Source organism: Aeromonas sp. FDAARGOS 1410 (assembly GCF_019048745.1).
GTDB lineage: Bacteria > Pseudomonadota > Gammaproteobacteria > Enterobacterales > Aeromonadaceae > Aeromonas > Aeromonas jandaei.
This window is the reverse complement of record NZ_CP077401.1, coordinates 57,672-115,342: the sequence shown is the minus strand read 5'-3', so window position 1 is coordinate 115,342 and position 57,671 is coordinate 57,672. Positions and strand designations below refer to the sequence as shown.

The 57,671-nt window shown below is 59.8% G+C and carries 52 protein-coding genes and 1 riboswitch (2 of these 53 cut by a window edge); of the genes, 41 read left to right on the top strand and 11 right to left on the bottom strand.

Annotation, left to right across the window (positions count from 1 at the left end):
* Positions 1-804 carry the final stretch of a urocanate hydratase gene (hutU, locus tag I6L40_RS00515; protein ID WP_216994848.1) on the top strand. 906 nt of this gene lie to the left of the window's left edge, so 804 of the gene's 1,710 nt are visible here — the last part of the coding sequence; the start codon falls outside the window, past its left edge; its stop codon occupies positions 802-804.
* A 4-nt stretch (positions 805-808) separates the two neighbouring features.
* Entirely contained in the window at positions 809-2,341 is a 1,533-nt protein-coding gene (hutH, locus tag I6L40_RS00510) for a histidine ammonia-lyase (RefSeq protein ID WP_216994847.1), read from the top strand.
* 138 nt (positions 2,342-2,479) lie between these two features.
* Here the strand turns inward: hutH and I6L40_RS00505 are convergent, their stop codons facing one another.
* The gene (locus tag I6L40_RS00505) at positions 2,480-3,577 is read right to left on the bottom strand and encodes a calcium:proton antiporter (RefSeq protein WP_043851005.1); all 1,098 of its coding nucleotides are present in this window, start codon (positions 3,575-3,577) and stop codon (positions 2,480-2,482) included.
* A 248-nt stretch (positions 3,578-3,825) separates the two neighbouring features.
* Here I6L40_RS00505 and I6L40_RS00500 point away from each other — a divergent pair, with 248 nt between their 5' ends.
* Positions 3,826-4,527, top strand: a complete 702-nt coding sequence (locus I6L40_RS00500; RefSeq protein WP_071914081.1) for a M15 family metallopeptidase — start codon at positions 3,826-3,828, stop codon at positions 4,525-4,527.
* A gap of 46 nt (positions 4,528-4,573) precedes the next feature.
* Here the strand turns inward: I6L40_RS00500 and I6L40_RS00495 are convergent, their stop codons facing one another.
* A complete protein-coding gene (locus I6L40_RS00495) occupies positions 4,574-6,103 on the bottom strand; it encodes an EAL domain-containing protein (protein ID WP_071914083.1) in 1,530 nt (509 codons plus the stop codon).
* Positions 6,104-6,605: 502 nt separating this feature from the next.
* Here I6L40_RS00495 and I6L40_RS00490 point away from each other — a divergent pair.
* Positions 6,606-8,534, top strand: a complete 1,929-nt coding sequence (locus I6L40_RS00490) for an EAL domain-containing protein (RefSeq protein ID WP_033112567.1) — start codon at positions 6,606-6,608, stop codon at positions 8,532-8,534.
* Between the two features lie 4 nt (positions 8,535-8,538).
* Here the strand turns inward: I6L40_RS00490 and I6L40_RS00485 are convergent, their stop codons facing one another.
* Positions 8,539-9,465: a 1-aminocyclopropane-1-carboxylate deaminase/D-cysteine desulfhydrase gene (locus I6L40_RS00485; RefSeq protein WP_071914087.1), complete on the bottom strand. Its 927-nt coding sequence runs from the start codon at positions 9,463-9,465 to the stop codon at positions 8,539-8,541.
* A gap of 86 nt (positions 9,466-9,551) precedes the next feature.
* On the opposite strand from I6L40_RS00485, the gene I6L40_RS00480 reads away from it, so the two are divergent.
* From I6L40_RS00480 to tldD, 26 genes are all read left to right on the top strand, one after another.
* On the top strand, positions 9,552-10,415 hold the full coding sequence (locus I6L40_RS00480) for a hypothetical protein (RefSeq protein WP_043851010.1): 864 nt from the start codon (positions 9,552-9,554) through the stop codon (positions 10,413-10,415).
* Positions 10,415-11,008, top strand: a complete 594-nt coding sequence (locus tag I6L40_RS00475) for a PilN domain-containing protein (protein WP_071914089.1) — start codon at positions 10,415-10,417, stop codon at positions 11,006-11,008. Before I6L40_RS00480 ends, I6L40_RS00475 begins: the two co-directional genes overlap by 1 nt.
* Complete coding sequence (locus I6L40_RS00470) at positions 11,008-11,661, top strand: MSHA biogenesis protein MshJ (protein WP_071914090.1); 654 nt, start codon at positions 11,008-11,010, stop codon at positions 11,659-11,661. The genes I6L40_RS00475 and I6L40_RS00470 overlap by 1 nt, the downstream gene beginning before the upstream one ends.
* A complete protein-coding gene (locus I6L40_RS00465) occupies positions 11,654-11,983 on the top strand; it encodes an MSHA biogenesis protein MshK (RefSeq protein WP_071914092.1) in 330 nt (109 codons plus the stop codon). Before I6L40_RS00470 ends, I6L40_RS00465 begins: the two co-directional genes overlap by 8 nt.
* A 64-nt stretch (positions 11,984-12,047) precedes the next feature.
* Positions 12,048-13,718, top strand: a complete 1,671-nt coding sequence (gene mshL, locus I6L40_RS00460) for a pilus (MSHA type) biogenesis protein MshL (protein WP_071914094.1) — start codon at positions 12,048-12,050, stop codon at positions 13,716-13,718.
* A gap of 92 nt (positions 13,719-13,810) precedes the next feature.
* Positions 13,811-14,701 carry an ExeA family protein gene (locus I6L40_RS00455; protein ID WP_071914096.1) on the top strand — a complete coding sequence of 297 codons (891 nt, stop codon included), beginning with the start codon at positions 13,811-13,813 and terminating at the stop codon, positions 14,699-14,701.
* The gene (locus I6L40_RS00450; RefSeq protein WP_216994846.1) at positions 14,698-15,792 is read left to right on the top strand and encodes a lipopolysaccharide assembly protein LapB; all 1,095 of its coding nucleotides are present in this window, start codon (positions 14,698-14,700) and stop codon (positions 15,790-15,792) included. Before I6L40_RS00455 ends, I6L40_RS00450 begins: the two co-directional genes overlap by 4 nt.
* A gap of 57 nt (positions 15,793-15,849) precedes the next feature.
* A complete protein-coding gene (mshE, locus tag I6L40_RS00445) occupies positions 15,850-17,559 on the top strand; it encodes an MSHA fimbrial ATPase MshE (protein ID WP_071914100.1) in 1,710 nt (569 codons plus the stop codon).
* A gap of 3 nt (positions 17,560-17,562) precedes the next feature.
* A complete protein-coding gene (locus tag I6L40_RS00440; RefSeq protein WP_033112557.1) occupies positions 17,563-18,783 on the top strand; it encodes a type II secretion system F family protein in 1,221 nt (406 codons plus the stop codon).
* Positions 18,784-18,817: 34 nt separating this feature from the next.
* Positions 18,818-19,279, top strand: coding sequence for a hypothetical protein (locus I6L40_RS00435; protein ID WP_071914104.1), 462 nt, complete (start codon positions 18,818-18,820; stop codon positions 19,277-19,279).
* Positions 19,280-19,358: 79 nt separating this feature from the next.
* Complete coding sequence (gene mshB / locus I6L40_RS00430; RefSeq protein ID WP_104016474.1) at positions 19,359-20,030, top strand: MSHA fimbrial major subunit MshB; 672 nt, start codon at positions 19,359-19,361, stop codon at positions 20,028-20,030.
* 14 nt (positions 20,031-20,044) lie between these two features.
* Positions 20,045-20,512 carry a prepilin-type N-terminal cleavage/methylation domain-containing protein gene (locus I6L40_RS00425; protein WP_043851019.1) on the top strand — a complete coding sequence of 156 codons (468 nt, stop codon included), beginning with the start codon at positions 20,045-20,047 and terminating at the stop codon, positions 20,510-20,512.
* A gap of 60 nt (positions 20,513-20,572) precedes the next feature.
* Positions 20,573-21,082 (top strand): Tfp pilus assembly protein FimT/FimU, encoded by a 510-nt coding sequence (locus I6L40_RS00420; protein WP_071914106.1) that lies wholly within the window; start codon positions 20,573-20,575, stop codon positions 21,080-21,082.
* Positions 21,069-21,629, top strand: a complete 561-nt coding sequence (locus tag I6L40_RS00415) for a prepilin-type N-terminal cleavage/methylation domain-containing protein (RefSeq protein WP_071914109.1) — start codon at positions 21,069-21,071, stop codon at positions 21,627-21,629. The genes I6L40_RS00420 and I6L40_RS00415 overlap by 14 nt, the downstream gene beginning before the upstream one ends.
* Positions 21,630-21,673: 44 nt before the next feature.
* Entirely contained in the window at positions 21,674-22,498 is an 825-nt protein-coding gene (locus I6L40_RS00410) for a PilW family protein (RefSeq protein ID WP_143241830.1), read from the top strand.
* 37 nt (positions 22,499-22,535) lie between these two features.
* On the top strand, positions 22,536-22,961 hold the full coding sequence (locus I6L40_RS00405; protein ID WP_083593519.1) for an MSHA biogenesis protein MshP: 426 nt from the start codon (positions 22,536-22,538) through the stop codon (positions 22,959-22,961).
* Positions 22,961-26,650: a DUF6701 domain-containing protein gene (locus I6L40_RS00400; RefSeq protein ID WP_216994845.1), complete on the top strand. Its 3,690-nt coding sequence runs from the start codon at positions 22,961-22,963 to the stop codon at positions 26,648-26,650. The genes I6L40_RS00405 and I6L40_RS00400 overlap by 1 nt, the downstream gene beginning before the upstream one ends.
* Before the next feature lie 204 nt (positions 26,651-26,854).
* Complete coding sequence (locus I6L40_RS00395) at positions 26,855-27,895, top strand: rod shape-determining protein (protein ID WP_005340051.1); 1,041 nt, start codon at positions 26,855-26,857, stop codon at positions 27,893-27,895.
* 42 nt (positions 27,896-27,937) lie between these two features.
* Complete coding sequence (gene mreC / locus I6L40_RS00390) at positions 27,938-28,834, top strand: rod shape-determining protein MreC (protein WP_033112549.1); 897 nt, start codon at positions 27,938-27,940, stop codon at positions 28,832-28,834.
* The gene (gene mreD, locus I6L40_RS00385; RefSeq protein WP_033112548.1) at positions 28,834-29,319 is read left to right on the top strand and encodes a rod shape-determining protein MreD; all 486 of its coding nucleotides are present in this window, start codon (positions 28,834-28,836) and stop codon (positions 29,317-29,319) included. The genes mreC and mreD overlap by 1 nt, the downstream gene beginning before the upstream one ends.
* A 2-nt stretch (positions 29,320-29,321) precedes the next feature.
* Complete coding sequence (locus tag I6L40_RS00380; protein WP_033112547.1) at positions 29,322-29,909, top strand: nucleoside triphosphate pyrophosphatase; 588 nt, start codon at positions 29,322-29,324, stop codon at positions 29,907-29,909.
* A gap of 93 nt (positions 29,910-30,002) precedes the next feature.
* The gene (gene rng / locus I6L40_RS00375; RefSeq protein ID WP_005340056.1) at positions 30,003-31,472 is read left to right on the top strand and encodes a ribonuclease G; all 1,470 of its coding nucleotides are present in this window, start codon (positions 30,003-30,005) and stop codon (positions 31,470-31,472) included.
* On the top strand, positions 31,473-35,369 hold the full coding sequence (locus tag I6L40_RS00370; RefSeq protein ID WP_216994844.1) for a YhdP family protein: 3,897 nt from the start codon (positions 31,473-31,475) through the stop codon (positions 35,367-35,369).
* Between the two features lie 25 nt (positions 35,370-35,394).
* Positions 35,395-35,715 (top strand): Dabb family protein, encoded by a 321-nt coding sequence (locus I6L40_RS00365; RefSeq protein WP_071914118.1) that lies wholly within the window; start codon positions 35,395-35,397, stop codon positions 35,713-35,715.
* 28 nt (positions 35,716-35,743) lie between these two features.
* Positions 35,744-36,577, top strand: a complete 834-nt coding sequence (locus I6L40_RS00360) for a carbon-nitrogen hydrolase family protein (protein WP_216994843.1) — start codon at positions 35,744-35,746, stop codon at positions 36,575-36,577.
* Positions 36,578-36,647: 70 nt separating this feature from the next.
* On the top strand, positions 36,648-38,096 hold the full coding sequence (tldD, locus tag I6L40_RS00355) for a metalloprotease TldD (protein ID WP_042032236.1): 1,449 nt from the start codon (positions 36,648-36,650) through the stop codon (positions 38,094-38,096).
* Positions 38,097-38,219: 123 nt separating this feature from the next.
* Here the strand turns inward: tldD and I6L40_RS00350 are convergent, their stop codons facing one another.
* The 3 genes from I6L40_RS00350 to I6L40_RS00340 all read right to left on the bottom strand — a co-directional run bounded on the left by I6L40_RS00350 (position 38,220) and on the right by I6L40_RS00340 (position 40,759).
* Positions 38,220-38,423, bottom strand: a complete 204-nt coding sequence (locus I6L40_RS00350; protein ID WP_033112613.1) for a hypothetical protein — start codon at positions 38,421-38,423, stop codon at positions 38,220-38,222.
* A gap of 163 nt (positions 38,424-38,586) precedes the next feature.
* On the bottom strand, positions 38,587-39,303 hold the full coding sequence (locus tag I6L40_RS00345; RefSeq protein WP_042032235.1) for a MarC family NAAT transporter: 717 nt from the start codon (positions 39,301-39,303) through the stop codon (positions 38,587-38,589).
* A gap of 139 nt (positions 39,304-39,442) precedes the next feature.
* Complete coding sequence (locus I6L40_RS00340) at positions 39,443-40,759, bottom strand: MFS transporter (protein ID WP_042032234.1); 1,317 nt, start codon at positions 40,757-40,759, stop codon at positions 39,443-39,445.
* Between the two features lie 178 nt (positions 40,760-40,937).
* Between I6L40_RS00340 and I6L40_RS00335 the strand changes: the two genes are divergently transcribed.
* Together I6L40_RS00335 and aphA are read left to right on the top strand one after the other, a co-directional pair.
* Positions 40,938-41,612, top strand: a complete 675-nt coding sequence (locus tag I6L40_RS00335) for an adenine nucleotide alpha hydrolase (protein ID WP_216994842.1) — start codon at positions 40,938-40,940, stop codon at positions 41,610-41,612.
* A gap of 106 nt (positions 41,613-41,718) precedes the next feature.
* Positions 41,719-42,438, top strand: a complete 720-nt coding sequence (gene aphA, locus I6L40_RS00330) for an acid phosphatase AphA (RefSeq protein WP_041209644.1) — start codon at positions 41,719-41,721, stop codon at positions 42,436-42,438.
* A 77-nt stretch (positions 42,439-42,515) separates the two neighbouring features.
* Here aphA and I6L40_RS00325 read toward each other — a convergent pair whose 3' ends face one another.
* Positions 42,516-42,782 (bottom strand): hypothetical protein, encoded by a 267-nt coding sequence (locus I6L40_RS00325; protein WP_033112538.1) that lies wholly within the window; start codon positions 42,780-42,782, stop codon positions 42,516-42,518.
* A 168-nt stretch (positions 42,783-42,950) separates the two neighbouring features.
* Here I6L40_RS00325 and I6L40_RS00320 point away from each other — a divergent pair, with 168 nt between their 5' ends.
* A complete protein-coding gene (locus tag I6L40_RS00320; RefSeq protein ID WP_041209645.1) occupies positions 42,951-43,772 on the top strand; it encodes an HDOD domain-containing protein in 822 nt (273 codons plus the stop codon).
* Positions 43,773-43,941: 169 nt separating this feature from the next.
* On the top strand, positions 43,942-44,445 hold the full coding sequence (locus I6L40_RS00315) for a GNAT family N-acetyltransferase (RefSeq protein WP_043851032.1): 504 nt from the start codon (positions 43,942-43,944) through the stop codon (positions 44,443-44,445).
* A 122-nt stretch (positions 44,446-44,567) separates the two neighbouring features.
* On the opposite strand, the gene I6L40_RS00310 is transcribed toward I6L40_RS00315, so the two are convergent.
* Together I6L40_RS00310 and I6L40_RS00305 are read right to left on the bottom strand one after the other, a co-directional pair.
* Positions 44,568-44,744 (bottom strand): hypothetical protein, encoded by a 177-nt coding sequence (locus I6L40_RS00310; RefSeq protein WP_104016499.1) that lies wholly within the window; start codon positions 44,742-44,744, stop codon positions 44,568-44,570.
* 471 nt (positions 44,745-45,215) lie between these two features.
* A complete protein-coding gene (locus I6L40_RS00305) occupies positions 45,216-46,493 on the bottom strand; it encodes a sodium:proton antiporter (protein ID WP_041209649.1) in 1,278 nt (425 codons plus the stop codon).
* Positions 46,494-46,697: 204 nt separating this feature from the next.
* On the opposite strand from I6L40_RS00305, the gene metH reads away from it, so the two are divergent.
* Positions 46,698-50,393, top strand: a complete 3,696-nt coding sequence (gene metH, locus I6L40_RS00300) for a methionine synthase (RefSeq protein ID WP_216994841.1) — start codon at positions 46,698-46,700, stop codon at positions 50,391-50,393.
* Positions 50,394-50,623: 230 nt separating this feature from the next.
* Positions 50,624-51,520, top strand: coding sequence for a 30S ribosomal protein S6--L-glutamate ligase (rimK, locus tag I6L40_RS00295; RefSeq protein ID WP_033112532.1), 897 nt, complete (start codon positions 50,624-50,626; stop codon positions 51,518-51,520).
* Between the two features lie 50 nt (positions 51,521-51,570).
* On the opposite strand, the gene I6L40_RS00290 is transcribed toward rimK, so the two are convergent.
* A complete protein-coding gene (locus I6L40_RS00290; protein ID WP_216994840.1) occupies positions 51,571-52,839 on the bottom strand; it encodes a HAMP domain-containing sensor histidine kinase in 1,269 nt (422 codons plus the stop codon).
* Positions 52,836-53,504 (bottom strand): response regulator transcription factor, encoded by a 669-nt coding sequence (locus tag I6L40_RS00285; protein ID WP_216994839.1) that lies wholly within the window; start codon positions 53,502-53,504, stop codon positions 52,836-52,838. Before I6L40_RS00285 ends, I6L40_RS00290 begins: the two co-directional genes overlap by 4 nt.
* A gap of 88 nt (positions 53,505-53,592) precedes the next feature.
* On the opposite strand from I6L40_RS00285, the gene I6L40_RS00280 reads away from it, so the two are divergent.
* From I6L40_RS00280 to thiC, 5 genes are all read left to right on the top strand, one after another.
* Positions 53,593-54,015 (top strand): hypothetical protein, encoded by a 423-nt coding sequence (locus I6L40_RS00280; protein ID WP_033112529.1) that lies wholly within the window; start codon positions 53,593-53,595, stop codon positions 54,013-54,015.
* Between the two features lie 84 nt (positions 54,016-54,099).
* Positions 54,100-54,585 (top strand): hypothetical protein, encoded by a 486-nt coding sequence (locus I6L40_RS00275; RefSeq protein WP_254204066.1) that lies wholly within the window; start codon positions 54,100-54,102, stop codon positions 54,583-54,585.
* Between the two features lie 259 nt (positions 54,586-54,844).
* Complete coding sequence (locus I6L40_RS00270) at positions 54,845-56,308, top strand: aerolysin family beta-barrel pore-forming toxin (RefSeq protein ID WP_216994838.1); 1,464 nt, start codon at positions 54,845-54,847, stop codon at positions 56,306-56,308.
* A gap of 190 nt (positions 56,309-56,498) precedes the next feature.
* Complete coding sequence (locus tag I6L40_RS00265; protein ID WP_216994837.1) at positions 56,499-57,014, top strand: MerR family transcriptional regulator; 516 nt, start codon at positions 56,499-56,501, stop codon at positions 57,012-57,014.
* 77 nt (positions 57,015-57,091) lie between these two features.
* A riboswitch (TPP riboswitch) is annotated at positions 57,092-57,204 on the top strand.
* A 280-nt stretch (positions 57,205-57,484) separates the two neighbouring features.
* Positions 57,485-57,671 carry the start of a phosphomethylpyrimidine synthase ThiC gene (gene thiC, locus I6L40_RS00260; RefSeq protein WP_302054904.1) on the top strand. Its footprint extends 1,805 nt past the window's final position, so the window shows 187 of its 1,992 coding nt (coding positions 1-187); its start codon is at positions 57,485-57,487; its stop codon lies off the right edge, out of view.

Sequence of the window (57,671 nt, the reverse complement as noted above, 5' to 3'; positions counted from 1 at the left end):
GCTCGTCGCTCCATGGCCCGTCAGGTGGAGGCGATGCTGACCCTGCAAGAGCGCGGCGCGGCGACTCTGGATTACGGCAACAACATCCGTCAGATGGCGCTTGAGGAGGGGGTGAAAAACGCCTTCGACTTCCCCGGCTTCGTCCCCGCCTATATCCGCCCGCTGTTCTGCGAGGGGATTGGGCCGTTCCGCTGGGTGGCCCTCTCCGGCGATCCGGAAGATATCTACAAGACCGATCAGAAGGTGAAAGAGCTGATCCCCGATGATCCTCACCTGCACAACTGGCTCGACATGGCCCGCGAGCGCATCGCGTTTCAGGGGCTGCCGGCACGGATCTGCTGGGTCGGGGTCAAGGATCGGGTACGCCTCGGTCTGGCCTTCAACGAGATGGTGAAAAACGGTGAGCTGAAAGCCCCCATCGTCATTGGCCGCGACCATCTGGATTCCGGCTCGGTGGCGAGCCCGAACCGCGAGACCGAGTCGATGATGGATGGCTCAGATGCCGTCTCCGACTGGCCGCTGCTCAACGCCCTGCTCAACACCGCTGGTGGCGCGACCTGGGTCTCCCTGCACCACGGCGGCGGGGTCGGCATGGGCTTCTCCCAGCACTCCGGAGTGGTGATCGTCTGTGACGGTAGCGACGATGCGGCCCGTCGCATCGGTCGGGTGCTGCGCAACGACCCGGCCACCGGGGTGATGCGCCATGCGGATGCGGGCTACGAGATTGCCATCAACTGCGCCCACGAGGCGAAACTGGATCTGCCGATGATTGACGGCGCCAACGGTGTCAAAGGAAAGGTGTAACACCATGTTTGAATTGACTATTACCCCGGGCGAGCTGGATCTTGCCACCCTGCGTCGCGTCAGCCGCGAGCCGGTACATCTTGCACTGGATCCGGCGGCGTTGCCGGCGATCCATGCCTCTGCCGCCACTGTCTCCCGGGTGATCGAGCAGGGACGCGTGGTGTACGGCATCAATACCGGCTTTGGCCTGCTGGCCAACACCCGGATCCCGGTGGATCAGCTCGACGAGCTGCAGCGATCCATCGTGCTCTCCCACGCTGCGGGCATCGGCACCTATATGGATGACGCCACCGTGCGGTTGATGATGGTGCTCAAGCTCAACTCGCTGGCGCGCGGGTTCTCCGGCATCCGGCTGGCGGTGCTGGAGGCGCTGATGAAGCTGGTCAACGCCGAGGTTTATCCGCTGGTACCGAAGAAGGGCTCCGTCGGCGCTTCCGGCGATCTGGCGCCGCTGGCCCATATGAGCTGCCTGCTGATCGGCGAAGGCAAGGCTCGTCACGACGGGCGCGAGATCGATGCGAGCGAAGCGCTGCGGATCGCCGGGCTTGAGCCCATCGCGCTGGCACCGAAAGAGGGACTGGCGCTGCTCAACGGCACCCAGGCGAGCACCGCCTTTGCGCTGGAAGGGTTGTTCCACGCCGAGGATCTGTTCGCCGGAGCCATCACCATCGGTGCCATGAGCGTGGAGGCGGCCCTTGGCAGCCGCCGTCCGTTCGATGCCCGCATTCACGTAGTACGCGGTCAGCGTGGCCAGATTGATGCGGCTACCTGCTATCGCCATCTGCTCGGTGATCTCAGCGAGATCGGCATGTCCCATCACAATTGCGAAAAGGTGCAGGATCCCTACTCATTGCGCTGCCAGCCGCAGGTGATGGGGGCCTGCCTGACCCAGATCCGTCAGGCGGCCGAGGTGCTGGTGTGCGAGGCCAACTCGGTCTCCGACAACCCGCTGGTGTTTGCCGATGACGAGGAGATTATCTCCGGCGGCAACTTCCACGCCGAGCCGGTGGCCTTTGCGGCCGATAATCTGGCGCTGGCCATCGCCGAAATAGGCTCGCTCTCCGAGCGGCGGATGGCGCTGCTGATCGACTCGCGAATGTCCGGCCTGCCGGCGTTTCTGGTCAACAATGGCGGGGTCAACTCCGGCTTCATGATCGCTCAGGTCACCTCGGCGGCGCTCGCCTCCGAGAACAAGACCCTGGCCCATCCGGCCTCGGTAGACAGCCTGCCCACCTCCGCTAATCAGGAGGATCATGTCTCCATGGCGACCTTCGCCGGCCGCCGGCTGGCGGACATGGCCGAGAACACCCGTGGCATTCTGGCGGTGGAACTGCTGGCGGCGGCGCAGGGGCTCGATTTCCGTGCTCCGCTGCGGGCCAGCGAGGGGGTGGAAGTAGCCAAGGGGCGGCTGCGCACTCATGTCCCCTTCTACGACAAGGACAGGTACTTTGCCCCCGATATCGAGGCTGCCGCCGCCCTGTTGGGCCGTGCCAGCTACAACGATCTGATCCCGGCCGGGGTGCTGCCCAGCCTGTAAGCCATGATCCCCCTTCTCCCCTGGCGGGAGAAGGGTATGGGATGAGGGGGAATACGCTTCACTGGTGTCCGTGAGATCCCGGCGCTGATAACAAAAGACCGCCCAATCGGGCGGTCTTTTCGTCTCTGCGATAGTCGGTCACTGGTGCTCGAACATCAGGAACAGATAGACCACGAACAGCACTAGATGGGTGGCGCCGTGCAGCACATTGGTACGGCCGCTGCTGAAAGTCACCTTACACACCATGAGCGTAGTGATGAGCAGCACCATGTCGGCGGCGGAGAGGCCGAGGCGCACCTCCTGACCCAGCATGGAGCCGATAAAGAGCACTGCCGGAACGGTGAGGGCTATGGTGGCCAGCACCGAGCCGAAGTAGAGGTTCATGGCCCGCTGCAACTGATTGTTGATGGCCGCCTTGATGGCGCCAACCGCCTCGGGGGCCAGCACGATACAGGCTACGATAAAGCCGCCGAGCGCCTGCGGTGCTGACAGCACCTTGACCCCGTAGTTGATGGGGATGGCGAGGGTCTTGGCCAGCAGGATCACCACTACCAGATAGGCGAGCAGCAGCAGGGTGTGATAGACGTTGCTCTGCAGCGGGCCGTGGTGCTCCTCGTAGTCCTCGTGATCGCTGTCGACAAAGAAGTGGCTGTGGCTGCGGGTCTGGATCAGCAGGAAGACCCCGTAGAGCAGGATCGAGATGGTGATGAGCATCCATGACATGGCGCGCGACATGCTGCCAACCGTGCCCCCTTCGGTGAAGTTGGGCAGCACCAGACAGAGCAGGGCGAGCGGGATGATGGCCACCAGATAGGATTTGACCCCGTCCAGATTGAAGCTCTGGGTGTGGTAGCGCCAGCCGCCAAACAGCAGGGTGAAGCCGACCAGACCGTTGGTGACCAGCATCACCACGGCAAACATGGTGTCGCGGGCCATCACCGGATTGGGCTCGCCGGTCAGCATGACCGAGGAGATCATCACCACCTCCAGCGAGATGACCGAGAGGGTGAGGATCAGGGTGCCAAAGGGTTCGCCCAGCTTGATGGCGAGGGCATCGGAGTGGCGCACCACAGAGAAGATGGCCCAGGTGACGATGGCAAGCAGCCCCGCCGACACAGGAAGATAGATCCCGAGCGGAGTTGTCTCTGTCAGCAGGTCGCTGCCGAGCGTCTTGAAAAAGAGCAGGGTGAGCAGGCCGACGGGCAGGGCAATCTCTTGCCGGATAACTGTCTTCATAGGCAATGGTTCTCTTCTGGGGCGACCGGTGGGCCGGGAGATGAATGGAATGTGCAACGGGCGGTTGCACCCTGACCAGCCCCTTATGATAAAAGCTCTTGGCCTCGAGGGGCAGCCCATTTTGTTAACAGATGTAAATCGTGGGCTTGGATCGGAGCAGATCTCGGGTTGTGGCGGTGCCGATGGCAGGCTTGCCCCGTTGGCAAGGCTCTGCTGAAATGGCTCCCCTCTGATCAGGAGTCCATTTGATGCTGTTGCCACCCATCTCTCACGACTATGAACCGGCCAGCGCAGCCGAACAGGCGGCGCTCTCGGCCAGTGATCCGCTGGTGATCGTGGCCGCCAGCGCCAGGATCCGCATCGATCCCGTCTATTACCGGCTCGGTCTGGCGGGCAGTGAGCCGCAGATCCGGGTGCGGGAGCCGCTTGCCAAAGCGCTGGCGCGGGTAGCCGCCGCGCTGCCTGCGGGATTGGGGCTCACCTTGCTCGACGGATTTCGCAGTCGCGCCACGTCTTTGGCCATCTTCGAGCGGATCAAGGGCGAAATTGCCGCAGCCAATCCCGACTGGGATGGTGCCCGGCTTGAGCAGGAGACTCGCCGTTTCTGTGCCCATCCCTCTGACCCCGGTCACTATCCGGTACCGCCCCATCTGTCGGGCGGAGCCATCGATCTGCTGCTGCACGATCTGGCGAGTGGCGAGCCGCTCGACTTTGGTACCGGCTTTGACGATATCAGCGAGCGGGCCGAGAGCGACTATTTCGAACGCCCCTGTGCGGGAATGAGCGAGACGCGGTGGCTGCAGATCCGTGACAACCGCCGTTTGCTGTTCTGGCTGATGCGGCGGGAAGGGTTCAGCAACTATCCCGGCGAGTGGTGGCATTTTGATCTGGGCGACTGCCTCTGGGCCCGTTTTCGCGGCGGTGAGTACCGCTATCCTGCCGCGGAGTGAGTGATCCCGGAGCACCCCCCGGGAAAGAGAGTTCTCTTCTCTGTCGTCAGGCCGTTTCCGCCATGGGTTGGCGGAAGGCCTGTTGCCAGAGCAGCAGCTCTTGCAGCGGCATGGGTTTGCCAAAGACATAGCCCTGTATCAGATAGACTCCCTGCCGATACAGGTAGTCGACCTGCTCCCGGGTCTCGACCCCCTCGGCAATCATCTCCATCCCAGACTCTCGGCCAAAGGCGATGATGGCATCCAGCACGCTGCGTTTGAGGTCGTCGGTGCCAATGGTGTCGACGAACATCTTGTCGATCTTGATCTGGCGGATCCCGAGGCTCTGCAGATAGGCGAAGCCGCCATAGCCGGTACCAAAGTCATCCAGTTTGATGTGATAGCCCCGCTCTTGCAGGGCATTGATCTCGCTGGTAGCACTCTTGATATCGGTCAGCGGTTTGCGCTCGGTCAGCTCAAAGGTGAGCTGGGCGGGGGAGGGCCACTGATGCTGTTGCAGCAGGTTACGCAGCAGAGGCTGCTCGATATGGGCCGCTACCAGATTGACGCTGACCCACTGAGTTGCAGTCAGAGAGGAGAGGTCTGTGAGTACTCGCTCCAGCAATTGGGCGGTTATCGGCAGGATCAGCCCCTGCTCTTCGATATAGTCGATAAAGGCGCCAGGAGGAACCAGTTCACCGCCGCGCCGCCAACGCAGCAGCGCCTCGAAGCCAACGACTTCTCTGGTTCGGCTATCCACTACCGGTTGGTAGAAGGGTTCAAACTCCTGATTTTTCAAACCGATCTGCAACAGTCCTTGCAGCGAGCGCTGATAGTGGCGATGCAACCAGTAGGCACCAGCCAGCAGGATACCCAGCGCCACACCAATCCATAAAGCCAGGGTTTCAGCCTGCGCTCTGGCATAACGTGTCAGCGCCTGGCCTGCCCACAACGTCTGTTTGGTCAAGGTGTTAGGTTCATAAGAGTCGATACTGTTCGGACCTGGCTCCTGTTTGATTCGTTTGTCTCCACGCGGCAGCATGGGGACGTACGAATCTTTGTTGATCAGGTTGAACTCCAGATAGAAGCAGTCAGCACAGGGAGTCTGAAGGATCTCGTGGATCCAGCTGTTGTCCAGCACCCAATAGGCAATGTTGCCGTTGGTGGCTCTGTAATAGACCACCAGTTCTTGTTCCGTATTGAAGCTGGGTGGTGTGGCGGTCAGGCCGAACGGGCCTATGGCGATGTCATCAGGTTGTGGGCTGATGGCAATCGAGATTCCTTGCCCCAGGCTGGAGCAGACCTGCCCCGAGCCAAGCTCCAGTCCTTGCAGGCGAATATGGGTGTTGTAAAAACGGGGGCTGCGCAGTAGCGACATATCCCTGGCGCCGCAGTTGAACTCGAACTGTTTCAACTGGGTAGAAAGAATCTCGTTAATAATTTTGTAGCGTTCGATGTTGGCCTGCTTTATCTCGGCCATCTTCTGCTCCTGCATTCTTTCTGCAAGAGGCTCAGCCAGCCAGTACGCAATCGGTTGACCGAAAAGAACAGGAAAAGCCAACAATAACAAATAGATAAGTATTGATGGGGTGCGCATGGGGCGACCTGCTGTATGGTTGGGCCCATATGGGCAACATTGAGTTTATTGCATTAGTACAATCAATTTGAAGCGGGATTATTAGTTGCCTTGATTAAATTATTAACATAATGATTTTAAATGATTTTGTATCTTGGTTATGGAGAGATTCAATCGTTAACCTGTCATAAATGACAATTGCCCGACTTATCCGAACGCATTAGAGTAGCCCCGCGGTTTGACTCACCGTGTGTTCAATACTCCTGTATCTGTTTTTTGTCAGTAGCACAGAGTGTTAGTTTTGATATGAGTGTTCCTTTTGGTCCCTTTTCAGGGACCATTTTTCTTTCTGCCGTTTTCCGCTCTTCTCTCTTCGTTTGTTCCGTGTTTGGTAATATTCCCCCGCTTTCGGTATCCTCGCCCCTTTGAAATTGCAGAAGCGGGATCTCCATCCATAGCAGGGCGCTGATCGCCGCTGCTACCATGAGGTCACATGGATGATGCTGGGCATACGGAAAGGCGCATGAAACTGACTACACAGCTTGTCTCGTTTATCACCCTGTGCGTGATTGCCGCCATGGCGACCGTGCTGATTGGCGGCGTGTTCAGCTTTCGCGAGCTGGGGATGGAGCTGCAGCAGAAGAAGGTCGATGCGCTGGTCGAGGTGATCGACAAGCAGCTCGATGTCTCCCATGACATGAACGAGATGAGTCACTGGCTGCCCACCCTGCTGCGCGCTTCCCACGTCGTCGAGCTGGAGGTGCGCCAGAACGATCAGCGTGTCTACTGGTTTCGCGATGTGCAGCGTTCGGTCGATGATCAGTTGTTGCTGCCATACAGCAAGGCGCTTATCCATCAGGCCGGCATGCAGGCCAATCTGAAGCTGGAGCGTCCCTTCAAGGAGGCGGAGTACTCCATCAAGGCGATGTCCGGTATCTCCTTCGGCGTCTTTATCGTGGTGTTCGGCCTCTGGTACTCCATTCGCTGGCTGCGCCAGCAACTACGCGGTGCCGAGTTGTTGGCCGAGCGTGCCCAGCTGATCCTCGATGACAAACTCTCCAAACTGAATCACGACCCCGCCGAAGAGTGGCCGGTTGCTGCCAGTCAGGCGCTCGACCATCTGCTGGCCGAGCTGGCGGATGCCCGCAAGGAGCGCAGCCGCTTCGACAACTTCATCCGCAGCAATGCTTTCGTCGACAAGATGACCGGCATTGGCAACCGTCTCTTTTTCGACAACCGGCTTGAAAGTGCCATCATGGAGGCGAGCGTGATGAGCGGAGGTGTGCTGCTGATCGATCTCGCCTGTCTAGAGGATCTGGAGGCCGAGCAGTTCGATCTGCTGGGTCATGATCTGATGCTGGAGGCAAGCGCGACTATCGGGGCCTTCGTGCGCAAGCACAGTGGCGCCCTGCAGGCCCGCTATGCCGGGCAAGTGTTTGCCGTGCTGCTGCCCAATATGTCCGAAAGCGAGATGGTGGACAGTGCCAGCCAGCTGCTCAAGAGCCTGCAGCGCCTCCACTGGCCGCAAGAGGTCAATCCGGAGACCGCGGTTTATCTCGGTGCCGTCTGCTATCAGTCGCAGGACTCCCTGCTCAAGGTACAGGAGGAGGCGGAGCTGGCCCTCAAGAGCGCCCGCCTGCAAGGGCACAACGGCTGGTTCCTCTACGAAAAGCAGCTGGATGAGGAGCAGAGCAGCAAGGGCACTGTGCGTTGGCGTACTCTGCTCAGCCGTCGCCTTGAGGAGCAGGCCATCGAATTCTATATCCAGCCGATCCAGCAGGATCGCGGGCAGGTGGTGCTGCAGCAGGAGTTGCTCACCTATCTTGAGGATGAGCAGGGGCGGCCACTGCCGGCCGGGATCTTCATGCCGATGGCGGAGAAGGTGGGGCTGTTGCTCCAGCTGGATCGGCTGGTGGCGGAGCAGACCCTGGCGTTGCTGCGTCAGCGCTCCGACCAGAGCTGCCCGGTCAGTCTGGCTCTCAGCGCCCAGAGCCTGCTCCATCGCGACTTCCAGCGCTGGCTCTTCTTCGCTCTGTTCCAGCTGCCACGCAGTACCAACGAGCGGCTGATCCTGCAACTTTCCGAGGCGCAGGTGACCCGCCATTTCGAAGCCCTCAAGCGACCGCTGCGCTCCCTGCGGATGCTCGGATGCATGCTGGCCATCGATCATGCCGGCCAGGATGTGGTAAGCACCCAGTACATCAAGGAGTTCGAAATCAACTTCCTCAAGCTCCACCCCAGCCTGGTGCGGGAGATCCATGCTCGCCAGGTGAACCAGATGGCAGTGCGCAGTCTGGTGGGCGGCTGCGCCAATACCCCGACCCGGGTATTGGCTGTTGGGGTCGAGAGTGGTGACGAGTGGAAGATGCTGCGTCACCTCGGGGTACATGCGGGGCAGGGCCCCTGGTTTGCGCTGCCCGAGCGACTGGTGATGGAACCGGCCGAAGCCTGATGTCTCAGAGGCGGCCCTGCTCCCTGAGCCCGGCCAGCCCCTGCATGCCACCGGTGTGGATAAAGACGATCCTGCTGCCCGGGGCAATGCGACCCGCAGCCAGCTCGCGAAACAGCCCGTACATTGCCTTGCCGCTGTAGATGGGTTCCAGCGGCAGACCGGTTTCGGCGCTGAAGGCCTGTACCCACTGCCAGAGCGCCGGGCTGAATCTGGCGTAACCTCCATCGTGATGATCCAGTGCGATCTGCCAGCCTGGGGTTGTGGCGGCGGCGGAGTAGAGGCGGCGCACTTCGTCGGCGATAAAGTTGCCTCCCTTGAGCACGGCGATGGCGAGGATCTGCTCCCTTTCCCGCTTGCCTGCAATCAGGCCGGCCAGGGTGCCGCCGCTGGCGCAGGGGAGCACCCAGAGATCCGGCGAGAAGGGGAGCTCGGTTACCAGTTCGGCCACGCCGGGGATGGCGAGAGGACTGCTCCCGCCTTCGGGAACGATGAGGGTGTCTGCGGCTTCAAATTGAGCCAGCCATTCCGGCTCCTGCCGCCGCCGGTAGCTCAGCCGATCGACAAAAACGAGATCCATGCCCCAGCGTCTGGCATCGCTCAGGGTAGAGTTGCTGACTGAGTCACTTTCGCCCCGTATGATACCTGTGGTGCGAAGGCCAAATTGATGGCCAGCAGCGGCCAAGGCATGGATATGATTGGAGTAAGCGCCACCAAAGGAGAGCAGGTGGCATTTGCCGTGTTCGCGGGCATGGTACAGATGGTACTTGAGCTTGCGCCACTTGTTGCCGGAGATGAGCGGGTGGATCAGATCGTCCCGTTTGCACCAGAGCTCGACGCCATAGCGGGTCAGCAGGGGATGGTGGAGCGCTTGCAGTGGTGATGGGCCAATGGCACTGATTTCAAACGCCGACGGCGAAGGGTTGGCTTGCAATGGTGAGTCCCTCTTTTGTCTGGAGGCTAATCTGCTGTTTATGTTAATGTTTCACTCATTTAATCACTAATGACGGGCGGGCTTACATGAAACAACTGTTCAGACGGTCGACGCCAAGCCGCCAGGTGGGGCTCTTGCTGGCCAATGACAGGATCATGCTGGCAGCTGTGGGCAATCCCCCTGTGTTTGCTACGCGCGCCATCAACAGCCCGCAAGAGTGGCCGCTCGCCGTCAACGAACTATTCACTCGCCACGGCCTTGCCAAATCCCGGGTACGCGTTGCTCTGGCCGCCCCGCTCTATCAGCAGATCCAGATCGACAAGCCTGCCGTCCCCGATGCCGAAATGGCGGGGGCGCTCCCCTGGGCCATCAAGGATTATGTCAACGAGCCGGTGCTGCAGCTGGCGATGGATTACGTGGATCTGCCCACTCCACCCGCCGGTCGACCGCGGATCAATGTCATCTGCCTGCCCAAAAGCAGGGTGCAGCAACTGGCGGAGGCGATCAACGGCATTGCCACCCTGCAATCCATCATCAGTGACGAGCTGGCGCTGACCTCCCTCTATGAGGCGGATGAGGCGGTGCGCATGCTGCTCTGGCAGCCGAAGGGGCAGGATCTGCAACTGCTGGTTTTCCATCAGGGGGGGCTCTGTTTCTCCCGCCAGTTGCGCGGCTTTGCCTCCCTGACCGGCGAACAGGAGCCTGACAGCATGTTGCTCGACTCGCTGGCGCTGGAGATCCAGCGCTCGTTCGATTATCTGGTCGGCCAGCTCAAACTGCCGGAGATTGGCCAGATGCAGCTTGCCGTCGCCTCGCCCTTTATCGGCACTCTGGTTCGCCACATGGAGCATACCTTCGGCCTCGCTGTCTCAGCCATGGCCAACAAGGCGGTACTGGCCGGGGTCGAATACCTCTCGGCCTATGCTGCCGCCATCGGGGAGGATGCCTGATGAAACGTCAGATAAACCTCTATGGCGCCGAGTTTCACCCCAAGCGGCAGTGGGCCAGCCTCAACCAGATGGTGCTGGCGTGGGGTGTTGCTCTGCTTGTTATCTTGCTGGTCGGCGCCGGTTACGGTTGGCAGCAGCACAGTGTCAGCAGGGCGCTGGCACAGGTCAATGCCGAGCTGGCGCTCAAGCGCAGCGAGGCGCAGCGACTCGATGCCGATCTGGCGCGCCATCTGGCCGATCCGGCTCTGCAGCAGCAGTTGCTCAACAAGCAGGATGATCTGGGGGCCAGACAGGAGCTGCTGCGCCAGCTGGGCTCCTTATCCCTGCAAAAATCGCAGGGGTATGCCGGAGTGATGGCCGATCTCTCCCGCATTCGCAGCAGCAATCTCTCCCTGCAACGGATCGAGATCCTCGAAGGGCGGATCAATCTCTCCGGCTTTGCCGGTCGCAGTCAGGATGTGCCGGCCTGGGTCAACCGATTCAAGCAGGCGCCGACTCTGATGGGCAAGGAGTTTGGCGAGTTGACCCTGAGTCGTGACAAGGAGGGGCGTCTTGCGTTCCAGTTGAGCGGCATTGCGCGGGAGAAGCCCTGATGAACCTGAAAGCACAATGGCAGGAGTGGTCCCGGCGGATTGCAGCCCTGAGCCAGCGGGAGCGGGTGCTTATCCTGCTGACCGGGCTGGTGTTGCTGGTGGCTGCCAGCGTCTATGGCTGGCTGGATGGTGCCGACACCCGGCTGCAACAGGATCGCATGGCCCTGAGCGCGGCCGAACGCGATCTCGAGATCCTCGGGCTGGAGAATCTGGGCAAACAGGCTCGTCTGCAGCGGGATCCCAATCAGGGGGTTCGTGAACAGCTAGCCCGGGTGGATAGTGATCTTGCCGCTGTCGATGAGGCGCTCAAGGCCCAGACCGTCGATCTGATCCCGGCGCACGAGATGCCGCAGGTGCTGGAGGCGCTGCTCTCCCGCTCTGCCAATCTCCATATGCTGGCACTCAGTTCACTGGAGCCGACGCCACTGATGGCCGGAGAGCAGGGGCAGAAGGTCAATCTTTACAAACACGGTATCCGTCTCCAGCTGGAAGGCGGTTATTTCGATGTATATCAATATCTCAAGGCGCTGGAGGCGTTGCCTCGCCACTTTTACTGGAAACAGTTCGACTATCAGGTGAAAGCCTATCCGGGGGCTGTGGTGGAGATGGAGATCTACACCCTGAGTACCAGCAAGGAGTTTATTCGTGGCTAGATGGTTTGCATTGGGAGCTTGCCTCTTTGCGTTGCTGGCGCAAGCCGAGCCGGTCGAAGTGTTGCAGGATCCCACTGCGCCCTTGGCCGATGTGGCGGTTGGCGCGAGTGCAACCGGCCAGAACAGCGTCGGCTTGCCGAAGCTGCAGAGCATCATGCTGGGTAATGGCCCGGCACTGGCGGTACTCAATGGCAAGAGTTATCGGGTCGGGCAGCAGGTGGACGGCTACAAGCTGGTGGCCATCAACGCCGATGCGGTGGTGCTGGAGAAGGCGGGAAAACGCCATTCGGTGGCACTGTTTGCCAGCAAGATCAGGGTTTGAGCCGCACTAGCCATTGGCAGGTAAGCCGGGTTTATCGAGTTTCATTGCAGGGTGCACTAATTACATGAAAATACACCGTTTCTGTCTGATCACCTTGGCCATGATGGCCGCAGGCTGCACTACCTACAAGCACCCGGAGCCAACCCAGGCCAAGGACGCGCTCAAGCAGGCGATGAATGAGCAGCAGAAGCAGCAAAATGCCCCCCTGACCACGCTGCCCAAGTCGGTGCAGAGCGAGTTGCTGCAACTGAACCGGCCGCAGATGCCGGTTGCCATGTCGGAGAAGCGGCTGCGTATTGCTGCCCATGACGTGGAAGCGGTGGAGTTTTTCGGTTCCCTGTTCAAGGGCTCCCGCTATAGCGTGGCGGTGCATCCCGGGGTCTCCGGGCTGGTCTCGGTCGAACTGAAAGATGTCACCCTGCCCGAAGTGCTGGCGGTAGTTGGCGATATGTATGGCTTCGACGTGCAGCGCAAAGGGAGTGTTTTCCATATCTATCCTGCCGGCCTGCGTACCGAGACCATCCCGGTCAACTATCTGATGCTCTCCCGGCGCGGCCTCTCCCGCACCTCGGTCAGTACTGGCGGGGTGACTGCCAATGACAACAACAACGGCAGCAACAGCAATTTCGACAGCTCATCCAGCAACAGCACGACCAATAGCACGACAAATAACTCGAGCAACTCGAACAGCAGTGGCAATGGCACCCGGATCGAGACCGACAGCAATAGCGACTACTGGACCGATCTGCGCGATGCACTGCAGACGCTGATTGGCAACGGGGATGGACGAGCCGTGATCACTAGCCCACAGGCGGGTCTGGTGACTGTGCGGGCCTATCCAAAAGAGCTCAAGGCGGTACGTGAGTTCCTCAGCCAGTCGGAAGATCATCTCAAGCGTCAGGTGGTTCTGGAGGCTCGGATTCTTGAAGTCTCGCTTAACGAAGGCTATGAGCAGGGAGTGAACTGGAACAAACTCTCTGCAACTGCCGATGGCAAGGGGATGACCACTGGCGGCTCTCTGGCAAATACTCAGTTGCCCAGTACATCCAACCAGATCTTTACCGCGCTCGGTGGTGGAGCCAGCTTCAAGATTTCCGACGGCAACTTCGATGTGACCGTCAATCTGCTCAAGACCCAGGGCGATGTGAATACCCTCTCCAGTCCGCGCGTTACCGCCACCAATAACCAGAAGGCGGTGATTAAAGTCGGTACCGACGAATATTTTGTCACCAATGCTTCGACTACAACGGTGAGTACGGCGAGTGGTGACCGAACTACGCCTAATGTTGAGCTGACTCCTTTCTTCTCGGGTATCTCTCTCGATGTCACGCCACAGATCGATGAAGAGGGTAAAGTGCTGCTGCATATTCACCCCTCAGTCATTGATACCGAAGAGCAAACCAAGACCATCAAGGTGACTGACAGCGACATCCTGGAATTACCACTCGCCAAGAGCTCTATTCGTGAGTCAGATACCGTGGTACAGGCCAAAAATGGCGACATCATTGTCATCGGCGGTCTGATGAAGACCGACAAGAAGGAGGCTGTCAGCAAGGTGCCGTTACTGGGCGATATCCCCTGGGTGGGCGAAGCCTTTACCAACCGCAGTGAAAGTAACAGGAAGGTGGAGCTAGTGATTCTGCTCAAGCCGACTGTGGTGGAAGATGGAACCTGGCAGAACGAGTTGCAGCGTTCCGCCGATCTGCTCGACAAGTGGTATCCCTCCAAGGGCTAACTCATGACTCAGCGAGCGGTCAGTCTTATTCCGGGTGGCCTGCGGCGATTTGTTCGCAGAGGCCTCTTGCCCGTGGCAGCAGGTAACGACTGATGTACCTGACTCATTTCGGCCTGCAGGAGGCGCCCTTCAGCCTTACCCCCAACACCGGTTTCTACTACGGCCTGCCGCCTCATGAAGAGGCGCTGCAGGTGCTCAACTGGGCGCTGGCTCAGGGGGAAGGGTTTATCAAGGTGACCGGCGAAGTGGGTACTGGCAAGACGCTGCTCTGCCGCAAACTGTTGAGCGAGCTGGGCTCGGAAGAGTGCCCAGTACGCCTGGCTTGGCTGCCCAATCCCCACCTCAGTCCAGCCGAGCTGCGCACCGCGCTGGCACTGGAGCTGGGGCTGTCAGTGCGGGATCAGAGCGAGCTGGATCTCACCGATCGCATCCATCGCCATCTGATCAGCCTGCATCAGCAGGGGAGTCGGGTGGTGGTTCTGATCGACGAGGCACAGGCTCTGCCGGACGAGACGCTGGAGGCCATTCGGCTGTTTGGCAATCTGGAAACCGAGTCGAGCAAACTGTTGCAGATAGTGCTGTTTGGTCAGCCCGAACTGGATGTGCGGCTGGCCAAAACCAATCTGCGTCAGCTGCGCCAGCGCATTGGCTTCTCCTATCGCCTGCGACCACTCAGTTTTGACGAGACTCGTGCCTATCTGGAGCACAGATTGCAGGTCTCCGGCTATCGCGGTGCGCCGCTGTTCGCCGGCCGCTCCTTGCGCCTGCTGTGGCGCGCCTCGCGCGGGGTGCCAAGGCTTATCAACATCCTGGCGCACAAGTGCCTGATGCTGGCCTATGGTCAGGGGGCTCGTCAGGTTGATGGCCGGCTGGTAGGGCTCGCCATTCGCGATACCGACGATGCCAGCCGCTTTGCGCCGCGGCGCTGGTGGCCGCTGTTGCTATTGCTGGGATGTGCCCTGGCTTATGGAGTCTGGTCATGAGCGTGATCAACCAGATGCTGAAAGATCTGGAGCAGCGCCAGCAAGGTGCCGAAGGGGCGGCCGTCTACGTCGCTCCGGCGCGCCAGCAGGGTTGGTGGATGTTGCTGCTCACCCTGCTCTGCGGGCTGGCGCTCGGGATCCTGGGGTGGCGAACCTGGATCTACTGGCAGCAAACCCGTGCGGTGGCGCCGCAAGCCAATGTAGTCAGTGAGCAGGCCACTCCCGATGCGGTTGCCCGAGTTGCCGAGCCGGTCGCTTCAGCCGCATCGGCCGAAGTGGCCGCTACCCTGCCTCTGCCCCGTCAGGCGGAATCTGCAGAGGAAGAAGCAGAAGACGAGGCATCTCTGGCTCCGCCGGGGGAAGGTGCTCCCTTCGATGCCTCCAGCGAGATTGACCAGCGGACGCCGACCGATGAGGAGCTGCAGCCCGAGCTGTATGCCGAGCTGGCTGCGGAGCAGCAGGCTGCCGCCGCACCGCGCAAGCCGAGCGTGCTCAAGATTGAAACGGTCGAGCTGTCACCCAAAGAGCTGGCAGCGCTCTCGGAGCGCAAGGCGACTACCGCCATGGCCAAGGGGAATATGCGCGATGCGCAGGACAACTACTACGACGTGCTGGCCCACGATCCCTATAACCAGGGCGCCCGTGAACAGCTGGCCGGCTTGCTCTACGGAGAAGGGCGGCTGACCGAGGCACGCCAGCTGCTGGAGGAGGGGATCCGGCTCGATCCGCAACAGGCCGATTTTCGCCTGCTACTGGCCCGTCTTGCCATTAGCGAGGGGTTGCAGCAGCAGGCGCTGGGCTGGTTGGCTGGTTATCAGCCCGATCTCGCCAGCAATCTGGACTATTACGCCACCTGGGCTGGACTGGCACAGGAGCTGGGACAGAATGTCGAGGCGGCCAATCTCTATGTGAAGCTGCTGCGCCAACAGCCCGATCAGGGGCGCTGGTGGCTGGGACTCGGTGTGGCCGAGGATGGTCAGGGCCACAGCCAGCGTGCCCTCGATGCCTATCGCAATGCCCAGCTGCATGGCAACTTGGGTGAAGCATCCACCAGCTGGCTGGAACAACGGATTGCCCAGCTTGCTCCCTGACGATCACCGGATCAGATGGAGCAAGGGGGGAAGAGAACAACAGGAATCGGAGTAGCAATGGCACAACCCAGACTGAAAATGCGCCTCGGCGACCTGCTGGTACAGGAACAGATCATCTCCGATGATCAGCTGCAGCTCGCGCTGCAGCAGCAGCGTCAGACCGGCCGCAAGCTGGGCACCACCCTCATCGACCTCGGCTTTATCAGCGAGGTGCAGTTGCTGCAGTTCCTCGCCCGTCAGCTGGATGTACCCTTCTTCGATCTCAACAACCTCACCATAGATGCTGCCGCGGTGCCGCTGTTGCCCGAGGTGCAGGCGCGCCGTTACCGGGCGCTGGCGGTCAATCTCACCGACGATCGGGTGACGGTGGCCATGTCGGACCCGGCCGATCTGAGTGCACTGGATGCCATCGCTGCGTTGCTAAGCCCGCGCATCATGGTGCTGGCGGTTGCCCGAGAAGGGCAGCTGCTGGAGTATTTCGACCGTCTCTACCGCCGTACCCGCGAAATCGAGAGCTTCGCCGAACAGCTGCAGGAGGAGTATCAGGACTCCGGCTTCGAGCTGGGCTCCAGCAATCTGGGAGCTAATGATGAGGGGGAGGCGACGGTGGCCAAGCTGCTGCGCTCCCTGTTTGAAGACGCGGTGCAGGTTGGCGCCTCGGATATCCATATCGAGCCGGACGAGAAGGTGCTGCGCATTCGCCAGCGGATCGACGGCATCCTCCATGAAAATATCCTCAACGAGGTGCGTATCGCTCAGGCGTTGGTGCTGCGTCTCAAGCTGGTGGCGGGGCTCGATATCTCCGAGAAGCGCTTGCCGCAGGATGGCCGTTTCAACATGAAGGTGCGCGGCCGTGATGTGGACGTGCGGATGTCTACCATGCCGGTGCAGTATGGCGAGTCGGTGGTGATGCGTCTGCTGGATCAATCCTCGGGGATCCTCTCGCTGACCGAAACCGGAATGCCGTCCGATATCCTGACCCGTTTCCGCCGTCAGCTCAAACGGCCACACGGCATGATCCTGGTGACAGGCCCGACCGGTAGCGGCAAGACTACGACCCTCTATGGTGCCCTCTCCGAGCTCAATCAGGCGAGCCAGAAGATCATCACGGTTGAAGACCCGGTGGAGTACCGTTTGCCTCGCATCAGCCAGGTGCAGGTCAACCCCAAGATTGGCCTCACCTTCTCCCACGTGCTGCGTTCTACCTTGCGTCAGGACCCGGACATCCTGCTGGTGGGCGAGATGCGCGACAACGAGACGGTGGAGATCGGCCTGCGCGGCGCCATCACCGGTCATCTGGTGTTGACTACCCTGCACACCAACGATGCGGTGACCAGTGCCCTGCGCCTGATCGATATGGGGGCTCCGGGCTATCTGGTGGCCAGTGCCCTGCGGGCGGTTGTTGCCCAGCGACTGGTGAGACGGATCTGCGAACACTGTGTCGAGGAGAAGGTGCCGGACGAAGGACAGACGACCTGGCTTACCGTGCTCTCGGGAGAGGCCCCCGGGCAGCATACCTATCACAAGGGGCGTGGTTGCCAGAGCTGCAACTTCACCGGTTATTCGGGCCGGATCGGGGTGTACGAGTTGCTGGAGCTGGATCAACCGATGATGGATGCACTGCGCCGCAATGACGCTGAGGGTTTTGCCAAGGCGGCCCGTCAGCATGAGCACTATCGGCCGCTGGCCCTCACTGCCCTCGATTATGCCCGTGAGGGGATCACCTCGGTGGATGAGGTGCTCCGGCTGGCCGAGGATTTGGGGTAAGCGATGGCTAACTTTGCCTACAAGGGGCGCGACAGCCAGGGCAACGCTACCAGCGGTGTGGTGGAGGCGGCCAACGAAATGGCTGCGGCCGAGCAATTGATGCGCCGTGGTGTGATGCCTACCGAGCTCAAGCCGGGCAAGGCCAAGGGGGCTGAGCTTAACTGGTCGCTGTTGCTGGAAGGTGGTGTCAAACTCGACGAGCTGGTGATCTTCTGCCGCCAGATGTATGCCCTGACCCGGGCCGGGATCCCGATCTTACGCGCCATCGCCGGGCTGGAGGAGAGCACCCATAGCAAGCCGCTCAAACGTGCGCTCCATGCGCTGGGAGAGGATCTTGGCAACGGCCGACCCTTGTCGAGCTCGATGCAGGCTCACCCCAGAGTATTCAGCAGTCTCTTTATCGCCATTATCCACGTCGGGGAGAACACCGGCCAGCTGGAAGAGGCCTTCCTGCAGCTTGCCACCTATTTCGAGCTGGAGCTGGAGACCCGCAAGCGGATCAAGACGGCGATGCGTTATCCCAGCTTCGTGCTGATCGCCATCGGCATTGCCATGGTGATCCTCAATATCATGGTGATACCGGTCTTTGCCGGCATGTTTGCCAAATTCGGGGTGGAGCTGCCGCTGGCGACCCGGATCCTGCTCGCGACCTCTCACTTCTTTGTGCACTACTGGTGGCTGATGCTCGCCACCCTGATTGCTATTGTTGTCAGCTGGCGGCGCTGGGTAGCGACCCCCAAGGGCAAGCTGACCTGGCATCGCTGGCAACTCAGGTTGCCTATCGTCGGAACCATCATAGAGCGCTCTCTGCTGGCCCGTTTTGCCCGCAGTTTTTCCATGATGCTTAAAGCCGGGGTACCACTCAATACGGCCCTGACGCTGGTTGCTGATGCGGTGGATAACGCTTGGATGGCTGGCCGGATCCGTGATATGCGGGCCGGGATCGAGCGGGGCGAGAGCCTGCTGCGCACCGCCAGCAGCAGCGGACTGTTCACCCCGCTGGTAATGCAGATGATTGCGGTGGGTGAAGAGACCGGTCAAGTCGATGACCTGCTCCATGAAGCAGCTGAATATTACGAGCGAGAGGTCGACTATGACCTCAAGAGCCTCACCGCGCGGATCGAGCCGATCCTGATTGGGATTGTCGCTGTGATGGTGCTGATCCTGGCGCTGGGTATCTTCACACCGATGTGGGACATGATGAGAGCCGTAAGAGGCAAGTAATTTGCTGGCGTAGCCGCGGGGAGTCGAGGGCTGGATGAGCAGACAGGCAGTGCAGGATGACCGCTGGCTCGGCGGCTATCGGCGGATTGCGGTGGTGATCCTGCTGATGATTATCGTGGCTACGCTGGCGCGCACTTATCAGCACAACCGGGAGGAGGCACAGCAACTCACTCTCACCCTGCTGGGTGTGCAATTTGCCGAACGGGCACAACGTTTGCACGGCCTCTGGCTCGATGAGCGGCGGCCCCGGACGCTCTATGTGGGTGAGCAGGGCTGGCATTTCGATGAGCGAGGCTGGCCACTTGGTCTGTCGCCACTGCAATCCCCTTCCGCTGATTGCCGGCAGCTGTGGCTGGCGCTGATGGGAGAACAGCAGGAGGATCTACCTCCTCTGCAGTTTCTGGCCCGCGCCGATGGCAGTGGTTGCGACATCGGGTGGGATGGTTATTGGCTCTTTTATCAATTTTCTGACGGGCGCGTGATTAAATCACCTTGAACAAGGGCGATGATAGAGCCTAACGGCATGATTTTTTTGAGTCTGCATGAAATAATACAGGCTCTATTGGGGAGGGTGCATGACAATGAAATCAACGGCACTGAGAGTGCCAATGAGAGGGATGATGAAACGGACGGCAGGTTTCTCTCTGATTGAGCTGGTGATCGTCATCGTGATCCTGGGGATCCTGGCGGTAACGGCGTTGCCCCGTTTTCTCGATGTGACTGACGAGGCGAAGAAGGCCAGTGTCGAGGGGGTCTCCGGCGGTTTTGCTACCGGGGTATCTCTGGTGCGGGCCCAGTGGGAAGCCGAGGGTCGGGCCAAACAGGATAGCCTCAACACCGTACTCTATGACGGTTCCCGTTTCTATCTCACAACACCGACCGATACCCAGATCAGCAACGGCGAGTTATCGCCGGGTTATCCGATGGATACCGCAGCTGGCGGCACTCCCGATGTGGATCCTGCCAATCTGACGGCTGCGCGGTGTCTGAAAATTTGGGAGGGGTTGCTGCAAAACCCGCCCAAGGCTACGGCCAGCTTCAGTGAAGTGCGCGGTAGTGGTAATGACCTGAAATACTATGCCACCGTGAGCAGTAATGGACTGGATTCGGTCTGCCGTTACTATCTGGTCAATAGTTTAAGTAAGGGCAGCGATGGCAAGTATCAGGATCCGCAAGGCAGTACTGATGCATTTATGAGTTTCAGTTACCGTCCGGCCTCCGGTCAGGTGACCACCAACATTAATTGACAGAGGAAAGTGCAATGAAAAAACAGGCGGGTTTTACCCTGATCGAACTGGTTATCGTGATCATCATTCTGGGTATTCTGGCAGTGACTGCCGCGCCCAAGTTCCTGAATCTGCAGGATGATGCAAGAACGTCCACTTTGAAAGGGGTTGAAGGATCCTTGAGCTCGGCTGGCGCCATGGTTTACAGCAAGGCTGTGCTTAAAGGCAAAGATAAAGAAAGTACTGCTTATACCTTGGATCTGGGCAATGGCAAGACAGTTTCGACTCTGTTTGGCTACCCTGTTGCGACTTCAGCTGCTTTGTCCGCCGTTGTTGAGCTGAACGCAAATGATTGGGTGTTTGCAGCCCCGACAGGTTCTAACCCTGCATCCATCAAGATTTTCCCGAACGGAGTATCTACCAGTTCGGCAACTTGCTATGTAACTTATACCGAAGCTACTTCAACTGCGGTTCCATCTGCAGTCACGAACGCTTGTAATTAACAAGATGATACTGAAGGCTGAGAGTTTGCTCTCAGCCTTCTTCAAATGGGTAATTGTGGCATGCGACAAGGATTAATTGGCAGACATGGTTTTACCCTTATTGAATTAGTTATTGTCATCCTATTACTCGGGATTCTGGCCGCCTTTGCCGTGCCCAAATGGCTGGGCAAAGGCGGCTTTGAAACTCAAAGTTTGCGTGATGAGTTGCTGACCCGGCTGCGCTTGGTGCAGACAGTCAATATGCATGAGCCTGCCAACCGCTGCACCCAGCTGGTGGTCGATGCATCCAGTTTTGCTCATATTACCCAGGCTGTTGCCGGCGCAGTTTGTCCCGCACCTGGCGCCATTGCCAGCTGGAGTGGCAATCAACGCACCCGTGGTCGTCCGGTCACCCCTTCTGCCGGTATGACTATCTCCCTCAATAACAACAGCAGCTTTGTGCTCCGTTTCGATCAGATGGGACGACCAATCGGGGTTTGCAGTGCGGGATGTACCCTGCAGGTAAGCGATGGTCGCGAGACGGGGGCAATCAGGATCGAGTCAGAGGGCTATATCCATGAGAACCCCTGAACGCGGTTTTACCCTGATCGAGCTGATCGTCGGCATAGTGCTGCTGGCGGTGGCGCTGACCGGCATTCTCGGTTTACTCATCAATCAGGCGCCGCAGGCGGTTGATCCGGTGCAGCAGGTGCGTGCCGCCCAGTTGGCCCAGCGCCTGACTGGCGAGATCCTGCAAAAGTCGTTTGATGAGCAGTCGGATCATAATGGCGGGCGTTATCGCTGTGGCGAACAGGTTGCCGGTGTGACGATTGCACCCTGTTCAGGCAGTTATGGTTCTGATGGTGAGCCAGCCCCCTACGCCTACAACGATGTGGATGACTTCGATACGGCAGGCAACTGGCGGGATGCCAGCTGGTTTACCCAGACTTCGTCAGGTATCGGCAGCGCTGAGTATCGCAACTATCAGGTCAAAATCGCTGTCAGTGCCGTTGATTTCAGCGATGGTACCTTCAAGAACTGTACGGCACCCTGCTCGGTAGGCAAGCGCATCGATTTGCAGGTTCGCCTGCCCAATCAGAGCGTGCTCGATTTCTCCTTCTATCGGGGGAATTACTGATGGGCAGAGTTATCCAACGGAGCCATAGCACTGTCCCTACCGCTTTGCGCTCAGCCAGCGGTTTTACTCTGGTCGAGCTGGTGATGGTAATTTTGCTGCTCGGGATAATGGCGACCTTTACCAGCCAGTTTATCGGTATTGGTACCCAGATCTACGGCGATGCCAGCAGTCGTGAGCAGCTGATGAGCGATGCCCGTTTCGCTATGGAGCGGCTAAACCGCGAGTTGCGCAATGCGGTACCCGGTTCTGAGCGGATCGAGACTGCGGGCGGCCTCTGGGTTGATTCCGGTGTCTGCCTGCGTTTCTGGCCCATCAGCACCTCCAGCCGCTACCTTGCCCTGAACAAAACGGTATCTGGTAGCAGCTCCACGCTGGAGCTGGTGATGGCAACGCCTGCCGCTGCGACGGATCCCCTGAGCACTGATGCGACTGCAGTCAAAGTCGGTGATCTGATGGTGGTCTTTCCGTTACCCAATTCCAGTGCGAGTTCCCTGAGCAGTGGTTGTGATTACGGGCGCTGCGTGGCCAACGTCACAGCAGTGCAGACTCCGGTATCCGGTGCACAATCCATCCGCTATACCAGTGCCGAGAGTCTGGCTGGCCTTTCGCCGGGGAGCCGGGTTTATTTTGCCAATCAGCAGGTTCGCTATTGCGTGGAGGGCAGCACGATCACCCGGGCAAGTGCTGCCATCAGTGCATCCTTGCCTGCCACCGGCGTGTTGATGGCCGATTCTCTTGCTTCCGGCAATTTCTATCGGGAAACCTCAGCCTTCAACGCGGAAGGGGAGTTTGGCATGCGCTTCGTATTCGAGCGCAAGGGGGAGTCGGTCACGTTCAACCACAAGATCGAGGTGCTCAATGTCCCTTGATTCGCGCCCGCCCAGAGCTATACAGGGGAGCGCCCTGATGATCGCGCTCTTCGTCATTGTGGTCATGGCACTGCTGGCTGCGGCCATGGGCCGTTTTCTGGTCGACAGCGGCGAGAAAAATACCGTGGAGGTGCGCAGTGTGCGGGCCCTGCTGGCGGCACAGAGTGGGCTGGAAGTGGCGCTCTATCGGTTGTTTCCCAATCGTACTCTCGCCCAGCCGGCTCCTCCCGCGTTGTGCCCGGCAACCACTTCAGTCAACTTTACCGCCAACCCCGGGCTTGCGGGGTGTCAGGCTGTGGTGCGTTGCGGCAGTGTGCCGGTAACTTACAACGGAACCGTGACCAACGGCTATAGACTGGAGAGTGTTGGTACATGCGGAACAAGTGACCTCACCTCGGATAGCCCTGATTTTATGGTGAGCAGAACCGTGATGGTGGAAGCTTTTGATGGAGGTACACCCTGATGCGCAAGGTTTGGTTGATGCTGGTCTTCTGGATATTCAGTAGCGCGGCCGGGGCGTTTCAGACTATCAACAACTCAACCTATTTTCCTGCGGTTGTGCAAGGACATGGTGGGGCTGGTAATGGTTGGTGTGGCTGGTGGGGAAATAATTATTCCACTTTAACCATGAATAACAGCGCCAAGATAACCGGAACTGGAGGTAGCTCTCTCAACTTCTGCTATTCCAATCAAGGTTCCGGCATGCCCACTGATAGCTGTGATAATGCCAATGGCAGCAGAAGATTATGCACTATTGCAACTAATACTATTCAAGGCCTTTCTACAAATGGCGCGAATTCCTTTCTAACCGGTAATGGCAGCAGTGGCGGCATCTCTTTTTGCACTGCCGGGCAAAGTATCAACCTGGGTAGTGCGAGCCAGTACCAGTTTTCCAATCTATCTCTCTATAACAGTTGTACCGTCACCTTCTCCTCTGCCCGTAGCGATTACCGGATCCAGAAACTGGAAGCGGGTAGCGGCGCCAAGCTGGTGCTGCCAAGCGGGGATTACTGGATCGATCAGCTGATCCTCAATCAGGGGGCCGAGATCGAGATACAGGGTGATGTGCGGATCTTCGTCAATCAGTCTGCACAGCTCAATGGCGCCGTTTTGAATCGCTCCAGCATGGGGTCCTTGCTGCTTTTCGGTTATCAGGACATCACGCTCAACAGCGATACTTTGCTCAATGGCTATGTCTATTCAGATGCTTCTCTGGTGATGAACAACACCTCGGTCATCAATGGACGTGCCACCAGCCGCTCCCTGACCATGGCCAGTAGCAGCGCCATTAATGATCAGGCGTTTACCCCGTCACTGACCTGCTTTAGCGATAACTTCTCGTCCGGTACCCTGAGCAGCGACTGGGTGGTGAAAACCAGCAGCGGCTCCTTCACTCCCTCAATTGTCAGTGGTCGCTTGCGTATCACTCAGGCTGTAGGCAATCAGGCTACCTCGACGACCTATCAGCGCCTATTTCCTGCTGCGAGCAATCTGGTGACTATCTCCTTTAACCACTATGCATACGGCGGCAACGGGGCTGATGGGATGGCGGTAGTGCTATCCGATGCGACAGTGACACCGCAGCCTGGAGCATTTGGTGGTCCGCTTGGCTATGGTTTCAAGCCAGGTATCTCCGGCTTTGCCGGAGGTTGGTTGGGGATTGGCTTCGACGAGTTCGGTAACTATTCGGGCGAGGGCGGCACGACCAACGTCGGGCAGCGGCGACAGTCGGTCGCCATTAGGGGCTCTGGTTCCGGAACCAGTGGTTACAACTATCTCAGAGGCGCCTGCAACAATGGGACAACCAACACCTTCAGTAACTGTCTGAGCCCGACGGTTGATGGCAATGGCGGTTCCAATCACAAGTACCAGCTCACAATCGATTCCCGCATTACCGGGCAGTCGTTGGTCAAAGTGGAACGGGATACCGGTAGCGGTTACGTCACACTGATCGACTGGTTCAATGCCCAGAGCCTGAGCGGTCAATCTCAGGTGCCCAATGATTTCCTGCTTTCCCTTACAGGCTCCACAGGTGGATCGACGAATATACACGAGCTCGATAACGTTCAGATTTGTGCTTTGCGCTCCAATCCCGTCGGTGTGCAGATTGACCACTTCGAGCTCTATCACTCAGGTCAGGCACTGACCTGCAATCCTGAAACTGTGACGATCAAGGCGTGCGCCAATCCAGCTTGTACCACGCTAATCACAGACCCGGTGACCGCGACTCTGAGTCTTACTCCCACTTCTGCCAGCAATGGTTGGATAGGTGGCAATACGGTTACTTTTACCGGCGGCACGACAACGGTGCAACTGCGCAACAATACGGCCAGTTCGGTGACCATAGGGGTATCCGGCTCTTCGCCAACGACCAAGCCTTTCAGTACCACACTCTGTAAAGCGGGTAGCGGTACACTCAGCTCGGCGGCCTGCACTCTGAGTTTTGCCGACAGCGGCTTCTTCTTCGATGTGCCTGATACCTATTCCAATCAGCCACAGACGGTCACCATCAAGGCGGTCAAAAAAAGCGATGTGACCAAGCAGTGCGTGCCGGGCTTTGCCAGTCAGACCAAGAGCGTCAAGTTCTGGAGCAGCTATATCACCCCTGCCAATAACCCCTATAACAGCCAGATGAGCGTCAACGGCAGTACGATTGGTGCCAGTCAGGGCGCTGCAACCCCCCTCTCTCTCGCTTTTGATGCTCAGGGGCAATCTTCCATAACGGTCGCGTATCCCGATGCCGGTCAGGTGCAGCTGGATGCCCGCTATGACGGTAGTGGCAATGAAGCCGGCCTGATCATGACAGGATCGGATCAGTTTGTGGCTCGGCCGGTGGGGCTCTGTATCACCAGCTCCAGTGGTAGCTGTTCCGGCAATTACGCAAGCTGCCCGGTTTTCCGAAAGACGGGGGCGACTTTCCCGATCCAGATCCAGGCTATGGCCTGGGAGTCAGGTAGTGACAACGATCTCTGTACGGGGAATCAGGCCACTCCCAACTTTGTCCTGAATGGTATTGCCCTTGGCACTACCCTGGTTGCGCCAACACCTGGTACCAATGCCACGGTAGGAACCGCAACCTATAACCATGCGGCGGCAACCAACAGTATCAACACCGTCAACCAGACGGTGAACGAGGTTGGGGTATTCAGCATGACGGCAACCCCGCCAGCCAATGGTTACTTCGGTTATACCATCCCTTCAGCCCAGAGCGCGCCACTGGGGCGTTTTGTGCCGACCGACTTCAATCTGGTCAGTGGCGACATAATGCCGGCCTGCAACGTCTTCTCCTACATGGGGCAACCTTTTGGGGTGACGCTGGATGTGCGGGCTCGCAACCAGTCCGGGGGACAGACCCAGAACTATACTGGCGCCTTCGCCAAGGGCAGTGCCTATATTTCCGTCGCCAACAACAAGGACGGCAAATCTCTGGCGAGCCGGCTGACCAGCCTTGCTTCGCTGCCATGGGCCAACGGTAAGGCGGTGTTGAATAACGGCACCACGTCGTTGGCTCGTCTTTCTGATACCCAGCCGGATGGTCCCTATAAGTCGCTGCTGTTCGGCCTCTATATGAACGACAACGACGGCGGCAATACCTTGATCGCTACGCCTGACTTCAACGATGCAGTAGTTGGCAATTGTAGCGGGGCTGCTTGCAATGCAAGATTGATCGATAGCGTGCCAATGCAGGCCTATTTTGGGCGCTTGTTTGCCGGTACTCAGGCCGGTTTGGCGTCGGCAGATTTGGCGGTGCCGTTGCAGCTGCAATATTACGAAGCGGGCAACTGGGTGTTAAACAAGCTGGATCAGTGCACTCAGCTATCCCTTGCTGGTCAGGGGATTGCGTTCCTCAATCCAAGTCACTCGTTTGATGCGGCAAGCAGTAGTCTGAATCTGGGTGTGGGGTTACCCATCAAGCTGGGGCTGGGCAGCACACCTCCCGGTGCTATGTCGGGTATGGCAAAAGATGGCGAGATCCTGTTCCAGTTTGCCAGACCCGGGATCGCAGTACGTATTCCCTACAAGGTGGACCTGGCGAAGCAACCCTCATCACCGCTCTGGCTCTCTGATCCGCTGACCCTGCAAGGGGAGGCTATCTTCGGTTCGACCCGCGGTAATGACAGAATTATCTATCGCCGTGAAATATTGCGTTGAAGTGCCACAACAGGGGGTGAGGAGCATCTTCTCCCCCCCACACCCTGTTTATGAGGGCTGGCAAGCCTGAGCAAGTGAGTAATGACTCGCACTTTTGTCGCGCTTGATTGATTGGCGACAGTTTGAGCGCTTGCCCATTGGGGTGGGCATTGGTAAAGTTAGCCGGTTTTCTGCACCTCCAAATTCTTAGGATTTCCCGTAGCCATGTTCAAAAAGCTCAGAGGCGTCTTTTCCAACGATCTGTCGATCGATTTGGGAACTGCCAACACCCTGATCTATGTAAAAGATCAAGGGATCGTCCTTAACGAACCCTCAGTTGTCGCCATTCGCCAAGAGCGCGGGAACGCCAAATCGGTCGCTGCTGTCGGTCATGCCGCCAAGCAGATGCTGGGCCGTACCCCGGGCAACATCTCCGCGATCCGCCCGATGAAAGACGGCGTGATTGCCGATTTTTACGTGACCGAGAAGATGCTGCAGCACTTCATCAAGCAGGTTCACGACAACAACTATTTCCGCCCCAGCCCACGTGTGCTGGTGTGTGTACCGTGTGGCTCCACTCAGGTTGAGCGTCGCGCCATCAAGGAATCCGCTCTGGGTGCCGGTGCCCGCGAGGTTTACCTGATCGACGAGCCTATGGCCGCTGCCATCGGTGCCGGCTTGCCGGTCTCCGAAGCGACCGGTTCCATGGTGGTTGATATCGGTGGTGGTACTACCGAAGTGGCCATCATCTCCCTGAACGGTGTGGTTTACTCCCAGTCTGTCCGTATCGGTGGCGACAAGTTTGACGAAGCGATCATCAGCTACGTCCGTCGCAACTACGGCAGCCTGATCGGTGAAGCTACTGCCGAGCGCATCAAGCACGAGATCGGTTCCGCCTACCCGGGCGAAGAGGTGCGCGAGATCGAAGTCCGTGGTCGCAACCTGGCTGAAGGTGTACCGCGCAGCTTTACCCTCAACTCCAACGAGATCCTGGAAGCGCTGCAAGAGCCGCTGTCCGGTATCGTGGCTGCCGTGATGGTGGCGCTGGAGCAGTCTCCGCCGGAACTGGCTTCCGACATCTCCGAGCGCGGCATGGTGCTGACAGGTGGTGGTGCGCTGCTGAAAGATATCGACCGTCTGCTGATGGAAGAGACCGGTATCCCTGTCGTCGTTGCCGAAGATCCCCTCACCTGTGTGGCCCGTGGCGGCGGCAAGGCGCTGGAGCTGATCGATATGCACGGTGGCGATCTGTTCCACTACGAATAAGACCCAAAGCCGGCCAGCGTGCCGGCTCTTTTTTGACGACCCATGAAACCCATTTTTGGTAGAGGCCCTTCGCTTCAGTTACGGTTGTTTCTCGCCGTCATCATCTCCATTGCTGCCATCGTCGCGGATTCTCGCTTCGGTGTGTTCAGCCACGTCCGCGTCTACCTCAGTTCGTTAGTCAGTCCGTTGCAGTACATGGCCAATGCGCCCGGCACCCTGCTCGACACCATGTCGACCCAGGTGCAGACCCGCGCCGATCTCATCGAGCAGACCAAGCAGCAGGAGCAGCAGCTGTTCACCCTGCGCGCCCGCCTGCTCAAAATGGATCAGCTGGAGCACGAGAACCAGCGGCTGCGTGAGCTGCTCGGTTCGCCGGTACACAAAGAGTCCCGCAAGATGGTGGCCGAGCTGCTGTCGGTGGACTCCGACCCCTTCAGCCATCAGGTGCTGATCAACAAGGGGGCGCTGGATGGCGTCTACAACGGTCAGGCTGTGATCAACGATCAGGGTGTGATTGGTCAGGTGCTCCATGTGGGCTCCACCACCAGTCGCGTGCTGCTGATCACCGACTCCAGCCACGGCATTCCGGTGCGGGTGCTGCGCAACGATTTGCGCGCCATCGCTTCCGGCAGTGGCGAGCTCGACAAGCTGGAGCTGCGCAACCTGCCGCGCAACACCGATATTCAGGTGGGTGATCTGCTGGTCACCTCAGGTCTTGGCGGCCGCTTCCCGGAAGGTTATCCGGTGGCGACCGTGACTCGTTCCGAGTATGTGGAGGGTAAGCCCTTCGCCCAGATCGAGGCCAAACCGCTGGTCGAGCTGGATCGGTTGCGCTATCTGCTGCTGCTGTGGACCGACAAGAAGCCCGAGGTAAATGACAAGGATGGCGAACGCCCGGCCCCTGCTGCCGCTGCGTCCGCCGCAGGAGCAACTCGCTGATGCTGCAACCCGCCAGTGGCAGGATCTGGATCTGGATCTCGATCCTGCTGGCTTTAAGCCTGTCGATCCTGCCGCTTCCCTTTGAATTTGATCCATTCCGTCCGGACTGGCTGGCCATGGTGCTCATCTACTGGGCACTGGCGTTGCCGCACCGGACCAACGTTGGTACCGCCTGGGTGGCCGGTCTGCTGCTGGATGTGCTGCTTGGCAGCACCCTCGGCGTGCGCGCCATGGCGATGGCCATCACCACCTATCTGGCGGCATTCCAGTTTCAGAAGATCCGCAACTTCTCCCTCTGGCAGCAGGCGCTGATCATCGGCTGCCTCTCGCTGGTGGGCAAACTGACGGTCTTCTGGGCCGAGCACCTGTTTAGCCGGGCCAGCCTCAACTTCGCCTACTTTTGGTCGACGTTGACGACGATGCTAATATGGCCCTGGGTGTTTCTGGTGTTGCGCAAAGTGCGGCGCCGCTTCAATATCAGGTAAATATGAGCAAAAACAACGAACTGCAACTCTATCTTGCGTCGGGTTCCCCCCGTCGTCGCGAACTGCTGACCCAGCTTGGTTACCGCTTCGAGGTGTTGAAACTCGATGTGCCCGAGCAGCGGGAAGAGGGTGAAAAGGCGCAGGATTATGTCTGCCGCCTCGCCCGCGACAAGGCGATGGCCGGTGTGGCCATCGCACCTGACGCATTGCCGGTGCTGGGCGCCGATACCATAGTGGTGCTGGGCGACAGAGTGCTGGAGAAACCGTCCGATCTGCTCGATGCGAAAGACATGCTGGAGGCGCTCTCCGGCAAGGTACATCAGGTGATGACGGCGGTGGCGCTGGCCAGCAAGGATCGTTGTGACGTGCGCCTGGTCACCACCAACGTGGCATTTCGCAAGCTGGACGAGGCCGAAATCGAGGCCTACTGGCAGACCGGTGAGCCCTGTGACAAGGCCGGGGCCTACGGCATTCAGGGTATTGCTGGCAAGTTCGTCAGCCGTATCGAGGGGAGCTACAGCGCCGTGGTCGGCCTGCCCCTGCTGGAAACGGATCTGCTGATCAAGCATCATCTGGAACAGCTCAGGTAATTTCCCGTCAGCTGTGCTGCTGCGTTCGTCCTTGCGCGCGTTGTACCGGATTGGCTGTATAAGAATTCAAAACTGGAACAGGCAAGGTTACTTATGTCGGTAGAACTGCTGGTTAACGTTACCCCCTCCGAAACCCGGGTCGCTCTGGTCGAAAACGGTCTGCTGCAGGAAGTGCACGTAGAGCGTCAGGCCAAGCGCGGCATTGTCGGCAACATCTACAAAGGCAAGATCAGCCGGGTACTCCCGGGCATGCAGGCGGCCTTCGTCGATATCGGCATGGACAAGGCGGCCTTTTTGCATGCCTCCGATATCGTCCCCCACACCGAGTGCGTGGCGGTGAAGGAGAAGGAGCAGTTCCAGGTCGGCAACATCGCCGAGCTGGTGCGTCAGGGGCAGGACATCATGGTGCAGGTGGTGAAAGATCCGCTTGGCACCAAGGGGGCCCGTCTGACCACCGACATCACCCTGCCATCCCGCTATCTGGTCTTTATGCCGGGCAGTGCCCACGTCGGCGTCTCCCAGCGTATCGAGTCCGAAGCCGAGCGCGAGCGTCTCAAGCGTACCGTGGCCGGCTATGTGGATGAGCTGGGCGGCTACATCATCCGCACCGCCGCCGAAGGGGTGGGGGAGCAGGAGCTGGAGCAGGATGCCGCCTTCCTGAAACGGCTATGGCGCAAGATCCTCGAGCGCAAGCAGAAGTATCCCCCCTGCAAGATCCTCTACGAGGATCCCAGCCTGGCATTCCGGGTAGTGCGCGACTTCGTCGGTGCCGAGCTCGACAAGATCCGCGTTGACTCCCGCCAGAGCTTCGATCAGCTCAAGCGCTTCACCGAGGAGTACGTGCCGGAGCTGGCCAGCAAGCTGGAGTACTACCCCGGCGAGTCGCCCATCTTCGATCTCTACGACGTGGAGAACGAGATCCAGCGGGCGCTGGAGCGCAAGGTAGAGCTGAAATCCGGCGGCTACCTCATCATCGACCAGACCGAAGCCATGACCACGGTGGATATCAACACCGGCGCCTTCGTCGGTCACCGCAATCTGGAAGAGACCATCTTCAACACCAACGTCGAGGCGACGGCGGCCATCGCCCGTCACCTGCGCCTGCGCAATCTTGGCGGCATCATCATCATCGACTTCATCGACATGCAGTCCGAGGATCACCGCCGTCGGGTGCTGCACAGTCTGGAGCAGGCGTTGTCCAAGGACAGAGCCAAGACCAACGTCAACGGCTTCTCCCAGCTCGGTCTGGTGGAGATGACCCGCAAGCGCACCCGCGAGAGTCTGGAGCATGTGCTCTGTTCCGAGTGCCCCGAGTGCAAGGGGCGCGGCCGGGTCAAGACGGTGGAGTCGGTCTGTTTCGAGATCCTGCGGGAGATCATCCGGGTCAATCGCGCCTACGATGCGGATCAGTTCACCGTCTACGCCGCGCCTGCGGTGGCCGATTATCTCCATGGCGAGGAGTCCCACAGTCTGGCAGAGCTGGAAGTATTCATCGGCAAGCAGGTGCGGGTGGTGAGCGAACCCCTCTGTGGTCAGGAGCAGTTCGACGTGGTGATGATGTAATTGGTCTATCGCTGGCTGAGTCGGGGCTGGTTGGCCCTGGGGGTTCTGTTCGTACTGCTGGCCATGCTGGTCACGCTGGTACGGGTCGGAGGCCCTTTGCTGAATCAGTACCGGGAGAGCCTTATCAACTCTCTGCTCGGGGATTCGCAAATCAAGGTCAGCCTTGATCAGATTGGGCTGAGCTGGACACAGTCCGGCCCGGCCCTCGAGCTGCAACAGCTCGCCGTCGCCCCCGACTCCAGGCGCTATACCATCAAGCTCGGCAAGGCCTGGGTTCATCTCGACTTCTGGCGCACCCTCAACCAGCTCAAGCCGGTCTTTGGCGAGCTGATCCTGAGCGATGGCGATATTACTCTCGACTTCAGCCAACCGGCTGACGACAGCCCATCCGACGATCCCCAGCAGGGTGCCCTGCTGCGCTTTCTGCTGACCCAGCTCTCCACCTTCGATGTGCACGATACCCGCCTCAGCGTCACTACTGCGCTCGGCGACATGCGGGCACTCGATATCGCCCATCTGCGCTGGCAGAACCGTGGCAAGCGCCATCAGGGAGTCGGCAAGGCCTATCTCATCAACGGGGTGGGCGAGAGCACCCTTGACCTGATCCTCGATGTTGAAGCTCCGGAAGCGCGTCTCGATCGCCTCAAGGGACAGCTCTATCTTGGCGCCAACCGCCTCGATATCAGCCCCATGCTGGCGCGGATCCACGCTGGCGAGCCGACCATCACCGGCCTGCTCGACTTTCAGCTCTGGAGTGATTTCGCCAACGGTCAGCTGGGCAACACCCTGCTGGCATTCGGATCCAACTACCTGATCTGGAAGGATCCCAAGAACGGGGATATGCACCGTTTCGGCCTCGATGGCGGCAAGATCCAGCTACGCCGGGACGGCACCGACTGGCAACTGGCGAGCCACAACGTCACCTTCAAGCTGGACGGCAAGCCCTGGTTGCAGAGCCGCTTGCAGCTGGAGCGGATCGGGGATCGGGTGCAGGGCTATCTGCCCAGCATAGAGTTCGACAAGATTACCCAGATGAGTCAGCTGGTCTCGGCGCTCTACCCGACGCTCTGCGAGACCCTGCGCCAGACCAATCCGCAGGGCTCGGTGCAGGATCTCACCCTGCTGGCCAACGCCAATTGGCAGGATCTCTCCATCAGTGGTCGTTTCAGCAAGGTGCGCCTCAAGGCGTGGCAGGATGTACCCGGGATGCAGGATCTCAACGGCGAGTTCTGGCTGACCCCTACGGGAGGCAGTGCCAGACTGGCGCTGGCCAAAGACACGCTGGATCCGGCCCGCCACTTCAAGGAGCCGATCCCGGTCGACAGCTTCTCGGCCCGTCTCGACTGGTGGCGCGAGACGCAAGGCTGGGTGATCTACGGGCAGGATATCGCGCTGGATAACCCGGATCTGACCCTGGCCAGCCGCTTTCGCCTCGATCTGTTCGAGCACCCTTTCCTCGCGCTGACCGGCCGCATCGATGTAAAGAATGCGGGTCATGCCTATCGCTACTTCCCGCTGCAGGTGATGGACAAGGAGCTGGTTGATTACCTCAGTGGTGCCATCAAGGGGGGCAGGGCCAAGGGGGCCGACCTGCTCTGGTATGGCGAGTTCAGGGATTTCCCCTACGAGAAGGGTGAGGGTATCTTCCAGGTCGCGGTGCCGCTGGAGCAGGCGACCTACGAGTTCTTCCCCGGTTGGCAACCACTTACCGACCTGCAGATCGATCTCTTGTTCCAGAATGCCAGCCTCGATATGCGCAGCCGCTCTACCAAACTGGGCAAGGCGAGCTCCGATTCGGTGCATGCCTGGATCCCCGATCTCGCACCGGGTGGCCATCTTTACGTGGATGCGCAGGTACAGGGGGAGGGCAAGGCCATCAGCGACTATCTGCAGGACTCCCCGTTGGGCAGTTCGGTGGGGCAGGCGCTGGAGGAGATCGAGGTGCGTGGCCCGCTCAAGGGGGCGCTCAAGCTCGATATCCCCCTCGACGGCGAGAGCGAGGTGAAGGCGAGCGGCGATGCCACCTTCAACAACAACAAGGTGCGGGTCGCCAGTCTGGATCTGCCGCTGGAGAAGGTGCAGGGGCGGCTCGAATATGACAACGAGCAGACCCGCTTCAGCAACCTCAAGGCGACCCTGTGGAATCAGCCGCTCACTCTCAACTATCAGGGGCGCCAGCATCCTGACCGCTATCAGGTCGACCTCGATTTCAAAGGCCAGTGGGATAGCCGGCGCCAGCCCGCTGCCATCTCCTCATACGGCATCCTCAACGGCCGCAGCAACTGGGGCGGCAAGCTGGGGCTGACCTTGCCCGATGACAAGCCGTTCAGCTTCCAGCTGGGCCTCGACTCCACCTTGCAGGGGATGGCGCTCGATCTCCCTTCGCCACTGGCCAAGAGCAGTGGCAGCCGCCTGCCGCTCACCGTGATCGCTCGTGGCCGAGATGGCAGTGCCGATATTCGTGCCGTGCTGGGGGCGGATGTCGATATGCAGACCAGATTGGTTTACGGCGAAGGTGTGCCCTATCTGAGCCGGGTGCGGATCGATGTGGGTCAGCCGGGCGCGCGGGTACTGCGCGATGTCCCCATGCTGCTCGCCATCAACCAGCAGGAGGCTGATGTCGGCGGCTGGCTGGCCCGACTCAAGCAGTGGCTGCCCTCCGGCAATGTGCCGACCGGCACTGCTGTGGTTGGCCCCTCTTTCCTGCCGCAGGAGTGGTGGGTGGATGGCCGGCTGGCGCGAGCGAATATCGGCAGCGCCACCATCAAGGCGACTCACTTCACGGTGGGGCCGGTCAATCAGGCGACCGAGGTGATGCTCGACAGTCCCGATGTGATGGGGGTGATCCGCATTCCTGTGGTGGCCAACCGCCCGGTCGACGCCAAGTTTGCCCGTATCTACTGGTCCGGCAAAAGCGAAGAGTTGAGCCCGGATCCCGACGCCAAACAGGATAACGCCATCATGGCCTCCATCCCCTGGTTGAAGGTGAGCTGCGTCGATTGCCGTTTTGGCGAGTTGCCGCTTGGCGAAGTGAAAGGCGAGCTGCTGCCGGGGGCCAACAAGGTGACCCTCAAAGATCTGGATATCCGGCTGGCGGGCAGCCAACTCACCGGCAGCGTCGACTGGCTGGCCGATGGCAACCGGATGGAGACCCGCGCCCGTGGCAAGCTGACCAGCAAGAACAGCGAGCTGCTGCTCAAGCGGCTCGGCTACACCTCGCCCATCGGTGATGCGCCCGGCTCCCTCGCCTTTGATCTCAACTGGCAGGATGTGCCCTACCGCCCGAACCTGCCAACCCTGGGGGGCAGTGCCAACTATCAGCTGGAAGGCGGCACCCTGCGCGAGGTTAACGACAAAGGCGCGCGGCTGCTCTCCCTGCTCAGCCTCGATTCCTTGCTGCGCAAGTTGCGCCTCGATTTTCGCGATGTGTTCGACAAGGGCTTCTATTTCGAATCCATGTCTGCCTCTGCCAAGATCAAGCAGGGGGTGGTGGATAATCAGGACTTCTTCATGAAAGGGGCCGCCGGCAATTTGCGCGGCGAGGGGATTGCCGATCTGGTGCGCTGGCGGCTCGATTACGAGCTGAGCTTCTCCCCCAATCTGGGGGGCACGCTGCCGGTGGTAGCCGCCTTCTCCATCACGCCGGTGACCGGTCTTTATGTGCTGGCCCTCTCCAAGCTGCTGGAGCCGGTGGTGGATGTGGTGACCCGCATCGATTTTCGCATCTCGGGCCCGCTCGACGATCCCAAGCTGATCGAAGCTGGCCGGGATCGCGCTCGCATCAAGCTCAACCAGCAGCAGAAAGAGGCGGTCGATGCCGTGGCGCCCAAGCTGCCTGCGGCCAAGAGCACTCCCTTTCTGCTGAATCCGCAACCGGGTAGCCCGAACCAGCCCTGACCTGCACCATCACAAGGAGTGAGCCATGATCCGACATATCCTGCTGATCGCCTTCAAACAAGGCACCTTGCCTGACCAGATCGAGGCTGTGCGAGCCGCCTTTCTGGCCATTCCCCATCAGGTCAGCGGCGTCACCGCCGTCGAGTGGGGCCGTGATGACAGCCCGGAGGGGCGGGCCGAGGGGTTTACCCACAGCGTGCTGATGACCTTCGCCGATGAAGCGGCCCGCCAGCGCTATCTGCCCCACCCGGATCATGATGCTCTCAAGGCCATCTTCCGCCCGGTGCTGGAACGTATCATTGTGCTGGATTACACCCTGCAACCCGGGGATGCGGTCTGCATCTGAATGTTGCAACAGTGACAAGGAGAGAGTCATGTGGTTAGCCGCAATACAGCTGGTATCTGGCCGTCACTGGCAGGATAACCGGGAGCAGATCGCCGCCGAGCTGGCTGCCTTGCCCAAAGAGCGGCCGCTACTGGTGCTGTTGCCTGAGAACTTTGCCCTGTTTGGCGAACGACAGGGCTATCTGGATGGTGCCGAGGCAATCGGCTCCAATCCCAGCTCCGATCTGGGCGGAGCCGCGCCCATCCAGCAACAACTGGTGGAATGGGCGCGAGAGTACGGCATCTGGCTGGTGGCTGGGGCTATGCCGACCACCATCGCCGGTTCCGACCGTATTCACACCAGTTCGCTGGTGTTTGATCCAAGCGGTGAGCTCAGGGGCCACTACCACAAGATCCACCTGTTCGATGTGGATGTGGCGGACAATCACGGTCGCTACCGTGAGTCGGAAACCTTTAGCCCCGGCGAGTCGCCTGTGCTGGTGGACTCCCCCTTTGGTCCCCTTGGCCTCTCGATCTGTTATGATCTGCGTTTTCCCGAGCTATACCGCCAGCTGGCCCGTGCCGGTGCCCGCGTGCTGCTGGTGCCTGCCGCCTTTACCGCCGTGACCGGCGAGGCGCACTGGGAGCCGCTGCTGCGGGCTCGCGCCATCGAAAACCAGTGCTACGTAGTTGCTGCCAATCAGGGCGGCACTCACGAGACGGGGCGCCAGACCTGGGGCCACAGCATGGTGATCGATCCCTGGGGCCGGGTGCTGACCTGCAAGGAGTCCGGGCGTGGCACAGTATTGGCGCAGATGGAGCCCGGATTTATCGACGAATTGCATCGCACCATGCCAGTGCTGACCCATGCCCGTTTGTTGTGATGGCGCGGTTTGTTGCCAACCCGTCGGCAAGACGATTTAAAACATCTCGTTACGAGAGTGGAGAAGAAGATTGAGTCTATTGAGCCAGGTTAGTGCCTCCCTGTTGGCCCCCAACGATCTCGACGAAGGGCGCCTGCAGCAGCTGCTCGGCAGCCTGATGAGCCATCAGGTGGAGTTCGGCGATCTCTATTTCCAGCGCAGCTGGCACGAGTCCTGGATGCTGGAAGATGGCATCGTCAAGGATGGCAGCTACAACATCGATCAGGGGGTCGGGGTGCGCGCCGTCAGCGGCGAGAAGACCGGCTTTGCCTACTCGGACGAGCTGAGCCTGCTGGCGCTGCAACAGTCGGTCACTGCTGCTCGCGGCATCGCCGCTGCCGGTGCTCACGGCAAGGTGAAGGCGTGGGCGCGCACCGAAGCGAACCTGCTCTATCCTGCTATGGATCCGCTACAGACCCTCGACAAGCAGCAGAAGATCGCCCTGCTGGAGCAGATGGACAAGTTTGCCAGAAGTCTGGATCCCGCCATCAATCAGGTGATGGCCTCCATCAGCGGCGTCTATGAAGAGGTGCTGGTGGCTGCGACCGACGGTACCCTGGCTGCCGATATTCGCCCGTTGGTGCGGCTGTCTGTGACCGTCATTGCCGAGAAGGGCGATCGTCGCGAGCGCGGCAGTGCCGGTGGTGGTGGCCGCTTTGGTTACGACTGGTTCCTCGAACTGGACGGGCTGGAGAGCCGCGCCTTTGGCTATGTGCGCGAAGCGGTGCGTCAGGCGCTGGTCAACCTCGACGCCATCGATGCGCCGGCCGGCACCATGCCGGTGGTGCTCGGCGCCGGCTGGCCCGGTGTGCTGCTGCACGAGGCGGTGGGTCACGGTCTGGAGGGGGATTTCAACCGCAAGGGCTCTTCCGCGTTTGCTGGCCGCATCGGCGAACAGGTGGCCTCCAAGCACTGCACTATCGTCGATGACGGCACCCTGCCGGGTCGGCGTGGCTCCGTCAGCATAGATGACGAGGGGACGCCGGGTGGCTACAACGTGCTGATCGAGAATGGCATTCTCAAGGGTTACCTGCAGGACAAGCAGAATGCCCGGCTGATGGGCGTGCCGCTCACTGGCAACGGTCGCCGCGAATCCTACGCCGCCATGCCGATGCCCCGCATGACCAACACCTACATGCTGGCGGGTCAGTACGATCCGGCCGAGATCATCGCCTCGGTGAAGAAGGGCATCTATGCCCCCAACTTCGGCGGCGGTCAGGTGGATATCACCTCCGGCAAGTTTGTCTTCTCCGCCTCCGAGGCCTACCTCATCGAGGATGGCAAGATCACCGCCCCCATCAAGGGCGCGACTCTGATCGGCAACGGCCCCGAGGCGATGAGCCAGGTCTCCATGGTGGGTAGCGATCTTGCACTGGATCGCGGAGTCGGTATCTGCGGAAAAGAGGGGCAGAGCGTGCCGGTCGGCGTCGGCCAGCCCACCCTCAAGCTGGACCAGCTCACCGTGGGTGGCACCCAGTAAGTGAAGTGAGTCGTAACCAAGCTATATGCAGACCCCGGCCATGTGCCGGGGTTTTTGTTATCCGGAGTCATTGAAAACAAAAAGCCCCGGTCAGTGGGCCGGGGCTGGTAAGGATACAGAGTATCAGTTGACTGATATTGCGCGGGCGTCGATGAAGTAGCGGGCGTTGCCCTGCTTGTCGATCTGGATCTTGGCCACCAGTTGCTCCTGCTCCTTGTATTCCCAACGTTGCTCGATCTTGGCGAGGGATGGGCTTGTGACCCCAACCACGTTCAGGTACTCATGAAACAGGCTATGGCTCCCTATTTCGGTCAGCATCTTATCCATCTGCATACTCTCCTGAAGTTGAGTGGGTATTCATCAACAAACCTATCAGCGTCCATCTGAATACAGTCTGTATGAAAAACAAACTAACTCATTCATGTGTCAATAACATGATCAGGAACAAGATCAGTGCAGATCGTCAGGGACTTTTTGATACCGTTTTCAATCACTGCTGGTGCGGCTTCGGCAGTTGATCAAAATGGCCGTCCATCTGCGGCAAATGGGGAGTTGTTTGAACCGCTGGCGCACCATGGAATACCGGGTCCTGCGCAACTTCCTTGATGCCGTTGATGCAGAACTGCATACCCATGCAGACCAGCAGGAAGCCCATGATGCGGGTCATGGCGTCGATGCCGGTGGCACCGAGGATCTTGCAGACCGGGTCGGCCAGTTTGAGCACGCCCCAGCTGATCAGGCTCATCAGGGCAAATGCCGTTACCACGCCACCATAGATGGACAGACGCTCGTACTCGGCCGGCAGCTCGGCAATCTGGGCTGCACCGCTGATCACCAGTGCCATGGTGCCCGGGCCACACATGCTTGGCATGGTGAGCGGAACGAAGGCGATGCTCTGGTTGATCTCCACCCCGCTGGACTGGCTGGGGGCGGGGAACAGCATGCGAAAACCGATAAAGCCGATGATGAGGCCGCCCGCCAGACGCAGACCCGGAATGGAGATCCCGAACAGATCCAGAATGGAGGATCCGATAAAGAAGGTGATGCAGAGGGTGCAGAAAAGATAGATGGCAGCCAGATTGACTTGGCGGCGCACATGCTCGCGCGACATCCCCTTGCTCAGACCCAGTAGCAGAGTGGCCGTGGTGGGTGGGTTGACCATGGGCAGCAGTGCCAGCAAGGTGAGTAATACGACCTGAAAGAACATCTTGAGCCTCGGATAAAGAGTTGAAAGTCATGGGGGCGAGCGGGTGGCATGCCCCAGAGGGAGGCTATCTTATGTTGGTCAAACTGAACATAAGCAGTACAACAAAGCCCCGGCATCTGCCGGGGCTTTGTTGTTCGGGTCAGGCCGCTTGCGGCGCTTGTTGTGGCCGGTTGCGCTGCTGCAGCCAGAGCCAGCAGCCGATGACAAAACCGAGTGCCGACAGGCTCACCACGTAGTGGGAGGGGGCCAGTACATCGCTTGCCATCCAGAGGGTAACCAGCATGGGAGTCAGTCCGCCAAAGATGGCGTAGGCCACGTTGTAGGAGAACGACAGACCGGAGAAGCGCACCACCGGCGGGAAGGCATTGACCATCACGTAGGGAACCGCGCCAACAATCCCGACTGCGAAGCCTGCCAGCATATAGAGCGGCACCAGCTGGCTCATGCCGGAGGCGATCCCGTGATAGAAGGCGTAGCTGGAGCCAGCCAGCAGCAGGGAGCCCAGCATGAAGGTGGGGCCGCTGCCCAGCAGGTCGATCACCCGGCCATAGAGAATGCAGCCAAGGGTGAGGGCAACGATGGCCAGTGAGTTGGCAGTCAGCGCCTCGGCCGGGGTGATGCCATAGACCTTCTGCAGGTAGGTGGGGGTCATCAGGATCACCACCACGATCCCGGCGGAGAGCAGCCAGGTGAGCAGCATGGAGACCACTACGCTGCTCTTGTGGCTGCGCAGTACCGTCTTGAGGGGAAGCTCGTCGGCCAGTGCTTTATTGGCCTGCATCTCGGCAAAGACCGGGGTTTCGTGCAGCCAGCGGCGCAGGTACATGGCGACGATGCCGAACACACCGCCGAGGACGAAAGCGAGTCGCCAGCCCCAGTCGGTCACATCGCTCGGGCTCATGCCGCGGTTGATGGCGGTGGCTACCAGAGACCCGAGCAGGATGCCGGCCGTCAGTCCGGCTGTGAGCGTGCCGCAGGCGACACCGACCCGGCGGGCGGGCACGTGCTCCGCCACGAAGACCCAGGCTCCCGGCACTTCGCCACCGATGGCGGCCCCTTGCAGGATCCGCAACAGCAGCAACAGCAGCGGTGCGGCGATACCGAGCACCGCATAGGTTGGCAGCAGACCGATCAGCAGGGTGGGCAGCGCCATCATGATGATGCTGAGGGTGAACATCCGCTTGCGACCGATGAGGTCGCCAAAGTGGGCCATGATGATGCCGCCCAGCGGACGAGCCAGATAGCCGGCGGCGAAGATGCCGAAGGTCTGGAACTGGCGCAGCCACTCCGGAATGTCGGCCGGGAAGAAGAGTTCACCGATGACCACGGCGAAGAAGACGAAGATGATGAAGTCGTAAAACTCCAGCGCACCGCCGAGGGCGGCCAGTCCCAGCGTTTTGTAGTCCTGCCGGTTGAGGGGGCGGGCGTGATCGTACTGTTGTGTCACTGTCGTCATATCCTTATGTTTCCCATCGCTTTTTTAGTTATTGTTGAGCCCGGGCAAGGGGCATATACAGGTGATCGAGAGTATGCTGCTCGCCACTTGCATGTAAATCGCGCAATTCGCAACACTGTCTTGCATCTTTTTGGGGCAGCCTTTTGGGAAACCCGGAGCGCCCCACGACGGAGGATCGATGGAAAAGAAACGGGTACTGCTTTCATGGAGCAGCGGCAAGGATTGTGCGTGGGCACTGCATCAGCTGCGGCTAGATCCAGCCATCGAGGTAGTCGGGCTGTTCACCACCCTGAATCAGGCATTCGAACGGGTGGCGATGCACGGGGTGCGCAAGCAGCTGTTGACCGAGCAGGCCGCCTGTGTCGGTCTGCCCCTCATCACCATCGATCTGCCCTGGCCCTGCAGCAACGAGGATTACGCCCGCATCATGACCGGCTTTATCGCCGATGTGGTTGCGCAGGGGATCCGCCATATGGCGTTTGGCGATCTATTTCTTGAGGATGTGCGAGCCTACCGGGAGAAACAGCTGGCCGGTACCGGCATCGAGCCGCTCTTCCCGCTCTGGGGCAGCAACACCCGGGAGCTGGCGCAGCAGATGATGACGGCAGGGTTGAAGGCGAGGATCAGCACCCTGGATCCGAAAAAGCTGGATGGTGCGCTGGGGGGCCATGAGTTTGACGAGGCACTGCTGGCCGCTCTGCCCGAGGGGGTTGACCCCTGTGGCGAGAACGGCGAGTTTCACACCCTGGCCTACGACGGCCCCATGTTTGCACGCCCACTCGGGATCCGGGTCGGTGAGACAGTGGTGCGCGATGGCTTTGTCTTTACCGATCTGCTGCCAATCACAGATTAATTATCGGGCGCCAAATGCTCCCTTTTGCCGGGAGATTCACAGTTTGCCTAGCAGCAAGGGGGCACTATTGGCCCCCTCTTTTGTTTGAAGATAAAGGCGCTTTTTTATGAAACTGAACGCCCGTCCGGCGCTGCTTGCCACCCTGTTGGCTGCCACCCTCGCCATGCCGGCAGTTGCCCGTGAGGCTGCGACGCTCCAGCCTGTCCCTGCCGGTGTTACCACTGTGACTCTGGCCCAGCAGGCCCCCATCCACTGGGTCTCGGTGGAGCAGATTGCCAAGAGCCTGGATGGATTGCCGCCAATGGCCGTCGGCTTTGATATCGACGACACCCTGCTCTTCTCCAGCCCGGGGTTCTATCGTGGCAAGCAGGAGTTCTCTCCCAACGACGAGAGTTACCTGAAGAACCCGGCCTTCTGGGAGAAGATGAACAACGGTTGGGATGAATTCAGCGTGCCGAAAGAGGTGGGCAAGGCACTCATCGCCATGCACCTCAAGCGCGGCGATCACATCTATTTCGTCACCGGTCGTTCAGCCACCAAGACCGAGACGGTGAGCAAGACCCTGCAGCAGACCATGAATATTCCGGCCGACCAGCTCAACCCGGTGATCTTTGCCGGCGACCAGCCGGGGCAGAATACCAAGGTGCAGTGGCTCAAGGATAAGCAGATGAAGATCTTCTACGGCGATGCCGATGGCGACATCAAGGCGGCGCAGGAGATCGGCATTCGCGGCATTCGTCTGCTGCGTTCGGCCAACTCCACCTATCGGCCACTGCCGCTGGCAGGGGCGCTGGGGGAAGAGGTGATCATCAACTCCCAGTTCTGATCGTTTGGTGTTCAGCAGATGTAAAAAGGGCGGGGCCATCGGCACCCGCCCTTTTTGCATCCGTCATCAAGCTCGGGTCAGTCGTCCGCCCAGGGCATCTCGGGCAGGCTGTCGAGGAACTCGCCATAGCGGGTCAGATTGAAGGGGCCCTGATCGGCCTCCATCGCCATCAGCTCGGCACCGAGGGCGCAGGCGATATATTGCAGTGCCTCCTCCCGCGGGGTGCCCTTCATCACCAGTCTCATCAAGGTAGCTTTCACATGGGGCGGGTGACCGTCGTTGAGCTGGTTCTCCACCATCTCCAGCAGCGCGTCTTCGTCAAAAAATTCCTGAGAGTCGTTCATCGGTTTTTCGCATCAGTGAATGAGGAGCGCAGTATAACCCGAAGCGAAGTGGTTCCCGTTTACCATCCACATAAACAATCCGATCACGCAGCCATTTGTTACCCATAATTAACGGGAGTTTGCCGCGGCAAACAGGTTGGAACACAGATAACATGGATGGACACGCCTATGCCCACGATAGATTCCCTGCTGGCTGAGCCCAAGCTACTGCCCCAGATCCCGGAAGTGATGCGCGATTTGATCCAGACCTTCAATGAAAAGGATCCGGATCTGCTGAAGATCAGCAAGCTGATCAACAAGGACCCAGTCATCTCCGCCAAGCTGCTGCGTTTGGCCAACTCGGCCAAGTTCGGCAGCAGTCGCCAGATCGGTACCGTCAATGAAGCTGCGGTGCGGCTTGGTCTGGCGATGGTGCGCAACATGGTGCTGGCCTGCGGGCTGACCGAATCGGTCACTGCGGTGCCCGGCATTGACCTCAAACATTTCTGGGGCTGCGTGTTCAACGTAGCGGAGCTGGCGCGTCGTCTGGCGGTGAAGAAGGGAATGAAGGGGGATGAGGTCTTTACCTGCGCCCTGCTCTATGACCTTGGCCGACTGGTAATGCATGTGGGGCTGCCGGAAAACACCGTCCACCACATTCACGATCTGGAATTGCACAAGGGGCGGGCCAAGGCGGAAGAGCTGGTGGTCGGCTTCAACTATGCCCAGGTCGGTGCTGCCATGGCGCGATACTGGAAATTCCCCGAGACCATCAGCAACGCGGTGGAGTATCACTATAACCCCATGCTTGCCAAAGAGTTCTCCGCCGAGGCCGGGTTGATCCATCTGGCGATCGTGCTGGCAGCGCAATCCGATGTGGGTGAAGAAGCGCCACCCGAGTGGCCTGCCAAAGTAGCGGAGAAGCTGGGGCTCTCCTGGGCCGATTGTGCCGCCCAGTTCACTGCGCTGCGCGAGCAGGGTAATGGCTATGCCGGGTTGCTGGCCGCCTGACTGACTGACTGACTGACTGACTGACTGACTGCTCTGCTACCGCTGTGTGACATCGTAAAAAGGGGCCGAGGTTGGCCCCCTTTTCATGGCCGTGAGCCCGCTATTGCTTGTCAGCCGGTTGCCGAGGGGGCACTCTGCTGACTTCGCCTGTTTTGAGAGAGCCCTTGCCATGATTACCTCCCCCCGTCTCGTACTGCGTGAACTGACCATCGCCGATGCCCCCTTCATTCTCGAACTGCTCAATGATGCCGATTTCCACCGTTACATCGGCGATCGGGGAGTTCGCACACTCGAACAGGCGCAGGAGTATATCCAGCAGGGACCGGCGGTGAGCTATGCCCGTCATGGTCATGGCCTCTATCTGGTCGAGCGCAGGGAAGATGGCGCCAGCCTCGGTATCTGCGGTCTTATCAAGCGCGACAGCTTGCCTCGTGAAGATATCGGTTACGCCTTCCTGCCGCAATATCGCGGTCATGGTTACGCCATTGAGGCCGCACAGGCAGCCATCGCCGATGGCAAAAGCCGGTTGGGGATCGGGCAGGTGATTGCCATCGTCACGCCGGGCAACGAGCGATCAATCGGCCTGTTGGCCAAGCTGGGATTGGTTCGCAGCCGTTTGGTCAAATTGAGCGAAGATGCCGATGAGTGTCTGCTGCTTGAAGCTGAAGGGTGAGCTTATAGGGGAGAAATATCGCCGGTTGGCTGAGTGTATCGTCAGGAAAGATGAGATCGCATCAAAGTGGCCGCCGTGAGTTGCGGCCCTTGTGCATCGGTGCTGTCCGGTCGGGCAGGGGATCAGTTGAGCTCTTCGATGGAGAACTCGCCGGCGATACCATCACAGGAGATGGCGAAGCCGCCGCTGAAGCGGGTGCTGAACTGGATCAGAAACGCATCGTAGTCGTGCTCTTGCACGGGCAGGTTGATGGGTTTGCTGCGACGCAGGGGTTTACGAGTTTGTACGGTTTTCATCATGGTATTTCTCTATATAAATTAAGTAATTGCTCCTTGTGTTGGCAAATGTCAGGTCAATGAGTGCGTGCAACGGTGTTGTTGGCGTGCGCGCAGGTATACCCAGCCCGTTCGCGGGCCTCTGCTCTTGCAAGGTGCAAGGAATATGCGGTTGTGCATAGTTCAAATTGAGTGGGCAGAGCGGGTCTGCACCGTGAGAGCCGGGCAACGCAGGCGGACAGCCTGAACGGTTCTCAGGGCGAGTAAATCAGAAGAAGGTTATGCGGGTACTGACAGGATTCATCGTGAGGTGAAGCATTGCAGGGCAAACATAAACAGGGCTGATTAACTAGCCGGCGCGCATTCTCTCCTCGAAATGAATAAAAAGCAAACAATTATTTTCGGCTGTGTGGCTGGGCCTTGTCCGGCACAGGTTTGCCAGCAACAAAAAGGGCTCCCGCGGGAGCCCTTTTGCATCTGTCAGCCAGCGGATGATCAGTAGTCGCCGTTGGCGCGCTTGGCGGCAGCGATCATCGGGGTGATGGTCATGCCCTGCACCACGATGGAGAACATCACCACCGCGTAGGTCATCACCAGGATCACCTGACGCAGGTCGACACCGTGGCTCGGGATCATCATGACGCCGGAGGGGAGTGCCAGTGCCATCGCCATGGCCAGACCGCCGCGCAGGCCGCCCCAGGTGAGGATCCGCACCGAGAAGGTGTTGTAGGTGCGGAACTTGCGGAAGGCCATATAGGGCACCGAGACGCTGATGAAGCGGGCGGCGAGGCAGAGCGGCACCGCGATGACCAGCAGTACCCAGTCATGCCAGGAGAGTTCCAGCAGTACCAGCGCCAGACCGATCAGCAGGAACAGCAGGGCGTTGAGGAACTGATCCATCAACTCCCAGAAGTGATCCAGGTGGTGGCTGCTTTGCTCGGAGAAGCCCACGTTCCGAGTCCAGTTGCCGATCATGATGCCGGTCACCACCATGGCCAGAGCGCCGGAGACGCCGATCATGTTGGCGAAGGCGAAGCCGGCGGTCGGGATGCAGAGGGTGAGCAGCAGTTCCAGCGAGCCGTCGTCGGTGGCGCTGATCATCACGTGAGCGATGACGCCCAGCACGACGCCGAACAGGATGCCGCCGAGGGCCTCATGCAGAAACAGGCCTGCCACGCTGCCGAAGGTGGGCTCGACGCCGCCGAAGGCAACGGCAAACACGGTAGCGAAAATAACGAGGCCGACACCGTCGTTGAACAGGGATTCCCCTTCGATCTGGATGGCGATCTGGGGTGGTGCCTTCATCTTCTTGACGATGGCCAGTACGGCGATGGGGTCGGTGGGGGAGATGAGCGCCCCGAACAGCATGCAGTAGACCAGTGGCAGCTCCCAGCCCAGCAGCTTGGCGATGAACCAGAAGCCGTAGCCGATGATGAAGGTGGAGAGCAGGGTGGCAATAATGGCCAGAATGGTGATCTCCCACTTCTGGCTACGCAGCGCCTTGAGGTTGATGCCAAGACCACCGGCAAACAGCAGGAAGCCCAGGATCCCCTTAAGCAGGAAATTCTGGAAGTCGATGCTCTCCATGGTTTTGATGGCAAGAGGCTCCAGATTGAACCATCCCAGTTTACCGAACAGCACCAGCAGCGCAGAGATCAGCATGGAACCGGCGGTGATGGCGATGGTGGTCTGGATCTTCACAACATACTGGTTGGCAAAGGCAATAAAGATCGCCAACGCTGCCAGAAAACAGAGTGTGTAGTAGACGCTCATAGTTATTTTTTACTCGTAGATAGATAGCAAGCACGTATCCCCATGCGGGACGGGCATAGGGTACTCTCGGGGTCTATGTTACTCATTACCCATAAATGAGTATATGACTGCGATTTTGGACTGATAGACGGCTAGATTTCCAATTCGCTGGTTTGCTGTTAGGATGCTGTTTACGCAGTTGCACGGATGTAAGAGGAACACGCGGTGGCGAATGAAAAGTCGAACAGAAAGTCGGATGTGACAAACAAGCTGGAAGCCTGTCTCAAGGAGCGGATCCTGATCATCGACGGGGCCATGGGCACCATGATCCAGGGCTACAAACTCGGGGAGGCGGACTACCGCGGTGAACGGTTTGCCGACTGGCATACCGACATCAAGGGCAACAACGATCTGCTGGTGCTGACCCGCCCCGCCGTCATTCGCGAGATCCACGAGCAGTATTGCGCCGCCGGTGCCGACATCCTTGAAACCAACACCTTCAACGCCACCCGCATCGCCATGGCCGATTACGAGATGGAAGATCTCTCGGCCGAGATCAACCGTGAGGCGGCCCGTCTTGCCCGCGCCGTAGCGGACGAGTGGACGACGAAAGAGCCCCACAAGCCGCGCTTCGTGGCAGGGGTTTTGGGGCCGACCAACCGCACCGCCTCCATCTCGCCGGATGTGAACGATCCGGGTAAGCGCAACGTCACTTACGACCAGCTGGTGGCCGCCTATACCGAATCGACTCATGCCCTGATCGAGGGTGGCGCCGACATCATTCTGATCGAGACCATCTTTGATACCCTCAATGCCAAGGCGGCCGCCTTCGCGGTGGATCTGGTATTCGAGGAGCTGGGCTACAGCCTGCCGGTGATGATCTCCGGCACCATCACCGACGCCTCCGGCCGTACCCTCTCCGGCCAGACGACCGAAGCTTTCTACCACTCGCTGCGCCACGTCAAACCTATCTCGTTCGGTCTCAACTGTGCGCTCGGGCCGGACGAACTGCGGCAGTATGTGGAGGAGCTGTCGCGCATCAGCGAGACCCATGTCAGTGCTCACCCCAATGCCGGTCTGCCCAACGCCTTTGGCGAGTACGATCTCGATGCCGCCGAGATGGCGGAGCATATCCGCGAGTGGGCCCAAAGCGGCTTTCTCAATATGGTTGGCGGTTGCTGCGGCACAACCCCGGCTCATATTCGTGCCATGGCTGGCGCGGTTGCCGGCATCAAGCCGCGCGCTTTGCCCGAGCTGCCGGTGGCCTGCCGCCTGTCGGGTTTGGAGCCGCTGATCATCACCCCCGAATCCATGTTCGTGAACGTGGGGGAGCGCACCAACGTCACCGGTTCGGCAAAGTTCAAGCGGCTGATCAAGGAGGGGCTCTACGACGAGGCGCTCGACGTTGCCAAGCAGCAGGTGGATAACGGCGCCCAGATCATCGACATCAACATGGACGAGGGGATGCTGGACGCCGAAGCCGCCATGGTGCGCTTCCTCAATCTCATCGCCGGTGAGCCAGACATCGCCCGGGTGCCGGTGATGATCGACTCCTCCAAGTGGGAGGTGCTGGAGGCGGGCCTCAAGTGCGTGCAGGGCAAGCCGGTGGTCAACTCCATCTCCATGAAGGAGGGGGAGGAGAAGTTCATCCAGCAGGCCAGATTGCTGCGCCGCTACGGTGCCGCCGTCATCGTGATGGCGTTCGACGAGGCGGGGCAGGCCGACACCCGTGCCCGCAAGTTCGAGATCTGCCAGCGGGCTTACCGCATTTTGGTGGATCAGGTCGGTTTCCCGCCGGAAGACATCATCTTCGATCCCAACATCTTCGCGGTGGCGACCGGTATCGACGAGCACAACAACTACGCGGTGGACTTCATCGATGCGGTGAAGGACATCAAGGAGAACCTGCCCCACGCCATGATCTCCGGCGGCGTCTCCAACGTCTCGTTTTCATTCCGCGGCAACGAGCCGGTGCGGGAAGCCATTCACGCCGTCTTCCTCTATCACGCCATCAAGAACGGCATGGACATGGGGATCGTCAACGCCGGCCAACTCGCCATCTATGAAGACATTCCGGCCGAGCTTAAAGAGAAGGTCGAGGCGGTGGTGCTCAACCTCAATGACAACGCCACCGAGGAGCTGCTGGCCATCGCCGAGAAGTATCGCGGTGCCGGTGCTCAGGCCGAGGATCCGCGGGATCAGGCGTGGCGCAGCTGGCCGGTGGGCAAGCGGCTGGAACATGCGCTGGTCAAGGGGATCACCGACTTCATCGAAGAGGATACCGAGGAGGCGCGCGCCCAAGCCGAGCGGCCGCTGCATGTCATCGAAGGACCGCTGATGGATGGCATGAACGTGGTCGGCGATCTGTTTGGCGCCGGCAAGATGTTCCTGCCGCAGGTGGTGAAATCGGCCCGGGTGATGAAGCGGGCGGTCGCCTATCTGCAACCCTATATCGAGGCGGAAAAATCGGGTGGCTCCAGCAACGGCAAAATCGTGCTGGCGACCGTGAAAGGGGATGTGCACGACATTGGCAAGAACATCGTCGGGGTAGTGCTGCAGTGCAACAACTTCGAGATCATTGACCTCGGGGTCATGGTCCCCTGCGAGACCATCCTCAAGACCGCGCGGGAAGTGGGGGCCGACATGATCGGTCTCTCCGGTCTCATCACCCCGTCGCTGGACGAGATGGTGCACGTGGCCAAGGAGATGGAGCGCCAGGGCTTCAAGCTGCCGCTCTTGATCGGCGGCGCCACCACCTCCAAGGCGCACACAGCGGTGAAGATAGAGCAGAACTACTCGGAGCCGGTGGTCTATGTCTCCAACGCGTCTCGCGCGGTGGGGGTGGCGCAGAGCCTGCTCAGCCCGGATCTCAAACCCGACTTCGTCGCCCGTATCGACAAGGAGTACGAGATCGCCCGCGAGCAGCACGCCCGCAAGCAGCCGCGCTCGCGCCCCATCACGCTGGCGGAGGCGCGTGCCAACCGCCATCAGCTGGACTGGGCTGGCTACCAGCCGCCGAAGCCTCGCGAGCCGGGTGTGCAGAAGTTCGAGAACGTGCCCATCTCGGTGCTGCGCCCCTACATCGACTGGACGCCGTTCTTCCTCAGCTGGGAGCTGGCGGGCAAGTTTCCGCGCATCCTCGAAGACGAGATCATTGGTGAGGAGGCGACCAGGCTGTTCGCCGATGCCAACGCCATGCTGGATCAGCTGGAACAGGATCAGAGCGTGCGCTGCGCCGGCATCATCGGTCTGTTCCCGGCCAATGCGGTGGGGGACAGCATCGAGGTCTATAGCGACGAGTCGCGCAGCGAAGTGAAAAAAGTGCTGCACCACCTACGCCAGCAGAGCGAGAAGCAGGGCTTCCCCAACTACTGTCTGGCGGACTATGTGGCGCCGAAAGAGAGTGGCAAAGCCGACTGGATCGGTGCCTTCGCGGTGACCGGCGGCATCGGTGAGGAGGCTATCGCCAGGGCCTACAAGGCGGATCACGACGACTACAACGCCATCCTCATTCAGGCGGTATGTGACCGGTTGGCGGAAGCCTTTGCCGAGTACCTGCACGAGCAGGTGCGCAAGGTGCACTGGGGCTATGCCCCCGAGGAAGCCCTCAGCAACGAGGAGCTTATTCGCGAGAACTATCGGGGCATCCGTCCGGCGCCGGGTTATCCGGCTTGCCCGGAGCACACCGAGAAGGGCACCCTGTGGGAGCTGCTTGATGTTGAGCAGGCCATCGGCATGCAGCTCACCGAATCCTACGCCATGTGGCCGGGGGCTGCGGTGTCGGGCTGGTACTTCTCCCACCCCGAGAGCAAATACTTCGCGGTGGCGCAGATCCAGCAAGATCAGGTTGAGGATTACGCCGCCCGCAAGGGGATGACGCTGGCTGAAGCCGAGCGCTGGCTCGCCCCCAATCTGGGGTAACGAGAGAACCAATCAGCTCGGCCTTTGAGCGAAAACGGCGGACTTTGCGAGCAGCCTCTGAAGGGCACGCAGAGCCGCCGTTTATTGTTTCACCGCGCCGTGCTGATTGGGCAGGCTTCTGCGTTATTTGGCTTGTTGTCAGGAGAAACAATTGGCGTTGTCTTGGCGCTGTGGCACCTTATACTCTCCCGCCCCATCCTGCCCAGGCATAGCCTTCTAGCGGAATTGTCATGAAGATCGCCATTTTATCCCGTGAGCCGAAAAACTACTCCACCCGCCGTCTGGTCGAGGTGGCACAGGCGCGCGGTCATCAGGTCGAGGTGCTCGACACCCTGCGCTGTTATATGAACATCGCCTCCCACAACCCCTCCATTCACTACGAAGGACGGGAGCTGGAGAGCTATGACGCGGTGATCCCCCGCATCGGGGCCAGCATCACCGCCTACGGCACCGCCGTGCTGCGCCAGTTCGAGATGATGAACACCATGGCGCTCAACAGCTCGGTTGCCATCAGCCGCTCCCGCGACAAGCTGCGGGCGATGCAGCTGCTCTCCCGCCACGGTATCGGTCTTCCCATCACCGGTTATGCCCACAGTACCCACGACGTGCCCGACCTCATCACCATGGTGGGCGGTGCACCGCTGGTGGTGAAGCTGCTGGAGGGAACCCAGGGGATCGGCGTGGTGCTCTGCGAGACTCAGAAAGCCGCCGAGAGCGTGATTGAGGCCTTCATCCAGACCAACAACAACATTCTGGTGCAGGAGTATATTCGCGAGGCCAACGGCGCCGACATCCGCTGTCTGGTGGTCAACGGCAAGGTGGTGGCGGCGATGCGCCGTCAGGCCCAGCCCGGCGAGTTTCGCTCCAACCTGCATCGCGGCGGCACCGCCGAGGCGATCCGGATCACCCCGGAAGAGCGCGCTACCGCGGTGCGTGCCGCCAAGATCATGGGGCTGGATGTGGCGGGGGTGGATATCCTGCGCAGTGCTCGCGGCCCGCTGGTGCTCGAGGTCAACTCCTCTCCCGGCCTGCAGGGGGTCGAGGCGGCCTCCGGCAAGGATGTAGCGGGCAAGATCATCGAGTTCCTCGAGCTCAAGGGCGGGCGCAAGCACAAGCCGGTGGAGTGATCCCGGATTTGCATCAGCCAAAAAACAGGGCGCCTTCGGGCGCCCTGTTGCTATCTGGCTGGTGCCGCAGCGCCCTCACCCTCTCCCGCAGGGAGAGGGAACTGTTCGGCAGCGATCATCGCCAGCCTTGCGCTGAATACGCCATCCTCCAGCCGGGTCTCAATCTGCCAGCCCAGCTTTTCGCAGATGCGCTGGATGATGGTGAGGCCACAGCCGTAACCGAGGATCTGATCCGGCGCTGCCGCCGTCGGGTTGCTGATGGTGAGCACCGCGCCGCACAGTTCGATGTCGATATGGCCCTCGGCGTAGCTCAGGGCATTTTTCAGCAGGTTGCCAAGGGCGATGGCGAGCAGGGAGAGGGGGGAATCGACCTCGCTCGCCTCATCCAGCACCAGACGGATATCGAGCGCTTCTCGCTGCAGCAGCGGGGCGAGCCGGGCCAGCTCCTGACGGATCAGCGGCGCCACCTGCTGCTTCGGTCGCTCGACCTCCTCCTTGCGGCCCAGCAGCAGAAAGGTTTCGGTGAGCAGCGCCATCTCGTCGGCGGCGGCCCGGATGCGGGTGACGGCGCGCTCGGCGGGGGCGGGCAGATCGCTCACCTTGCCGAGCAGGGCGGCCGAGCCCTGGATCACCATGTTGGGAGTGCGCAGCTCGTGGCTGGCAAAGCGGCTGAACTCCTGCTCGCGGGCAAACACCGCGCTCACCTCCTGCTTGCCGGCCAGCAGTGCCAACTCGATATCCCTGAGCTCCTGCCAGGGGGCATCGGGGATGAAGTCTGCCTGATCCGGTGTGAGGTGGGCGACCCTGTGTTGCAGCCGCTGCAGCGGCCCCGTGATATGGCGTACCAGCCAGATGCCGAAGCCGAGGCAGCCCAGCAGCAGTGCCAGCCCGATCAGCCGGGTGGCCAGATGCAGCTTGTCCTCGTAGGGGTCGAGGTAGTCATCGGCATCGTCGTTGAAGACCAGATAGAGCATCCCCTTGCCGGAGGGGTGGCGCGCCACCAGAAAGTGTTTGTCCTCCTTGCCCAGCTGGTGCTCGAAAAAGCCCGGGGTCTGGTAGGGTTGCAGCCACCTGGGCAGGCGTCCCGACTCGGTCCAGTAGCTGGAGAACTGGCGCGGGCTGGGCGCCGCCGCCGCGGCACCGAGGCGCAGCCAGTCGTCGCTGTAGCGGGTTACTTCCGCCTCCAGCCAGTGGCGCAGACTGAGCTCCTCCATCTGGTCCTCGGCCACCATCATCAGGCCGGATAGCAGCACCAGCAGCACCACGCCGGCTCCGCCGAGCGCCATGATGAGCCGGTGGCGCAGGCTTGGCAGGCTCATGCGCTCACCAGTCGGTAGCCCTGACCGTGCAGGGTTTCCAGCATGGGGGTGGGGAAGGGTTTGTCGAGGATGTTGCGCAGGGCGTAGATGTGGCTGCGCAGGGCGTCGGAGTCGGGCTCCTCCTCTCCCCAGACGGTATCCAGCACCTCCTGACGAGTGACGATGGCCGGCGCGCGGCGAGCCAGCAGGGCGAGGATCTGGAACGGGATCTTGCCGAGCTTGAGGGGGACGCCGGCACGGGTCGCCTGCCCGCTGGCGGCATCGACGGTCAGCTCGCCAAAGGTGATGGCGCCGATGTCACCGCGGGGGCCGCGCAGGCTGAGGGCTTGCAGCCGCACCTCCAGCTCCTCCATGGCGAAGGGCTTGACCAGATAGTCGTCGCCACCGGCCTTGAAGCCTGCCAGCTTGTCTTCCAGACTGTCGCGGGCGGTGAGAAACAGCACCGGGGTCGAGATCCCCTCTTCGCGCAGGCGGGCGACCGTGCTGAGCCCGTCGAGACGGGGCATCATCACATCCATGATGATGACGTCGAAGCGCTGTTCGGCCAGCAGTTGCAGCGCCGCCTGACCGTGATAGGCACAGTCCAGCCGGTGGCCGGCCAGCTCCAGATAATCCATGATGGTTTCTGCCACCTGAGGATTGTCTTCCACTACCAAAATCTTCATGCTTTGTACTCCTGGTTGGCGAGCAGCTTCACGCTCTTTTCACACCGGATACATCATCCTGTCGCCAGTGTAACCCCGAGGATCCATGATGAAGAAGTCTCTCTGTGCTCTCCTGCTGCTGATCTTGCTGCCGCTCGGATCTGCGCAGGCTGCCGAATTCAAACTTACAGGCCGCACCACCTGGCAGCTTGGCCAGCTGATGGTCAACGGTCTGCCGTTTGTGATTGATGACCAGACCCGCTTCAAGGATTGGCTCAACGAGGATGATCTCGGCGGCACCTGGGTCGAGATGAAGGGGGTGGTGGAGAACGGCGTGCGCTATGTGCGCAAGGTCGAGGCCCTCGATGAAGATGACAAGGACGAGATGGATCTGGAAGGGCCGGTCGAAGGGGGGCGGATCTGGGGCTACACCACCTCGGACAACAGCCTGGCCCCCTTCGAAGGGCGCTGGCTCGAACTGGAGTGCAAGTTTGACGGCATGCGCCTGAGCCGCTGCCACGAGGACAAGTGACCCGATCGCTGCCGCAGATTCGCAATGTTCCTGAATGAAGCCCATGTTTATCCGGCATGGGCTTTTTGTTCAGGGACGAACGACATGGAACAGAGAACAAAGTGGTGTGCGTGGCTGTGCGGTTTGCCGCTCTGTGCCGCGCAGGCGATTGCCGACGAACTGTGGCTGGTGGAGCTGGAACACGATGACGGCATCCATCTGCAATTTCAGGGAGCCGAGGTGGAACGGGGCAGTGCCCCGGTCTGGCGACAGGGTGAACCCTGGGCAGAGCCCCTGCGGCCGGGTGATCACCTCTCCCTGCTGGTGGCCGATGGCGTTGCCACCCGGATTGAGCTGCTGACGGCCAGATCGCCGACGGGGGCCGGGCAGTGGCAACGGGCAGAGGATCGCCTGCAATCCTTCGACGGCCAGCGTCTGGTGCTGGCAAACCTCGGCACGTTTCCTCTCGACCGCAACATACGCTGGGTCAACGGCTCGGCTGCCGATCTCCATGAAGGGAGTGCACTGGTATTGGTCCGTTCTGCCGATGGAATATTGCGGAGAATTGAAGTGATCAATCCGGAAGAGTAATTCAGCATCTTCTTATTTAATAAGGGTTCACCATATTGTGGCAGGCATTAAATAATGCCTGCCACAATTTTATGATGTATTTCTCAATAAAGTCATCGCTCTAATTATTTTTCCTTGTTACATATATTTCGTTTGTCATCGATGAATTTTGGTGGTTTATTTTATTTCAGGCAGGGTTCATTGGAGTTCGTGCCTGTCAAATGAAAAGGGATATTTCAGAACAATAACAATTATCGTATGTCTGAAAGAGGAATAAATGATGAATAAATTAATAACAGCCAATCTTGCGCTGTTTGCATCTTCATTGATGCTTATTCAGGCTCAGGCGGCTGAACCCGTCTACCCTGACCAGGTTAAGTGGTTTGGTCTGGGAGAGGGGGTCTGCGCCAGTGGCTATCGGCCTCTTACCCGCGATGAAGCCATGAGTATCAAGGGCAATCTGGTTGGTCGCATGGGCCAATGGCAGATTACCGGACTGGCCAATCGCTGGGTAATCATGGGCTCTGGATATAACGGGGAAATAAAACAGGGAACGGCAGGGGAAACATGGTGTTATCCCACATCGCCGATATCTGGCGAAATTCCATCTCTCTCTGCCTGGAATATTCCTGCTGGTGATGAAGTTGATGTGCAATGGCGAATGGTGCATGACAATGATTACTTTATTAAGCCGGTAAGTTATCTCGCCCATTATTTGGGATATGCCTGGGTAGGCGGCAATCACAGCCCCTATGTAGGCGAAGATATGGATGTCACCAGACTGAGCGATGGCTGGTTGATTAAGGGCAATAATGACGGTGGCTGCTCCGGATATCGTTGCGGAGAGAAGAGCTCCATCAAGGTAAGCAACTTCTCTTATACCCTGGAGCCGGACTCCTTTACCCACGGCCAGGTCACCGAGAGTGGCAAGCAGCTGGTCAAGATGATCACTGCCAATGCGACCAACTACACGGATCTGCCCCAGCAGGTGGTGGTGACCCTGAAGTATGACAAGGCTACCAACTGGTCGAAAACCGACACCTACAGTCTCAGCGAGAAAGTCGGCATCAAAAAGACGTTCCAGATCCCGCAGGTTTCCAGCACTGAATATTCGGTCGAGATTTCTTCTACCCAGAGTTGGGCCGAGCAGAAGGGTGGCTCGACGACCGAGACAGTGTCTGTTGAGGCGCGCCCCACGGTGCCGCCGCACTCCAGCGTGCCGGTGCGGGTTGCTCTCTACAAGTCCAATATCTCATACCCCTATGAGTTCAAGGCCGAGGTCAACTATGACCTGACCATGAAGGGGTTCCTGCGTTGGGGTGGCAATGCCTGGTATACCCATCCGACCAATCGCCCCACCTGGGAACACACCTTTGCCATCGGCCCGTTCCGCGACAAGGCCAGCAGCATCCGTTACCAGTGGGACAAGCGCTATATCCCGGGTGAAGTGAAGTGGTGGGACTGGAACTGGACCATCAGCGAGTATGGCTTGTCGACCATGCAGAGCAACCTTGGTCGCGTGCTGCGCCCGATCCGCTCGGCGGTGACCGGTGACTTCTATGCCGAGAGCCAGTTTGCCGGCGACATCGAGATTGGTCAGCCTCAGAGCGGTTCCACGAAGGCTGCCCAGCTGCGCAGTGCCTCTGCCGAAGGGGTTGCCCTCACCGCGCTGGAGCTGGATCAGGCGACGCTCGCCAGCGAAGGGTTTGGCAATGTGACCCTCACCGTGACTCCGGTGCAATAACCCTCAATAGCAGGCCTCCCGATGGAGGCCTGTTCTCCCTTTCAGCACCTTCTCCGGATTTGTTACCCGACGATGTAGCATGCTTGCTCATGATGGCGCCAGGCGAAATTGTGGTGGTCAACCCGCAGGAGGTGTTGACCCGTCTACGATAGGCGGGTTTATCCTCTGCCTGCTGGATGAAGGAACCCCTATGTTGACGATTACCCGGCTGGCCAGAGAACTGGGCCTGAGCCGCACCACCCTGCTCTATTACGAACGTCTCGGTCTGCTGTTTCCCGCTCTGCGCGGGGAGAACGGCTATCGCCGCTATGGCGAGGCCGAGCTGGAACGGGGGCGGCAGATCGCCAGCTTTCGCGCCATGGGGCTGCCGCTCGAAGAGATCGGCACCCTGCTGGTGGCGAGGCAGGAGAGCCACTCCTGCCTCGATGGTCACCTGCTGCGACTGGAGCAGGAGATCGCCGAGCTGAGGCGCCAACAGCGGGCCATCATCCTCTATCGCCAACAGACACACGAGGAGATCCCCATGGTAGACAAGGCACGCTGGGTTGCCATTATGCAGGCCGCCGGTATGACCGAAGAGATGATGCGCAACTGGCACATCCAGTTCGAGAAGATGGAGCTGCAGGCCCATCAGGAATTCCTCGAATCCCTGCAGATCCCCGCCGCGGAGATCGCCGCCATCCGCACCTGGTCGCGCGGGGAGTAACCCTGTCTGACCATAGCGCCAGCCGTTGCCCCATATTGTTAACGGCTTGTGCTTTAGATTTTCCCCCTTATACTGGCGCCATCTTGTCGGAGTGCTGACCGTCGAACGACGCGAAGCTGAGACCGTTAATTCGGGATCCGTGGAACCTGATCAGGTTAAAACCTGCGAAGGGAACAAGGGTAACTTGCGGGTTACCGCGCCGGGGGAGGAACAAGCCTCTTCCGCTCATCGAAGGGAGCACCCTTGATGAGTCAGGGCGCACAGGAGGGAGTCTGTCCCGTCCGGTTGTCCAGCACGTGGGGCGCCTTGCCCACAGCATGCTGAGAGCGGGAAGTGGCAGAACAGCAGCGCGGAGATCCATCCCGCGCGCACTCCCTCCCGAGATAAACACCCCGCCGCAAGTTCATCTTCTCCTCGAACTCCAGACAAGCAAATACCCATAACTTCAACCAGTTAATGTGAGTTTTGCTATGTCTACTTCTGTATCTGATACCACCAAATCCAGCCGCCGCGAGCAGCGCTCCAGCGCTCAGGCCTTTATCGACAGCCTCAAGGGGATGGCTCACCCCAACTCCCGCCGCATCTTTATCGAAGGCTCTCGCGCCGATATCCGGGTACCCCTGCGGGAGATCCAACTGGCCGACACCTTCGTCGGCG

Coding starts and splice junctions, on each gene's coding strand:
- I6L40_RS00335 (WP_216994842.1), top strand. CDS start 40,938: ATGGAAAAGAAACGGGTACTGCTTTCATGGAGCAGCGGCAAGGATTGT.
- I6L40_RS00490 (WP_033112567.1), top strand. CDS start 6,606: ATGAAACTGACTACACAGCTTGTCTCGTTTATCACCCTGTGCGTGATT.
- I6L40_RS00415 (WP_071914109.1), top strand. CDS start 21,069: ATGAGAACCCCTGAACGCGGTTTTACCCTGATCGAGCTGATCGTCGGC.
- I6L40_RS00340 (WP_042032234.1), bottom strand. CDS start 40,759: ATGACGACAGTGACACAACAGTACGATCACGCCCGCCCCCTCAACCGG.
- I6L40_RS00325 (WP_033112538.1), bottom strand. CDS start 42,782: ATGAACGACTCTCAGGAATTTTTTGACGAAGACGCGCTGCTGGAGATG.
- I6L40_RS00425 (WP_043851019.1), top strand. CDS start 20,045: ATGAAAAAACAGGCGGGTTTTACCCTGATCGAACTGGTTATCGTGATC.
- I6L40_RS00315 (WP_043851032.1), top strand. CDS start 43,942: ATGATTACCTCCCCCCGTCTCGTACTGCGTGAACTGACCATCGCCGAT.
- I6L40_RS00500 (WP_071914081.1), top strand. CDS start 3,826: ATGCTGTTGCCACCCATCTCTCACGACTATGAACCGGCCAGCGCAGCC.
- I6L40_RS00440 (WP_033112557.1), top strand. CDS start 17,563: ATGGCTAACTTTGCCTACAAGGGGCGCGACAGCCAGGGCAACGCTACC.
- I6L40_RS00455 (WP_071914096.1), top strand. CDS start 13,811: ATGTACCTGACTCATTTCGGCCTGCAGGAGGCGCCCTTCAGCCTTACC.
- I6L40_RS00270 (WP_216994838.1), top strand. CDS start 54,845: ATGAATAAATTAATAACAGCCAATCTTGCGCTGTTTGCATCTTCATTG.
- I6L40_RS00475 (WP_071914089.1), top strand. CDS start 10,415: ATGAAACGTCAGATAAACCTCTATGGCGCCGAGTTTCACCCCAAGCGG.
- mreD (WP_033112548.1), top strand. CDS start 28,834: ATGCTGCAACCCGCCAGTGGCAGGATCTGGATCTGGATCTCGATCCTG.
- I6L40_RS00505 (WP_043851005.1), bottom strand. CDS start 3,577: ATGAAGACAGTTATCCGGCAAGAGATTGCCCTGCCCGTCGGCCTGCTC.
- I6L40_RS00310 (WP_104016499.1), bottom strand. CDS start 44,744: ATGATGAAAACCGTACAAACTCGTAAACCCCTGCGTCGCAGCAAACCC.
- I6L40_RS00420 (WP_071914106.1), top strand. CDS start 20,573: ATGCGACAAGGATTAATTGGCAGACATGGTTTTACCCTTATTGAATTA.
- aphA (WP_041209644.1), top strand. CDS start 41,719: ATGAAACTGAACGCCCGTCCGGCGCTGCTTGCCACCCTGTTGGCTGCC.
- I6L40_RS00450 (WP_216994846.1), top strand. CDS start 14,698: ATGAGCGTGATCAACCAGATGCTGAAAGATCTGGAGCAGCGCCAGCAA.
- I6L40_RS00280 (WP_033112529.1), top strand. CDS start 53,593: ATGAAGAAGTCTCTCTGTGCTCTCCTGCTGCTGATCTTGCTGCCGCTC.
- I6L40_RS00290 (WP_216994840.1), bottom strand. CDS start 52,839: ATGAGCCTGCCAAGCCTGCGCCACCGGCTCATCATGGCGCTCGGCGGA.
- I6L40_RS00265 (WP_216994837.1), top strand. CDS start 56,499: ATGTTGACGATTACCCGGCTGGCCAGAGAACTGGGCCTGAGCCGCACC.
- mreC (WP_033112549.1), top strand. CDS start 27,938: ATGAAACCCATTTTTGGTAGAGGCCCTTCGCTTCAGTTACGGTTGTTT.
- mshE (WP_071914100.1), top strand. CDS start 15,850: ATGGCACAACCCAGACTGAAAATGCGCCTCGGCGACCTGCTGGTACAG.
- I6L40_RS00365 (WP_071914118.1), top strand. CDS start 35,395: ATGATCCGACATATCCTGCTGATCGCCTTCAAACAAGGCACCTTGCCT.
- mshL (WP_071914094.1), top strand. CDS start 12,048: ATGAAAATACACCGTTTCTGTCTGATCACCTTGGCCATGATGGCCGCA.
- hutH (WP_216994847.1), top strand. CDS start 809: ATGTTTGAATTGACTATTACCCCGGGCGAGCTGGATCTTGCCACCCTG.
- I6L40_RS00345 (WP_042032235.1), bottom strand. CDS start 39,303: ATGTTCTTTCAGGTCGTATTACTCACCTTGCTGGCACTGCTGCCCATG.
- I6L40_RS00360 (WP_216994843.1), top strand. CDS start 35,744: ATGTGGTTAGCCGCAATACAGCTGGTATCTGGCCGTCACTGGCAGGAT.
- I6L40_RS00305 (WP_041209649.1), bottom strand. CDS start 46,493: ATGAGCGTCTACTACACACTCTGTTTTCTGGCAGCGTTGGCGATCTTT.
- I6L40_RS00320 (WP_041209645.1), top strand. CDS start 42,951: ATGCCCACGATAGATTCCCTGCTGGCTGAGCCCAAGCTACTGCCCCAG.
- I6L40_RS00405 (WP_083593519.1), top strand. CDS start 22,536: ATGATCGCGCTCTTCGTCATTGTGGTCATGGCACTGCTGGCTGCGGCC.
- I6L40_RS00495 (WP_071914083.1), bottom strand. CDS start 6,103: ATGCGCACCCCATCAATACTTATCTATTTGTTATTGTTGGCTTTTCCT.
- rimK (WP_033112532.1), top strand. CDS start 50,624: ATGAAGATCGCCATTTTATCCCGTGAGCCGAAAAACTACTCCACCCGC.
- I6L40_RS00275 (WP_254204066.1), top strand. CDS start 54,100: ATGGAACAGAGAACAAAGTGGTGTGCGTGGCTGTGCGGTTTGCCGCTC.
- I6L40_RS00400 (WP_216994845.1), top strand. CDS start 22,961: ATGCGCAAGGTTTGGTTGATGCTGGTCTTCTGGATATTCAGTAGCGCG.
- I6L40_RS00395 (WP_005340051.1), top strand. CDS start 26,855: ATGTTCAAAAAGCTCAGAGGCGTCTTTTCCAACGATCTGTCGATCGAT.
- mshB (WP_104016474.1), top strand. CDS start 19,359: ATGACAATGAAATCAACGGCACTGAGAGTGCCAATGAGAGGGATGATG.
- I6L40_RS00350 (WP_033112613.1), bottom strand. CDS start 38,423: ATGGATAAGATGCTGACCGAAATAGGGAGCCATAGCCTGTTTCATGAG.
- rng (WP_005340056.1), top strand. CDS start 30,003: ATGTCGGTAGAACTGCTGGTTAACGTTACCCCCTCCGAAACCCGGGTC.
- I6L40_RS00480 (WP_043851010.1), top strand. CDS start 9,552: ATGAAACAACTGTTCAGACGGTCGACGCCAAGCCGCCAGGTGGGGCTC.
- I6L40_RS00380 (WP_033112547.1), top strand. CDS start 29,322: ATGAGCAAAAACAACGAACTGCAACTCTATCTTGCGTCGGGTTCCCCC.
- I6L40_RS00470 (WP_071914090.1), top strand. CDS start 11,008: ATGAACCTGAAAGCACAATGGCAGGAGTGGTCCCGGCGGATTGCAGCC.
- I6L40_RS00285 (WP_216994839.1), bottom strand. CDS start 53,504: ATGAAGATTTTGGTAGTGGAAGACAATCCTCAGGTGGCAGAAACCATC.
- I6L40_RS00435 (WP_071914104.1), top strand. CDS start 18,818: ATGAGCAGACAGGCAGTGCAGGATGACCGCTGGCTCGGCGGCTATCGG.